The organism is Enterobacter sp. UPMP701 (assembly GCF_053709515.1).
This window is the reverse complement of sequence record NZ_JBSKJN010000002.1, coordinates 1-57671: the sequence shown is the minus strand read 5'-3', so window position 1 is coordinate 57671 and position 57671 is coordinate 1. Positions and strand designations below refer to the sequence as shown.

The 57671-nt window shown below is 57.2% G+C and carries 49 protein-coding genes and 1 pseudogene (1 of these 50 running past the window's edge); 19 read left to right on the top strand and 31 right to left on the bottom strand.

Annotated elements, in window-relative coordinates:
- On the top strand, window positions 1–644 hold the 3' portion of the coding sequence (locus ACWKXT_RS05775; RefSeq protein WP_454531935.1) for a Bax inhibitor-1/YccA family protein. 64 nt of this gene lie to the left of the window's left edge; the window shows 644 of its 708 coding nt (coding positions 65–708); its start codon lies beyond the left edge, outside the window; the stop codon is at window positions 642–644.
- A 105-nt stretch (window positions 645–749) separates the two neighbouring features.
- Here the strand turns inward: ACWKXT_RS05775 and ACWKXT_RS05770 are convergent, their stop codons facing one another.
- Genes ACWKXT_RS05770 through ACWKXT_RS05760 form a run of 3 tightly spaced genes read right to left on the bottom strand, consistent with a single transcriptional unit; the run spans window position 750 to window position 3708 of the window.
- Window positions 750–1712, bottom strand: coding sequence for a lysylphosphatidylglycerol synthase domain-containing protein (locus ACWKXT_RS05770; protein WP_048959982.1), 963 nt, complete (start codon window positions 1710–1712; stop codon window positions 750–752).
- Window positions 1712–2950, bottom strand: coding sequence for a cardiolipin synthase ClsB (gene clsB / locus ACWKXT_RS05765; protein WP_080327831.1), 1239 nt, complete (start codon window positions 2948–2950; stop codon window positions 1712–1714). Before clsB ends, ACWKXT_RS05770 begins: the two co-directional genes overlap by 1 nt.
- Window positions 2947–3708, bottom strand: coding sequence for an endonuclease/exonuclease/phosphatase family protein (locus tag ACWKXT_RS05760; protein WP_119915043.1), 762 nt, complete (start codon window positions 3706–3708; stop codon window positions 2947–2949). Before ACWKXT_RS05760 ends, clsB begins: the two co-directional genes overlap by 4 nt.
- Before the next feature lie 133 nt (window positions 3709–3841).
- On the opposite strand from ACWKXT_RS05760, the gene ACWKXT_RS05755 reads away from it, so the two are divergent.
- The gene (locus tag ACWKXT_RS05755; RefSeq protein WP_014883088.1) at window positions 3842–4252 is read left to right on the top strand and encodes a YbhQ family protein; all 411 of its coding nucleotides are present in this window, start codon (window positions 3842–3844) and stop codon (window positions 4250–4252) included.
- Here the strand turns inward: ACWKXT_RS05755 and ACWKXT_RS05750 are convergent.
- The 5 genes from ACWKXT_RS05750 to cecR are packed head-to-tail and all read right to left on the bottom strand — an operon-like array spanning window position 4214 to window position 9854.
- Window positions 4214–5320, bottom strand: coding sequence for an ABC transporter permease (locus ACWKXT_RS05750; RefSeq protein ID WP_454531934.1), 1107 nt, complete (start codon window positions 5318–5320; stop codon window positions 4214–4216). The genes ACWKXT_RS05755 and ACWKXT_RS05750 overlap by 39 nt on opposite strands.
- A 9-nt stretch (window positions 5321–5329) precedes the next feature.
- A complete protein-coding gene (locus tag ACWKXT_RS05745; RefSeq protein WP_454531933.1) occupies window positions 5330–6463 on the bottom strand; it encodes an ABC transporter permease in 1134 nt (377 codons plus the stop codon).
- Window positions 6453–8192 (bottom strand): ATP-binding cassette domain-containing protein, encoded by a 1740-nt coding sequence (locus ACWKXT_RS05740; protein WP_454531932.1) that lies wholly within the window; start codon window positions 8190–8192, stop codon window positions 6453–6455. The genes ACWKXT_RS05745 and ACWKXT_RS05740 overlap by 11 nt, the downstream gene beginning before the upstream one ends.
- On the bottom strand, window positions 8185–9180 hold the full coding sequence (gene hlyD, locus ACWKXT_RS05735; protein ID WP_454531931.1) for a secretion protein HlyD: 996 nt from the start codon (window positions 9178–9180) through the stop codon (window positions 8185–8187). Before hlyD ends, ACWKXT_RS05740 begins: the two co-directional genes overlap by 8 nt.
- The gene (cecR, locus tag ACWKXT_RS05730; RefSeq protein ID WP_454531930.1) at window positions 9177–9854 is read right to left on the bottom strand and encodes a transcriptional regulator CecR; all 678 of its coding nucleotides are present in this window, start codon (window positions 9852–9854) and stop codon (window positions 9177–9179) included. The genes hlyD and cecR overlap by 4 nt, the downstream gene beginning before the upstream one ends.
- Window positions 9855–10061: 207 nt before the next feature.
- Here cecR and rhlE point away from each other — a divergent pair, with 207 nt between their 5' ends.
- Together rhlE and dinG are read left to right on the top strand one after the other, a co-directional pair.
- A complete protein-coding gene (gene rhlE, locus ACWKXT_RS05725) occupies window positions 10062–11447 on the top strand; it encodes an ATP-dependent RNA helicase RhlE (RefSeq protein WP_454531929.1) in 1386 nt (461 codons plus the stop codon).
- Window positions 11448–11544: 97 nt separating this feature from the next.
- The gene (dinG, locus tag ACWKXT_RS05720) at window positions 11545–13722 is read left to right on the top strand and encodes an ATP-dependent DNA helicase DinG (RefSeq protein WP_454531928.1); all 2178 of its coding nucleotides are present in this window, start codon (window positions 11545–11547) and stop codon (window positions 13720–13722) included.
- Here dinG and ACWKXT_RS05715 read toward each other — a convergent pair.
- From ACWKXT_RS05715 to ACWKXT_RS05695, 5 genes are all read right to left on the bottom strand, one after another.
- A complete protein-coding gene (locus ACWKXT_RS05715) occupies window positions 13709–14212 on the bottom strand; it encodes a fimbrial protein (RefSeq protein WP_148242778.1) in 504 nt (167 codons plus the stop codon). The two genes, dinG and ACWKXT_RS05715, sit on opposite strands and share 14 nt — an antisense overlap.
- A gap of 7 nt (window positions 14213–14219) precedes the next feature.
- A complete protein-coding gene (locus ACWKXT_RS05710) occupies window positions 14220–15206 on the bottom strand; it encodes a fimbrial protein (RefSeq protein WP_454531927.1) in 987 nt (328 codons plus the stop codon).
- Window positions 15207–15227: 21 nt separating this feature from the next.
- Window positions 15228–17771, bottom strand: coding sequence for a fimbria/pilus outer membrane usher protein (locus ACWKXT_RS05705; RefSeq protein WP_454531926.1), 2544 nt, complete (start codon window positions 17769–17771; stop codon window positions 15228–15230).
- Window positions 17772–17795: 24 nt separating this feature from the next.
- Entirely contained in the window at window positions 17796–18470 is a 675-nt protein-coding gene (locus tag ACWKXT_RS05700) for a fimbrial biogenesis chaperone (protein ID WP_454531925.1), read from the bottom strand.
- A 69-nt stretch (window positions 18471–18539) separates the two neighbouring features.
- A complete protein-coding gene (locus tag ACWKXT_RS05695) occupies window positions 18540–19076 on the bottom strand; it encodes a fimbrial protein (RefSeq protein WP_454531924.1) in 537 nt (178 codons plus the stop codon).
- Between the two features lie 255 nt (window positions 19077–19331).
- Here ACWKXT_RS05695 and ybiB point away from each other — a divergent pair, with 255 nt between their 5' ends.
- A complete protein-coding gene (gene ybiB, locus ACWKXT_RS05690; protein ID WP_454531923.1) occupies window positions 19332–20294 on the top strand; it encodes a DNA-binding protein YbiB in 963 nt (320 codons plus the stop codon).
- 118 nt (window positions 20295–20412) lie between these two features.
- On the opposite strand, the gene ybiJ is transcribed toward ybiB, so the two are convergent.
- The 3 genes from ybiJ to mcbA form a co-directional block, all read right to left on the bottom strand.
- Window positions 20413–20673, bottom strand: a complete 261-nt coding sequence (gene ybiJ / locus ACWKXT_RS05685; protein WP_048957009.1) for a DUF1471 family protein YbiJ — start codon at window positions 20671–20673, stop codon at window positions 20413–20415.
- 285 nt (window positions 20674–20958) lie between these two features.
- Window positions 20959–21225: a DksA/TraR family C4-type zinc finger protein gene (locus ACWKXT_RS05680; RefSeq protein ID WP_454528845.1), complete on the bottom strand. Its 267-nt coding sequence runs from the start codon at window positions 21223–21225 to the stop codon at window positions 20959–20961.
- 111 nt (window positions 21226–21336) lie between these two features.
- Entirely contained in the window at window positions 21337–21603 is a 267-nt protein-coding gene (gene mcbA, locus ACWKXT_RS05675) for a DUF1471 family periplasmic protein McbA (protein ID WP_454528846.1), read from the bottom strand.
- 243 nt (window positions 21604–21846) lie between these two features.
- Here mcbA and rlmF point away from each other — a divergent pair, with 243 nt between their 5' ends.
- Window positions 21847–22758 (top strand): 23S rRNA (adenine(1618)-N(6))-methyltransferase RlmF, encoded by a 912-nt coding sequence (rlmF, locus tag ACWKXT_RS05670; RefSeq protein ID WP_454528847.1) that lies wholly within the window; start codon window positions 21847–21849, stop codon window positions 22756–22758.
- Window positions 22759–22803: 45 nt separating this feature from the next.
- Here rlmF and ybiO read toward each other — a convergent pair.
- The 6 genes and pseudogenes from ybiO to rhtA all read right to left on the bottom strand — a co-directional run bounded on the left by ybiO (window position 22804) and on the right by rhtA (window position 29402).
- Window positions 22804–25009 (bottom strand): annotated as a pseudogene (gene ybiO, locus ACWKXT_RS05665) (mechanosensitive channel protein).
- 125 nt (window positions 25010–25134) lie between these two features.
- Entirely contained in the window at window positions 25135–25857 is a 723-nt protein-coding gene (gene glnQ / locus ACWKXT_RS05660) for a glutamine ABC transporter ATP-binding protein GlnQ (protein WP_454528848.1), read from the bottom strand.
- Window positions 25854–26513, bottom strand: coding sequence for a glutamine ABC transporter permease GlnP (glnP, locus tag ACWKXT_RS05655; RefSeq protein ID WP_003858462.1), 660 nt, complete (start codon window positions 26511–26513; stop codon window positions 25854–25856). The genes glnQ and glnP overlap by 4 nt, the downstream gene beginning before the upstream one ends.
- A 93-nt stretch (window positions 26514–26606) precedes the next feature.
- Entirely contained in the window at window positions 26607–27350 is a 744-nt protein-coding gene (glnH, locus tag ACWKXT_RS05650; protein WP_080327814.1) for a glutamine ABC transporter substrate-binding protein GlnH, read from the bottom strand.
- 361 nt (window positions 27351–27711) lie between these two features.
- Window positions 27712–28215 (bottom strand): DNA starvation/stationary phase protection protein Dps, encoded by a 504-nt coding sequence (gene dps, locus ACWKXT_RS05645; RefSeq protein WP_008501171.1) that lies wholly within the window; start codon window positions 28213–28215, stop codon window positions 27712–27714.
- 299 nt (window positions 28216–28514) lie between these two features.
- On the bottom strand, window positions 28515–29402 hold the full coding sequence (gene rhtA, locus ACWKXT_RS05640; protein ID WP_080327813.1) for a threonine/homoserine exporter RhtA: 888 nt from the start codon (window positions 29400–29402) through the stop codon (window positions 28515–28517).
- A gap of 354 nt (window positions 29403–29756) precedes the next feature.
- On the opposite strand from rhtA, the gene ompX reads away from it, so the two are divergent.
- Window positions 29757–30275 carry an outer membrane protein OmpX gene (gene ompX, locus ACWKXT_RS05635; RefSeq protein ID WP_014883110.1) on the top strand — a complete coding sequence of 173 codons (519 nt, stop codon included), beginning with the start codon at window positions 29757–29759 and terminating at the stop codon, window positions 30273–30275.
- Window positions 30276–30379: 104 nt separating this feature from the next.
- Here ompX and ACWKXT_RS05630 read toward each other — a convergent pair whose 3' ends face one another.
- Both ACWKXT_RS05630 and mntS read right to left on the bottom strand, forming a co-directional pair.
- Complete coding sequence (locus tag ACWKXT_RS05630; protein WP_454531922.1) at window positions 30380–31963, bottom strand: phosphoethanolamine transferase; 1584 nt, start codon at window positions 31961–31963, stop codon at window positions 30380–30382.
- A 280-nt stretch (window positions 31964–32243) separates the two neighbouring features.
- On the bottom strand, window positions 32244–32372 hold the full coding sequence (gene mntS, locus ACWKXT_RS05625; RefSeq protein WP_454528851.1) for a manganase accumulation protein MntS: 129 nt from the start codon (window positions 32370–32372) through the stop codon (window positions 32244–32246).
- A 184-nt stretch (window positions 32373–32556) separates the two neighbouring features.
- On the opposite strand from mntS, the gene mntR reads away from it, so the two are divergent.
- The 9 genes from mntR (at window position 32557) to ACWKXT_RS05580 (ending at window position 43197) form a co-directional block, all read left to right on the top strand.
- Window positions 32557–33030 carry a manganese-binding transcriptional regulator MntR gene (gene mntR, locus ACWKXT_RS05620; protein ID WP_023335001.1) on the top strand — a complete coding sequence of 158 codons (474 nt, stop codon included), beginning with the start codon at window positions 32557–32559 and terminating at the stop codon, window positions 33028–33030.
- Window positions 33027–34136: an anion transporter gene (locus ACWKXT_RS05615; RefSeq protein WP_454531921.1), complete on the top strand. Its 1110-nt coding sequence runs from the start codon at window positions 33027–33029 to the stop codon at window positions 34134–34136. The genes mntR and ACWKXT_RS05615 overlap by 4 nt, the downstream gene beginning before the upstream one ends.
- A gap of 101 nt (window positions 34137–34237) precedes the next feature.
- On the top strand, window positions 34238–35332 hold the full coding sequence (locus ACWKXT_RS05610) for an HlyD family secretion protein (RefSeq protein WP_217480010.1): 1095 nt from the start codon (window positions 34238–34240) through the stop codon (window positions 35330–35332).
- Window positions 35329–36900: a DHA2 family efflux MFS transporter permease subunit gene (locus ACWKXT_RS05605; RefSeq protein WP_219366928.1), complete on the top strand. Its 1572-nt coding sequence runs from the start codon at window positions 35329–35331 to the stop codon at window positions 36898–36900. Before ACWKXT_RS05610 ends, ACWKXT_RS05605 begins: the two co-directional genes overlap by 4 nt.
- A complete protein-coding gene (locus ACWKXT_RS05600) occupies window positions 36900–38423 on the top strand; it encodes an efflux transporter outer membrane subunit (RefSeq protein ID WP_454531920.1) in 1524 nt (507 codons plus the stop codon). Before ACWKXT_RS05605 ends, ACWKXT_RS05600 begins: the two co-directional genes overlap by 1 nt.
- A 102-nt stretch (window positions 38424–38525) precedes the next feature.
- The gene (locus ACWKXT_RS05595; protein WP_454531919.1) at window positions 38526–39566 is read left to right on the top strand and encodes an aldo/keto reductase; all 1041 of its coding nucleotides are present in this window, start codon (window positions 38526–38528) and stop codon (window positions 39564–39566) included.
- Between the two features lie 148 nt (window positions 39567–39714).
- Window positions 39715–41091, top strand: coding sequence for a glycoside hydrolase family 1 protein (locus ACWKXT_RS05590; protein ID WP_454531918.1), 1377 nt, complete (start codon window positions 39715–39717; stop codon window positions 41089–41091).
- Window positions 41092–41142: 51 nt separating this feature from the next.
- Window positions 41143–42465 (top strand): PTS sugar transporter subunit IIC, encoded by a 1323-nt coding sequence (locus ACWKXT_RS05585; protein ID WP_454528857.1) that lies wholly within the window; start codon window positions 41143–41145, stop codon window positions 42463–42465.
- Window positions 42466–42480: 15 nt separating this feature from the next.
- Window positions 42481–43197: a GntR family transcriptional regulator gene (locus ACWKXT_RS05580; RefSeq protein ID WP_252002651.1), complete on the top strand. Its 717-nt coding sequence runs from the start codon at window positions 42481–42483 to the stop codon at window positions 43195–43197.
- 42 nt (window positions 43198–43239) lie between these two features.
- On the opposite strand, the gene ldtB is transcribed toward ACWKXT_RS05580, so the two are convergent.
- A complete protein-coding gene (gene ldtB, locus ACWKXT_RS05575) occupies window positions 43240–44160 on the bottom strand; it encodes a L,D-transpeptidase (protein WP_454528858.1) in 921 nt (306 codons plus the stop codon).
- Between the two features lie 222 nt (window positions 44161–44382).
- Here ldtB and ACWKXT_RS05570 point away from each other — a divergent pair, with 222 nt between their 5' ends.
- Window positions 44383–45978: an ABC-F family ATPase gene (locus tag ACWKXT_RS05570; RefSeq protein WP_454528859.1), complete on the top strand. Its 1596-nt coding sequence runs from the start codon at window positions 44383–44385 to the stop codon at window positions 45976–45978.
- Between the two features lie 78 nt (window positions 45979–46056).
- Here ACWKXT_RS05570 and ACWKXT_RS05565 read toward each other — a convergent pair whose 3' ends face one another.
- The gene (locus tag ACWKXT_RS05565; protein WP_454531917.1) at window positions 46057–48420 is read right to left on the bottom strand and encodes a TIM-barrel domain-containing protein; all 2364 of its coding nucleotides are present in this window, start codon (window positions 48418–48420) and stop codon (window positions 46057–46059) included.
- Window positions 48421–48437: 17 nt separating this feature from the next.
- Window positions 48438–49739, bottom strand: a complete 1302-nt coding sequence (locus tag ACWKXT_RS05560) for an MFS transporter (RefSeq protein WP_454528861.1) — start codon at window positions 49737–49739, stop codon at window positions 48438–48440.
- A gap of 288 nt (window positions 49740–50027) precedes the next feature.
- Between ACWKXT_RS05560 and ACWKXT_RS05555 the strand changes: the two genes are divergently transcribed.
- On the top strand, window positions 50028–51101 hold the full coding sequence (locus ACWKXT_RS05555; protein ID WP_454531916.1) for a LacI family DNA-binding transcriptional regulator: 1074 nt from the start codon (window positions 50028–50030) through the stop codon (window positions 51099–51101).
- Here the strand turns inward: ACWKXT_RS05555 and ACWKXT_RS05550 are convergent.
- The 4 genes from ACWKXT_RS05550 to ACWKXT_RS05535 form a co-directional block, all read right to left on the bottom strand.
- Window positions 51098–52354 (bottom strand): DUF1479 domain-containing protein, encoded by a 1257-nt coding sequence (locus ACWKXT_RS05550; RefSeq protein ID WP_454531915.1) that lies wholly within the window; start codon window positions 52352–52354, stop codon window positions 51098–51100. The two genes, ACWKXT_RS05555 and ACWKXT_RS05550, sit on opposite strands and share 4 nt — an antisense overlap.
- A gap of 151 nt (window positions 52355–52505) precedes the next feature.
- A complete protein-coding gene (locus ACWKXT_RS05545) occupies window positions 52506–53321 on the bottom strand; it encodes a Cof-type HAD-IIB family hydrolase (protein ID WP_454528864.1) in 816 nt (271 codons plus the stop codon).
- 218 nt (window positions 53322–53539) lie between these two features.
- Window positions 53540–55972, bottom strand: a complete 2433-nt coding sequence (locus ACWKXT_RS05540) for a formate C-acetyltransferase/glycerol dehydratase family glycyl radical enzyme (RefSeq protein WP_454531914.1) — start codon at window positions 55970–55972, stop codon at window positions 53540–53542.
- Window positions 55973–55976: 4 nt separating this feature from the next.
- On the bottom strand, window positions 55977–56876 hold the full coding sequence (locus tag ACWKXT_RS05535) for a glycyl-radical enzyme activating protein (RefSeq protein WP_454531913.1): 900 nt from the start codon (window positions 56874–56876) through the stop codon (window positions 55977–55979).
- 128 nt (window positions 56877–57004) lie between these two features.
- Here ACWKXT_RS05535 and fsa point away from each other — a divergent pair, with 128 nt between their 5' ends.
- Window positions 57005–57667 (top strand): fructose-6-phosphate aldolase, encoded by a 663-nt coding sequence (gene fsa / locus ACWKXT_RS05530; protein WP_205921186.1) that lies wholly within the window; start codon window positions 57005–57007, stop codon window positions 57665–57667.
- The last annotated feature ends 4 nt before the right edge of the window (window positions 57668–57671 follow it).

The following is a 57671-nucleotide window of genomic DNA, read 5'->3' as shown; positions in this document are numbered from 1 at the left end:
TGGCTCAGGTGTACGGCTGGATGACGGTCGGCCTGCTGCTGACGGCGTTTATCGCGTGGTATGCGGCGAACACGCCCGAGCTGATGATGTTTATCTTCTCCAGCAAAATCACCTTCTTTGGGTTGATTATTGCGCAGCTGGCACTGGTGTTTGTGCTCTCCGGGCTGGTGCACAAGCTCAGCGCGGGCATGGCGACCACGCTGTTTATGCTCTATTCAGCGCTGACCGGGCTGACGCTCTCCAGTATTTTTATCGTTTACACCTACTCCTCCATCGCCAGCACGTTTGTGGTGACCGGCGGGATGTTTGGCGCGATGAGCCTGTACGGTTACACCACCAAACGTGACCTGAGCGGCTTCGGCAACATGCTGTTTATGGGGCTGATTGGGATTGTGCTGGCGTCGCTGGTGAACCTGTGGCTGAAGAGTGACGCGCTGATGTGGGCTGTAACCTATATCGGCGTGGTGGTCTTCGTTGGTTTGACCGCCTACGACACCCAGAAGCTGAAAAACATCGGCGAGCAGATCGACGTGCGCGACAGTTCAAACCTGCGCAAATACTCGATTCTGGGCGCGCTGACGCTCTATCTGGACTTTATCAACCTGTTCCTGATGCTGCTGCGTATTTTCGGCAACCGTCGCTAGTTATTTCCCCTCACCCTAACCCTCTCCCCACAGGGGAGAGGGGATTGCACGGTGCGGCCTTTTCTCCCTCGCCCCTTTGGGGAGAGGGCCGGGGTGAGGGGGCATTCATTTTGCCATCGCCTTCTCGTTCTTCGCCCTCAGCTTTTTCGCCCGACTCTCCAGCACCAGATAACAGACCGTGGCCAGCGCCAGCGGCAGGAAGTAATAGAGCATGCGGTAGGCGAGCAGGGCAGCAATAATCGTTCCCTGTGAGACATGCTCTCCGGCCAGTAGCGCAATAAACACCGCCTCCAGCACCCCGATCCCCGCCGGAATATGCACAATCACACCCGCAATACTGCTGACCAACAGCACGCCCAGCACGAAGAAGTAATTCACATCTTCACCAATCAACAGCCAGATAATCGCGCCCATCGCCATCCAGTTGGCGCTGGAGACGGCCATCTGCAGGACGGCAAACTTCCACGACGGCAGCACCAGTTTCTGACCTTTGATGGTCATATGGCGACGCCTGGCAAAGGCGCAGGCCCACAGATACACGGCGATGATCAGCAGCAGCACAATGCCAAGAATGCGCAGCGTGGCTTCGTCGATATACCAGTGCGCGGGCAGCTGCACCACGCCGATGGTGAAAATCACCCCGCCGAGGAGAATATAGCCCAGCCAGTTGGTGGTGATGCTTAAGGAGAAAATACGCGTGATGGTCCCGCCCGGCAGGCCGAGCCGCGAGTAGAGGCGATAGCGCATGCCGATGCCACCCACCCAGGTGCTCAGCGTCAGGTTAAAGGCGTAGCAGATAAACGACACCAGCATCACCTGACGTTTAGCGAGCTTGTGGCCGCAGTAGGCGCGCCCGAGAAGGTCATAGCAGCCGTACATCAGGTAGCTGACGATGACCAGCCCAACGGCGCCCAGCAGCACCAGCCGGTTATAGTTGCGGATGACCTTCCACACCTCTTCCCAGTCCACTTTCTGCGCGTACACCACCAGCAGTACCGCGACCGCAATGAAGAACACCCAGGTGAGGATTTTTTTTGCCAGCCGCCAGCGAGGATGTGATTTCGACATCAGGGTTTGCCTCCATCTTCCGCTTCAACGCGGTCCTGGGTTTCCATTTCGGGTTGTACCGGCGGGTCCACCTGAGCAAGCTTTGGCGTATGCGCCGGTAGCCAGCCGACCATCGCCGGGAAGTGGCGCAGGAAGTGGAACACCACCACGCCGATGCCAACGTTCCACCAGCTGCGTTTCGGCACCATGGATTCATCCACGCGCACGCAGTCGTTAACGATCAACGCCTGCAGGTTATCCCGCAGGGTCTGATTAAACTGGCGATCGTGAATGATCAGGTTAGCTTCGAGATTAAGCGATAAGCTCAGCGGATCGAGGTTGCTGGAACCCACGGTGGCCCAGTGGTCGTCCATCAGCGCCACTTTGCCGTGCAGCGGACGGCGGCGATATTCATATATTTGCACGCCGCCCTTCACCAGGTAGTTATACAGCAGCCGCGCGCCGACTTTGACGATGGGCATATCCGGCTCGCCCTGCACAATCAGCTTCACGCGTACCCCGCGTCGGGCGGCATTGCGCATGGCATGCAGCAGGCGATAGCCAGGGAAAAAGTAGGCATTGGCGATGATGACCTCGCGCTTCGCGTTGGCGAGCATCTTCAGGTAATGACGTTCAATGTCGTCCCGGTGCTCGCCGTTATCCCGCCAGACGAACAGCGCCTGCGCTTCGCCGGGCTTGCGGTTCTCTTCCGGACGATGGCGGCGTTTCCACCAGCGGCGTACGGCCTCTTTGCCGGGCAGGTTTTCCAGCTCGAACAGCAAAATATCCTGAACCACTGGCCCTTCAATGCGGATGGCATAATCCTGCTTCGCCTCGGGGCCGTAATCGGACATGTGCTCAGCGGAGTAGTTAATACCGCCGACAAACGCCACCGTCTCATCCACCACCACAATTTTGCGGTGCATCCGGCGGAACAGGTTGGTACGCATGCCGAACAGGCGAGGGCCGGGATCGTAGTAGCGGAACACCACGCCTGCGGAGGTGAGTTCATTAACGAATTCATCGCTGAGATCCGGCGAGCCATAGCCATCCAGCAGGGCTTCGATTTTCACGCCGCGCCGGGCGGCGCGCAGCAGCACGCTGTGTAGCTGTTTGCCCACGTCGTCTTCGAACCAGATAAAGGTTTCGAGGATCACTTTCTGCTTTGCCTGGTCAATTGCCTTAAACACGGCCGGGTAGTACTCGTCGCCATTGACCAGCAGCGTGATCCGGTTGCCTTCCTGCCAGGTACATTTCATAGGTGGATCTCCGCGCTGAGCGGGGCATGGTCGGAAAGATGTCGCCAGTTAAGAAGCGCCAGAGCGGTCGGGCTGCTGGCATGAGCGTTTTTCACGTAGATGCGATCCAGACGCAGCAGGGGGAAGCGCACCGGAAACGTTCGCGCAGGGCGACCGCGTGCGCGGGTGAAAATCTCCTCCAGCCCCGCATTTACCTTCAGAGGGTGGTTGGCGCGCTGTCGCCAGTCGTTAAAATCCCCGGCCACCACCACGGGTTCGCCTTCCGGCAGCGCATTGGTCCAGTCTGCCAGCATCTGCAGCTGGGCCTGACGGTGGGCCTCGCGCAGGCCGAGATGCACGCAGCCCACGTGAATGGGAATATCGAGATCCGGCGGCGCGATGCGGCAGTAAAGCAGCCCGCGCTTTTCGCTCTCCCCAACGGAGACGTCCCGGTTCTCGTAATGTTCAATGGGAAAACGTGACAGCACCGCGTTACCGTGATGCCCCTCCGGATAGACCGCGTTGCGCCCGTAGGCGTAATCGCTCCACATGGTATCGGCCAGAAATTCATAGTGCGGCGTATCGGGCCAGTTTTCGAAATGCATCGGGTGCACCTCGTGCGCGCCCATGACCTCCTGCAGGCAGACAATATCCGCGCTGACGGTGCGAACGGCGTCGCGCAGCTCCGGTAAAATGAAGCGGCGGTTAAATGCTGTGAAGCCTTTATGAATGTTTATCGTCAGCACTTTAAGCGAGAAATGCTGCATTTTTTTGGTCATAAGCTCCTTCCTGAGTGACTATCCCAATGAAAATAAAGTGTAGTAGGCGTCACAAAAAGATGCGGCGTTACGGAATTTTCCGTAAAGTGCGGTAGTCTGATTAAGCAGAGAAAAATCCTTCAGGAGAGAAGCCATGAAGTGGCAACAACGTGTTCGTGTCGCAACGGGTTTGAGTTGCTGGCAGATAATGTTGCATTTACTGGTCGTGGCCGTACTGGTGATGGGCTGGATGAGCGGCACGCTGGTGCGTGTTGGCCTGGGGCTATGCGTCCTTTATGGCGTCACCGTGCTGTCGATGCTGTTCTTACAGCGTCACCATGAAGCGCGCTGGCGTGAGGTGGGTGATGTGCTCGAAGAGCTCACCACCACCTGGTACTTTGGTGCCGCGATGATTGTGCTGTGGCTGCTGTCACGCGTGCTGCAAAACAACCTGCTGCTGGCCCTCGCGGGTCTGGCAATCCTTGCAGGGCCCGCGGTGGTCTCGTTACTCACCAAAGAGAAAAAGCTACGCAATGTTGCGTCTAAACATCGCGTACGCCACTGAGCCCGTTGTGGCCGCTATGACCAGTAGCGGCCACAAACTTCCCCAGACAATGTCCAGACTCGCATCCTTCAGATAAATTTGCTTGGTGATATCCGTAAAGTGCCGAATCGGATTTACCCACGTCAGATCCTGCAGCCACACCGGCATGTTCTCGACGGGTGAGACGTACCCCGAAAGCAAAATCGCCGGCATCATAAAGACGAATACCCCGATAAACGCCTGCTGCTGCGTGGAGCAGAGCGCCGAAATCAGCAGTCCAAACCCCACCAGCGACAGCCCGTAAATCACCATCGTAAAGTAAAACAGCGCCAGCGATCCGGCGAACGGGATCTGGTAAGCAAATATCCCCACGCCGAGCACGATGGTGGCCTGGAATGTCGCCACTATTAGTGCCGGAACCGCTTTGCCGACGAAAATTTGCCAGGTGGCGAGCGGGGAAACCAGCAGCTGATCCAGGGTGCCCTGTTCGCGCTCGCGGGCCACGGACAGGGAGGTGACGATCATCACCCCGATGGTGGTGATCATGGCGATCAGCGACGGCACCACAAACCATTTGTAGTCCAGATTCGGGTTGTACCAGTTGCGCACCACCAGCTCGCTGTTGTTGGGTTTGGGTTTGCCCTCCATCAATTCCTGCTGGTAATCCTTCACCACCTGCTGCAGATAGTTGGCCGCTATCTGGGCGCTGTTGGAGTTGCGCCCGTCGAGGAGCAGCTGCATCGGTGCAGTCTGGAAGGTGTCCAGGTTACGGGAGAAATCCGCCGGGAAGCGCACCAGCAGCAGCGCTTTTTGCGTGTCGATGGTGGGCTGGATCTCCTGCGGGCTTTTCAGCAGCAGGATGTGGGTAAAGGCTTTCGCCCGGGCGAAACGCTGCGTCAGCTCGACGGCATGTTTGCCGTTGTCTTCGTTGTAAATGGCAATGGTGGCGTTGGTTACCTCAAGCGTGGCGGCAAACGGGAACAGTAAAACCTGGATCAGCACCGGCAGCACCAGAATGGCGCGGGTTTGCGGCTCGCGCAGCAGGGATTGCAGCTCTTTGCGGATCAGCGTCCATAAACGGTGAAACATATGCGCTCCTTAATCTAACCGCCGTTTGGTTTTCATCCACGTCAACCCGATAAACATCACCGCCGACGCCATCAAAAACAGGGTGTTGATAATCAGCACCACCGGAATATTCCCCGCCAGGAACAGGCTTTGCAGCGTGCTCACGAAGTAGCGCGCCGGAATAATGTAGGTCACGGCGCGGATCACGGCTGGCATGCTGTCGATCTGGAAGATAAACCCGGAGAGCATAATCGACGGCAGGAAGGCGGCGTTCAGCGCCACCTGCGCGGCGTTAAACTGGTTACGGGTGATGGTGGAGATGAGCAGCCCCATCCCCAGCGTGCTCAGTAAAAACAGGCTGGTGATAAAGAACAGCACCACCAGCGAGCCGCGGTACGGCACGCCGAGGATAAAGACGGCGACCAGCATGCAGAGCAGCATCGCCAGCATGCCGAGAAAGTAGTAGGGGATGAGCTTGCACAGCAGCAGCTCGACGCGCGTCACTTCGGTGGAGAGCAGCGCCTCCATGGTGCCGCGCTCCCACTCGCGGGCAATCACCAGCGAGGTCAGAATCGCGCCGATCACCGTCATGATGATGGTGACCGCCCCCGGAATAATAAAGTGCTGGCTGATGGCGGCAGGGTTAAACCAGTAGCGCGTCTGCACGTCGATCAGTGGTTTAAATTCTTCGCCCCGATCTTCCGCCCGCTGCATTTGCCACAGCTGCCAGATCCCCTCCGCATAGCCCTGCACAAAGTTCGCGGTGTTCGGCTCGCTGCCATCGGTGATCACCTGGATCGGCGCATCGGCATCCGGGCGCGCCATGCTGGCGGCGAAATCCACCGGAATGACGATCAGGCCGCGTATTTTACCGGCCTGCATTTTCTGGATTAATTCCTGCCGGTTGTCGCTGATGGTGGCGTCAATGTAGGGCGAGCCGGTCATCGCATGGGTGAAGTCCAGCGCCTCTTCGCTCTGCTGCTCCAGCAAAATCCCGACCCGCAGCTTGCTGGAGTCGAGGTTAATGCCGTAGCCAAAGATAAACAGCAGCAGCAGGGGGATCACCACCGCAATCAGCCAGCTGCTGGGGTCACGCACGATCTGCCGCATCTCTTTAATGCACAGCGCGCGCACCCGGCGCCAGGATATAGCACTATTGTGCATGAGCATTCTCCTTATCCCAGTCGTGGATGAGGGTGATAAACGCCTGTTCCATGGTCGGGTCCGGGACCTCGTCATCGGCAGCCTGGTTTTTCAGGTCATCCGGCGTGCCGTGGGCGATCAGCTTGCCGCGATAGACCAGCCCGATACGGTCGCAGTACTCCGCCTCGTCCATGAAGTGGGTGGTCACCATCACGGTCACCCCTTTTTCCACCATGCTGTTGATATGCAGCCAGAACTCGCGGCGGGTTATGGGATCAACCCCCGAGGTCGGTTCATCCAGAAACAGAATATCCGGCTCGTGCATCAGCGAGCAGGCCAGGGCCAGCCGCTGCTTAAAGCCGAGCGGCAGCTCGTCGGTGGCGTGGGAGGCAATACTGGTTAACCCGAAGGCGTCGCTCATGCGGCGGATTTTCTCGTTCTGCGCGCGCCCGCGCAGGCCATACACGCCGGAGAAAAAGCGCAGATTCTGCTCGACCGTCAGGTTGCCGTACAGGGAAAACTTCTGCGCCATATACCCCAGATGCTGGCGCGCCTTGCCGGAGCTGACCTTCAGGTCCATGTCCAGCACCAGCGCTTTGCCGGACGTCGGCACCAGCAGGCCGCACATCATCTTGAAGGTGGTCGATTTTCCCGCGCCGTTCGGCCCGAGCAGGCCAAAAATCTCGCCGCGCTTCACGGCAAAATTGACGTTATCGGTGGCGGCGAAATCGCCAAATTTTTTGGTGAGCGAGTTCGCTTCAATGACCGTTTCGCCCGGCGTGCCTTCCACCGTGTGCAGGATTGCACCAAGCGGTGACTCTGAGGTGCCCGCGCCGCCCAACAGATCGATAAAGGCATCCTCAAAGCGCGGCGCGGTTTCCGTCATGTCGATCTCAGGCATCCCCGGCGCACGGCGGATATCGTCGACGGTGGCCTCTTTTTTGAGGATCACGCGCACCGAGCGGCCCTGAATCATCCCGTCGCTGACCTGCGGCAGCTTCAGCACCCGCTGGAGCAGCCTGCGGTTGGACTCCTGCGGGCTGTGCAGCAGAAAACTGCGCCCGGCCATGGTTTGCGTCAGTTTGGTCGGCTCGCCCTGATAAAGCAGTTCGCCTTCGTTCATCAGCAGCACGTCGCGGCACTGTTCCGCTTCGTCGAGGTAGGAGGTGCTCCAGAGGATCAGCATCCCGTCGCCCGCCAGCTCGTGCACCATCTGCCACAGCTCGCGGCGGGAGATTGGGTCTACGCCGACGCCGGGTTCGTCCAGCAGCAACACCTTCGGCTCGCCCACCAGCGTGCAGGCCAGCCCCAGCTTCTGTTTCATCCCGCCCGAGAGCTTGCCCGCCAGCCGGTCGGTGAACGGGCCGAGAGAGGTGAACTCCAGCAGGCGCGCGAAAGTTTTTTGTCGCGTTTCGCCGGTGACGCTGCGCAGGTCGGCGTACAGGTTCAGGTTTTCCATCACCGTCAGATCTTCATACAGACCAAACTTCTGCGGCATATAGCCGAGCATGGCGTGAAGCGCGCCGTCGTCCTTGATCGGGTCAAGACCGAGCACGCTGGCGCTTCCTTCATCCGGTTTCAGCAGCCCCGCCAGCATTCGCATCAGCGTGGTTTTTCCCGCGCCGTCCGGGCCGACCAGCCCGGTGACATAGCCTTTCTGTATGGTGCAGTTCAGCGGCGCGACCGCTGGCTTGTCCATTCCCTTAAAGCGTTTAACCAGACCGTTGAGCTGAATAACCGCGTCATTCATGTCGTTCCCCGTTGTCTACTTTTACGGTGACAGGCATGCCCTGACGCAGGGCGTCGTCTGCATCGGTCACGATGATGCGCAGGCGATACACCAGGTCGGTACGCAGGTCCGGTGTTTCAACGGTTTTCGGCGTGAATTCGGCGGTAGGGGAGACAAAGCCCACTTTGCCGTGATACGGCTTGTCCGGGCGCCCGTCGGTATAGAGCAGCAGTTCGCGGCCCGGCTGCATCTGCCCGAGGTTCGGTTCATCAATATAGGCGCGCACCCACACCGGACGGGTAAGGGAGAGCGTTAAGACGGTGCTGCCCGCGCTGAGCATGCTGCCCGGCTCCACGGCGCGGGTCATCAGCGTGCCGTCAGACGGGGCGATTAAGGTGGTGTCGCGCAAATCCAGCTCCGCCTGAGCCAGCTGCGCCTGCGCCTGTTCAAGGCTGGCTTTCGCCTGGGCAATATCCTGCGCGCGGTTACCGGTGCGGTACTGGCTTAACTTATCCTGCGCAGATTTCAGCGTCGCCTGCGCCTGGTCGCGGGACGAGCGCGCATTTTCCAGATCGTTCGCGGAAATGGTGCGGCTTTTCCACAGCCCCTGCTGGCGCGCGTAGAAGTTCTGCGCGTAGTCATAGGCGGCTTGCGCCTGCTTAACGGCGGCGGCGGCCTGGGCGATCTCTTCATCACGGTAGCCTGCCAGCATCAGGTCATACTGCGCCTGCGCCACGGAGACGCCCGCTTTAGCCTGCATCAGCGCGTTCTCATAGGGCGCTTTATCCAGCATCCCCAGCGTCTGCCCGGTTTTAATGGCGTCGCCTTCGTCAACGCTCAGCGAGGCGAGACGCCCGCCGACGCGGAAGCTCATATTCACGGTACGGATATCCACGTTGCCGTACAACGTCAGGCCTTTATCCTGCTGGCTTTGATACCACAGCCAGCCGCCGACGCCCGCAGCAAGCAACACAACAACCACCAGAACGATGGCGACAGGTTTTTTCATGACTTCAGGCTCCTTTGCGTTAAGCCTTGCAGGATCAGATCGAGATGACAGGCGATGACCTGGCCAATCTGCGCGGCTTTATCCTCATCGAATTGTGTCCAGCCCGTGCGTAACAGGATGGTCTCACGCCCCAGACGGAAGGCAAGAATTTCGCCCAGCAGGGCGTGGGTATGCAAAATCATTTCGGTGTCGCGTGCATCGCGTCCGGTATAGGCCGCGACAAGCCGGGTCAGGTGCGAGTGCATCGGCGCGATCACCCGATCGTGTACCCGCTGGTAGGCAGCCGTAGGGGAGAGCTGCTCGCGGGAAATAAACTTGCTCAGGTTCAGCGTATCGTCGTGCGTCAGCAGGCGGATCATATTATGGCAGGCGTTGAGAATAAGCTGGCGAACGGCGGCGCGATCGGGCGACGGCTGGCCGAGCAGCGCGGTGGCTTCCTCAACGTGCGGGTGAAACTGCGTGCCGATAAAATCGGCGATCCACTCGGCGCAGGCGAGGTATAAATCCTCTTTTGAGCCAAAATAGTAGGTAATAGCCGCAATGTTCTGCCCGGCCAGCGCGGCAATATCGCGCGTGGTCGCATGCAGCCCGTACTCGCCAAACTGCGCCAGCGCGGCGGCGATAAGCTGATTTTTGGCCTGTTCACCTTTGGTAGTTGTGGGTGTCGTATTCATGGCGGCATTAAAAATTAATCAATCGATTGATTAAGATTATGTCTGATTCACTCTCCCGTCGAGGGAATGTTGAGGGATATTTTATGCGCCACGTCACAAAAGCTGCTACACTCCGCCCCTTCGCGACATTGTGGTTTTTGTCCTCCCCTATTCGTTATATCTCCCTGAAAACTACACCTGTGATGGTCGGGGCGGTTCGGAGTTTTTATGTCTTTTGATTCCCTTGGTCTGAACCCGGAAATTCTGCGCGCCATCGCAGAGCAGGGCTACGTTGAGCCAACCCCTATCCAGCAGCAGGCTATTCCGGCTGTTTTGCAGGGCCGTGACCTGATGGCAAGCGCGCAGACCGGTACCGGTAAGACCGCGGGCTTTACCCTGCCGCTGTTAGAGCTGCTGGTAAAAAACCAGCCGCACGCCAAAGGCCGTCGTCCGGTGCGTGCGCTGATCCTTACCCCAACCCGTGAGCTGGCGGCCCAGATTGGCGAGAACGTGCGTGAGTACAGCCGCTATCTCAACATTCGTTCGCTGGTGGTTTTCGGCGGGGTAAGCATTAACCCGCAGATGATGAAGCTGCGCGGCGGCGTGGACGTGCTGGTGGCAACGCCGGGGCGTCTGCTGGATCTGGAACACCAGAACGCGGTAAAGCTGGACAGCATCGAAATTCTGGTGCTGGACGAAGCCGACCGCATGCTCGACATGGGCTTTATTCACGACATTCGCCGCGTGCTGGCTAAACTGCCTGCGCGTCGTCAGAACCTGCTCTTCTCCGCGACCTTCTCCGACGAGATCAAGGCGCTGGCGGAAAAACTGCTGCATAACCCGCTGGAAGTGGAAGTCGCGCGCCGCAACACCGCTTCCGAACAGGTGACGCAGCACGTTCACTTCGTTGATAAAAAGCGCAAGCGGGAACTGCTCTCCCAGATGATCGGTCAGGGCAACTGGCAGCAGGTGCTGGTCTTTACCCGCACCAAGCACGGTGCGAACCACCTGGCGGAACAGCTGAATAAAGACGGCATCCGCAGCGCAGCCATTCACGGTAACAAGAGCCAGGGCGCGCGTACCCGCGCGCTGGCTGATTTTAAATCCGGCGACATCCGCGTGCTGGTGGCGACCGACATCGCCGCCCGTGGCCTGGACATCGAAGAGCTGCCGCACGTGGTGAACTACGAGCTGCCAAACGTGCCGGAAGACTACGTTCACCGTATCGGCCGTACCGGCCGTGCGGCGGCAACCGGCGAAGCGCTCTCTCTGGTCTGCGTGGATGAACACAAGCTGCTGCGCGACATCGAACGTTTGCTGAAGAAAGAGATCCCGCGCATTGAAACCCCGGGCTACGAAGTTGACCCGTCGATCAAAGCCGAGCCGATTCAGAACGGTCGTCAGGGCGGCGGTGGACGTGGTCAGGGTGGTGGCGGTCGCGGTCAGCAGCCGCGTCGTGCAGAAGGTGGCGCACCGAAATCATCCGGCAAACCGCCGCGTCGTAACAACGACAGCAAACCGGCGGGTGAAAACCCGTGGCGCAGCGGCGAAGGGAAACCGGCAGGTGAAGGGCAGCGTCGACGCCGCCCGCGTAAACCTGCTAACCCGCAGTAATCTGGAAGCCCGGTCGTAAAGCCGGGCTTTTCTTTTTGCGGCAGCGAAGAGAAAGTGCCACAATAGTGGCTGTTTATACAGTATTTCAGGTTTTCCAATGGCTTTAACCGCTGCGCTCAAGGCGCAAATTGGCGCATGGTATAAGGCGCTACAACAGCAGATCCCCGACTTCATCCCCCGAGCGCCGCAGCGGCAGATGATTGCTGACGTGGCAAAAACGCTCGCCGGGGACGACGGGCGACATCTGGCGATTGAAGCCCCGACCGGCGTCGGGAAAACCTTGTCGTACCTTATTCCCGGCATCGCGATCGCGCGGGAGGAGGACAAAACGCTGGTGGTCAGCACCGCCAACGTGGCGCTGCAGGATCAGATCTTCAGCAAAGATTTACCGCTACTGCGCAAAATCATCCCCGACCTGCGGTTTACGGCGGCCTTTGGGCGCGGGCGTTACGTGTGCCCGCGTAACCTGGCGGGGCTGGCCAGCAGCGAGGCGACGCAGCAGGATCTGCTGGCCTTCCTCGACGACGATCTCACGCCGAACAACAAAGCCGAGCAGGAACTCTGCGCCACGCTCAAGATCGATCTTGACGGCTATAAGTGGGATGGCCTGCGCGATCATACTGATAAGGCCATCAGCGACGATTTATGGCGCAGGCTCAGCACCGACAAAGCGAGCTGCCTGAACCGCAACTGCCACTACTATCGCGAGTGCCCGTTCTTCGTCGCCCGGCGTGAAATTCAGGAGGCGGAAGTGGTGGTGGCTAACCACGCGCTGGTGATGGCCGCGCTGGAGAGCGAAGCGGTGCTGCCGGAACCCAAAAACCTGCTGCTGGTGCTCGATGAAGGCCACCATTTGCCGGACGTGGCGCGGGACGCGCTGGAGATGAGCGCCGAAATTACCGCCCCGTGGTTCCGCCTGCAGCTGGATCTGTTCTGCAAGCTGATTGCCACCTGCATGGAGCAGTTCCGCCCGAAAACCACGCCGCCGCTGGCGGTGCCGGAGCGGCTGAGCGACCACTGCGAAGAGGTCTATAGCCTGATTGCCTCGCTCAACAACATTTTGAATCTTTATCTTCCGCAAACGCAGGAAGCCGAACACCGCTTTGCGATGGGTGAGTTACCTGAAGAGGTGATGGAGATTTGCCAGCAGCTGGCGAAGCATCTGGAAAAACTGCGCGGGCTGGCGGAGATGTTCCTGAACGATCTTAGCGAGAAAACCGGCACCCACGACGTGGTGCGTCTGCACCGCATTCTGCTGCAGATGAACCGCGCGCTGGGGATGTTTGAAGCTCAGAGCAAGCTCTGGCGGCTGGCCTCGATGGCGCAGGCGTCCGGCGCGCCGGTCACCAAATGGGCCACCCGCGAAGAGCGGGACGGGCAGGTGCACCTCTTTTTCCACTGCGTGGGCATCCGCGTGGCCGATCAGCTGGAAAAGCTGATCTGGCGCAGCGTGCCGCACGTGGTTGTCACCTCTGCCACGCTGCGCTCCCTGAACAGTTTTTCTCGTTTGCAGGAGATGAGCGGCCTAAAAGAGAAAGCGGGCGACCGTTTCGTGGCGCTGGACTCGCCGTTTAACCACTGCGAGCAGGGCAAGCTGGTCATTCCGCGCATGAAATTCGAGCCGCTTATTGACAACGAAGAGCAGCATATTGCGGAGATGGCGGCCTACTTCCGAGAACAGGTCGAGAGTAAAAAGTACCCCGGCATGCTGGTGCTGTTTGCCAGCGGGCGCGCGATGCAGCGGTTCCTGGAGCACGTTACCGATCTGCGTTTACTCCTGCTGGTGCAGGGCGATCAGCCGCGCTACCGGCTGGTGGAAACCCACCGCAAGCGTATTGATAACGGTGAGCGCAGCGTGCTGGTGGGGCTACAGTCCTTTGCCGAAGGTCTGGATCTGAAAGGGGATTACCTGACGCAGGTGCACATCCATAAAATCGCCTTCCCGCCCATCGACAGCCCGGTGGTGATCACCGAGGGAGAATGGCTGAAGAGCCTTAACCGCTATCCGTTTGAGGTGCAAAGTTTACCTGCGGCGTCGTTTAACCTGATTCAGCAGGTCGGGCGTCTGATCCGTAGCCACGGCTGCTGGGGGGAAGTGGTGATTTATGACAAACGTCTGCTCACCAAAAATTACGGCCAACGGCTGCTGAACGCGCTGCCGATCTTCCCGATTGAGCAACCGGATGTGCCGGAAGTAAAAAAACGCCCGGCAAAACTGACCTCCGGGCGTAAGAAAAGCATCCGTGCTAAGGGGCGCGGTCCTACTGGTAAGTGAAGGTGACCTGAATAACGCTGTTGAAGGTGCCTGCGCTGACCGGCATTGAGGTGGTGTAATAGCGCGCGGCCAGCGGGAAATCGACGGTGTGGTCACTCTGGTTGACGAGCGCGCTGAAACTGGCCTGCGGGGCGATCAACATATTGTCCGGACGGTCTGCCAGCTCCAGCGCCAGTCCACCCGCGCTGCCCGTGTTGGCAAATTTGTTCGGATGGGCGGCGTCCGCCTGGCCCATAAATGTCGCCGTCGCAAGCGTGGTGGTCGACGGGCATTTTGAGAGCGTCAAATCAAACGCTTTCCACTCGCCGGTATCCCCCACGTCTTTAAAATTGCCCGCAACTGCCTGCCCTAAATCGACGGTCAGGTTCTGGCTTGCCGTATCGACTGAGCAGGTATTGGCATAAATATTTCCCGTCATCGCTATCTGAATGTCTTCAGCGTAAGCGGTGGACAACAGACCGAGAGCCAGCAAAATCAGCGTTTTTTTCATTATTAACCTACTTATATGCAACGGTAATGGTCGCCACGGTATTGGCCGGTCCGGGGGTGACGGTATCGCTTATCTGCTCGTAGCGTACCTTAAAGGGAATGTTTAGCGTTTCGTTGGCGTTCGCGGTGCCTGAGGTGGTGAAGTACTCATCAAAAGCGGGAACCTTGTTATCGGCGACGATAAATACCCCCACCCCTGTTGCCACGCCGCTTTCCGGGGTCAGCTTAATCACCCCTTCGTAGCCGGGGACATAGCCGTTCGCACTGCCGATCTTCAGCTCCGGCTGAACCGTGGTATTACAGTTCAGGCTAACGTTAAAGTCCTTTTCGTCGGTGAGCAGGCCGAGTGTGAAGAACTGGCTGACCGGGAAATCACCCAGTACCACGGTCAGGCTTTTTGGTGAGACGGAGCAGGTCACCTGCTGGACATTGATATTCCCTGCGTAGGAGACAGAGTTTGGATCACCGATGCCATCGTGGTGATATACACCAATCCCAAAACGGGTCTGGCTTTGATTCAGCGTGCCTGACGTCACCGTATCGCTGGTTTTGACCAGCTCAAGCGTAACGTCAAAGTTAAAAGAGAGATTGCCATCACTGGAGACATAACCCACAGGCGTTCCCGTTGAGATGCAGTTTACGCCTCCGGCTCCGCTGATGCGTTGGCCCCGATCGTTCATCAATGCAACACCGACACCAGGTACGCCAGAATCGTAGACGCCTTTCAGGCCCGGGATTTCCGCGCCAGTGCCGTAATAGCAAGAGACGATTTCCAGCCCGCTTTCTACCGCCTGATCGCAATGACCGGCGACATGGGTGATCTGTTCGGTGCCGGGAATGGTCTCGCCAACCGCCAGCGTCGTCGGGACGGAGATGGATGCCACATTGATCATTTTGGGCAGATCCGGCGTGGTGCATGTCGCTTTCGCATGCGGCATAAATAACGCGGCGGTTCCCAGAACCAGTAAGAAGAAGCACTGTTTAATCATTTGCATAATATTTGCCTGATGGATGCATCAATGACACTGCGCCGCAGCGTTGATAATGCTGGTTTTCTCGTTCTCATCCGTTAGCGCGTAGTCAGCGACGCAGTGCTCGCTCACATCCTCTCCCCAGGAGACGGCGAGGTGCCCTTGCTGTGGCAGACCTGAGAGGTAGGTCTGTCCGTCGTTACCGACAATAAATTCGCTGTCCTTATCCTCCGTGGTCACCGTTGCACCGAAGGGCAGCGGTTTGCCGTTGTGGGTGAGCGTCATCAGAACGCGACTGCCCACGCGGGTATTAAAGCTCGCACGCACCACGGCGCCGCGCGTTGGGGTCACCACCTGCGCCGCGTGCGTCACGTCGGCGTTGTCCGGCAGCGTTTCAGTATCCAGCGCGATGGTGTTATGGCGATATGCGGTGACGAACGGCACGACGGTATAGCCGCGGAAATCGGTCTCCACGCCCGTCTGGTTAGTGATATGCGTCCCGTGCGTGCCGGGTGCTTTCACCAGCGCGATGGTCTCACCCAGCGGCTGGCTCAGGGTGATGCCGTTCGCGTGGGCTACCACGCCACCCTGCAAACCAACGTTAACGGTCTGCTGATACTTATCCTGACTGACGCCGCCACTCACTTCGCCGTAGGTCGCTTTGTAATCGGCGTTCATGCTGGTCGAGTTACCGCTGCCGGTACTGCTCAAACCTTCCTGAATATTCCAGTTCAGGTTGTCTTCCTTCAGCGCCGTGCCGTTCAGGCCGATGTTCTGGGTGGTGCCGTCTTTGGTGTTATTCAGGTTGTAGGTGGCCCAGGTGTTATGCATCCAGTGATCCAGCGGCACCGAGACGCTCAGCGAGAACTGGTTGTCGTTCGTCACCTCATTACCGTCTTCATCACTGTCGTTGGTGTTTTTGTTCATGCTGTAACTGAGGCTGTAGCTCACGCCGTGCCAGCTGTTGTTGTAGCTGACGCTCATCGAGGTCATGTTCTGGCTCTGGCTCCAGTAAGTCTCTTTCACCATGCTCAGGGTGACGGACCCCCAGCCTTCAGGCAGCGTCTGGTCGACGGTGGCCTCGGTTCGGGCGCGGCGCTGCTGAGGGGCAGACCAGTCGTCAGAGCGGGTGTAAGACTCCATGGTGTCTTCCAGGGTGTAAAACCCTTTGCTGTTGTAGCGATAGCCCGCGAGCGAGAAGTTGGTGCCTGAACCGGCAAAATCTTTGCTGTAGCGCACGCGCCAGGACTGCCCCTTGCTGGACTGCTGCTTTTTCAGCAGGGCTTTCGCACGGGTGACGTCGATGGAGAACGCCCCTAAATCGCCCATGTTTTTCCCGGCACCGATGGCCTGTGACTGATAGTGGCTGCTCTGCTGCACGCCGCCGTAGGCGGTGAAACCATAGGGCAGGCCGTAAATCGCGCTGCCCTGAGCAAACGGGGTCTTTTCGACGTCTTTGTCATACGAACGATAACGCCCGGCGGTTACGCTGTAGCGCAGGTTTTTTTCACGCTGTAATACCGGAACGGAGGCAAACGGCACGACGAAATGGCTTTCGCTGCCGTCGGTCTCTTTGACCGTCACCTGAAGATCGCCGCTGCTACCTGTTGGGTAGAGGTCGTTAATCTCGAACGCGCCCGGTGCGACAGTGTTCTGGTAAATGACGTAGCCGTTCTGGCGAACCATCACCAGCGCGTTGCTGTGGGCGGTGCCACGAATAATCGGCGCATAGCCTTTCTCGCTGTCGGGCAGCATGTCGCTGTCGGATTTAAGCTCTACGCCGGTATAGGGCACGCTGTCAAAAACATCAGAAGGCGAAGTGCTTTGCCCAACGGTGAGATCGCTCTTCATCGCCACGATATCGCGCTGGGCATAGGTATAAACGGAGGAGAATTTTTGCTGCTCTTCCTTGCCCTGGGTGCTGCGATTCCACGTGGAGTAGTTGCGCACGCGCCAGGCACCGATGTTAAAACCGGGACGCAGGTTAACGTACTGGCTACTGTTATCCTGCTCGCCCGGCTGACGCGCATGGCTTTGGCTGGCGTTCGCGCTGTAATTAAGCAGGCCCGCATTAATCCCTTCGTCAAACTCTTTCGGGTCGATATAACCGCGAGGCACCTGGCCGAGCGCAGATTGAGGGATACTCAGCAGCAGCTGCTGGTTGCGAACGCGAAAAGTTGCGGATGCCGCAGGAATGGCGTGTAAATCGGCGCACTGGCCTTTGGCCATTAGGCGGGGATATTTTTTGGTTTTAATGCCGAGGCTTTTTAAATCGTCCAGGCTAAAGCAAGGCTGCAGCGTGCTGTTGCCCTGAGCGTCTTTCTGCAGCGTAAAGGTGACATCGCGGGTATCAATTTTATTGTTATTGATAAATACCGCGACCTGATATTTACCCGGCGCCTGGCCAGGGCCTTTTTCATAGACGGACAAATCGGTTTTTCCCTGCTGGGGATTATCAATATCCAGCAGGGCAGGGTTAAAATAATCATCAGCCATAACCTGCTGCGCAAAGATCGCCATTGCCAGGCCACAGAGAATGACCAGCAATGACGAAAATCGACAGGTAAACGGCTTTTTATCGCTGTACATGATTATTTTATTACCGGGGGAGTATTAATGAACGGATTTCGACCAGGTATGGCTGATGCTGCCGTAATCAGTAATAATGGACCAGGTGACATTCGAGCCGCCAACGTTACCCGGTAAGGCAAAATGCGTTTCCGTTTTCGGCACGGCCCAGGTGGCTTTTGTTACTTTCTGACCGTTCAGCGTGACGGTCTGGAAATTCATATAGAACGGCGTGGGGTTATTCACCACCAGATCGTTACCTTCACGATGCCATTCAAGTTTATCGGCCACATCTTCTGGTCTGCCTTTTACTGCAGTCGGGCGATAGAGCAATTTAATGCGGGTATTAATCGCAATTTGCAACGTATTCACGCCCTCAACGTGCTTTGAGGACGGGATCGCTTTAATATTCAACCAGTACAGGGATTCCCTGTCTTCCGGTAAATTTCCGCCCGTACGTACCACGCGCAGAACGTTATCTTCTTTCGCATCCAGACGGAAAAGCGGCGGGGTGATCAGGAACGGGGCTTTGGCCAGGTTTTTACCGCCGGAATCAACCCAGGACTGCACCAGATAATCCGTCGCATCTGGATTTGAAAGACCAAGAGATGATTCCTTTTTATCTCCCTGATAGACCAGACGAGTGCCATTAATAATGACACCTGCATGTGCAGTGGCGGCTACCAATAAAAGAGTGCTCAGTAAATAACCGTGGCGCATAAAGATTTCTCAATAAATAGATGAGATATTAATGCTCGCAAAAGCATTAATATCTCAGGATTGATAAGATCAGTTATAAATAACGGTGAAGGTCGATACAGAGTTAGCGGGGCCTGCGGTAATTGCCGGGCCGGTTTGAATATAGCGTGCGCCGAACTCCAGATCGTTAACCGCCGTGCCGGAGGTTAACTGATACTGCTGAGACGGCGTATACAGGCTGACAGGCTGCTGCGAGGCATCCACCAGCTGAATCGCCACCCCTGTTGCCGCATCGGTATCTGGCGTTAAAGCAAGCGTTGAATTGTTATTCGCATCCGGGGTCCCGCCAAAGTTAATGGCGGCGGAGGTAACCGTTTCCGGGCAATTGGTTAACTGAATATCAAACTTCGTTAATGTGCTGGTGGAGCCTGCACCGGTAAATACCGTTTTAGACACTTTGCCCAGCTGAACATTTAATGGATTACTTAACCCATTCACGACCTGGCAAGCAGAATCGATGATTTCGCCGGTGAAATTAATCTGGCCTTCACCGTTGGTTGCCGCAAATGCGGATGCAGAACATCCTACCGCTGCGGCGATGATTAAACCTAAAGCAACCTTGTTCATAACAAATCCTGGTATGTTTCTGGTGATAGCGTTGCCTGGACGTTTTCACCGTTGACCTTTAATAACTTTCCGCTGGTTATTTAAACAAATAATGACGAATTAAGAATCTTCTGTAGAAATCACAAATAATTGAAATAATCCTTGAGTTTCATTTTTTGTCATAAAAACAGTGCATTGATTGTGTCGAAAAAACTAACGTCCGGGCGTTCAACGGGGCTATATTGTTAATAAGATGATATTTTCAGGAGAAACGTCGTGGATTATCGCAAGATTATCAAAGAGGTAGGCCGGGGCAAAAACCACGCCCGCGATCTGGACCAGGAAACCGCTCGCGCACTGTATACCCATATGCTCAATGGCGAAGTACCGGACCTGGAGATGGGCGGCATCCTGATTGCGCTGCGCATCAAGGGCGAAGGCGAAGCGGAGATGCGCGGCTTTTATGAGGCTATGCAGGCGCAGACGCTGCGCTTAACGCCGCCCGTGGCAAAGCCCATGCCGATCGTGATCCCGAGCTACAACGGCGCGCGCAAGCAGGCAAACCTGACCCCGCTGCTGGCGATCTTATTACACAAGCTGGGGTTCCCGGTGGTGGTACACGGAGTCAGCGAAGATCCCACCCGCGTGCTGACGGAGACCATTTTCGGCATGCTGGGGATTGAACCCACGCGTCATGCGGGCCAGGCGCAGGCAAAGCTGGAGGGTCATGAACCGGTTTACATCCCCATCGGTGCAATGTGCCCGCCGCTGGAAAAGCAGCTTGATATGCGCTGGCGAATGGGCGTGCGTAACAGCGCACACACGCTGGCGAAACTGGCCACGCCGTTTGGCGAAGATGCCGCCCTGCGTCTCTCCAGCGTCTCGCACCCGGAATACGTGGCGCGCGTGGGACAATTCTTTGAGGCCATTGGCGGAAGGGCGTTACTGATGCACGGCACCGAAGGTGAGGTTTATGCGAACCCGCAGCGCTGCCCGCAGGTGATGCTGATTGATTCTGCAGGTACGCGCGCGGTTCTGGAGCGTGGGGAAGAGAATACGGGAGTCCTCCTCCCCGAGGCGAAAGATCCGCTCACCACCGCGCGCTGGATTGAACAGTGCCTTGCCGGAAAAGTGCCTGTGCCGCATGCCATTAAGCTGCAGATGGCCTGCTGCCTGCTGGCAACCGGGGAAGCTGACACGGTCGAGGCCGGTCTGAAACGCGTGGAAGCGGCGTTTTAGGCAAAAAAAAGCCCGTCCAGTGGCGGACGGGCAAGCAAGGGTAACATACAACAGGGTCAATGAGGGTTGGAGCAGCTCACCAGAGGGTTTGGCGAGGGTACAGCATTCATCCAGGCAATTATTTGTAGATAACCGCAGTACCGCTCAGTTTGTTATTGGTGTTAGCGGAAGTGATGGTGTATCCGCTTGCACCGGCAGCAGCAGCTTTCTCAGCCAGTTTGGCTTCCAGGCCGTCCAGCGTGGTCGCGCCTTCTGCACTTACCACACCGATTTTATTCATGCTCTGTGCCTGAGTGGTTGAAACAGGCTCTACAGCGAATGCACCAAAGGACAGAGCGGACAGGGCAACAGCAGCAACAGCATATTTGATGGTTTTCATAATTAATCTCTCGCAGGTTATTCTGTTAAGGGGACGATGTTCCGTCGATGTGATAAGTATCACGGTTTTTCGCGAGAGATAAAATCGAAGAGAATTGACGTGGTCAGTCAAAAAAATTGAATGACAAATAACTTATTGAATATTAATAAATTCAAACCAGCGCTTTACACTTCTTGCTGATGCGCTTTACAGAAGAACGGGGAAGGGCACATTTTGCTACGCGGTACGCTAAAAACCGTGAGCGTAAAGGTACGTGCAGGCAGGGTTAACTTAGGTAAAGGAGAGTCAGCGTAACTGGCTATCTTTCGATCCTCTGCGATTATAACCTGAATGTGAAGCATTTTTTGAATCTTTATCCTGCTGGCAGGCGATGCAAAACCTTACGCCGGGAATGGCTTTACGGCGTGCCTCCGGAATCGGCTCGCCACACTCTTCGCACTCCTTCAGACTTTCGCCGCGCGGAATCTCACCGCGAGCGCGCGCCACCGCATCTTCAATGGTACTGTTGATCTGTTCGTTAACAGCGTCATCATTTGCCCAGCCGGAAGCCATATATCCTCCTGAAATCGTGATACACCCTGCCAGTAATATGGGGTTAAAAAATGAACAATCAAGGGGGCAAACTGCATCTGGCAGGCAGATGCAGTCTTGTGGAGGGGGAAACTATTTATAGATGGTCGCCGTGCCGTACATATGGTTATCTCCGCCAGCGGAGTTCACCACGAAGCCTTTGGCACCTTCCTGGCGGGCTTTTTCGGCCAGTTTATTTTGCAGATCGTCCAGATTACTTGCGCGGCTTACCGAGACGGTGCCCGCCGGACGCAGCTGGCTGGTATCGGTGCTTTGGGTCAGCGACTGGACGGCCATTGCAGAAAATGAAGCGGTCGCCAGGACGCCGGCGATAACAGCAAGGGTCAGGTACTTTTTCATAATCACATCCTCATGAGGAAACAACAGGTGATTCCCTTTAAGTTTAGAAGCCTGCCGAGTGTGACTTAGCGCAAATATTTGATGATGATCTGCTTATTTTTTGAACGATAAAAATTGGCAATCCGCTGACAGATCATAGAGATAAAGGTGTTTGATTTATGACGAGTTTTTAAGCGGCGCAGAGAAAGATTTACCGCTGAGCCAGCAAAGGGTATCTTACGCCGCTGTTTAAAGGAGAACGCCATGACTTCCCACAAGCCGGGACTGCACCCACGAAACCGCCACCGCAGCCGCTACGACATGAACGCCCTGTGCCAGAGCTGCCCTCCGCTGCAGGACTACATTGTCCAGACCCCAGCGGGTGAGCCGTCTGTCAACTTTGCCGACCCGCAGGCGGTGAAAATGCTGAACAAAGCGCTGCTGGCGCATTTCTACGGTGTGGCGCACTGGGATATTCCGGAAGGCTTTCTCTGCCCACCTGTGCCGGGCCGTGCTGATTACGTTCATCACCTTGCCGATCTGCTTGCCGAAGATCGTGACGGCGCTTTACCCCAGCAGGCTTCCATCCTGGATATTGGCACCGGGGCAAACCTGATTTACCCGCTGATTGGCGTGCATGAATATCACTGGCGCTTTACTGGCAGCGAAATCGGAGCCGAGGCCTTTGCCAGCGCGCAGGCGATTATCAGCGCAAACCCTGGCCTGAGTCGTTCCATTCGTCTGCGTCGTCAGAAAGAGGCGGCTGCGATCTTCAACGGCATTATTCACAAAAACGAAAGCTATGACGCCACGATGTGCAACCCGCCGTTCCATGATTCTGCGGCGGCAGCCCGCGCAGGCAGTGAGCGCAAACGCCGCAACCTCGGTCAGGCGGAAGACGCCGCGCTGAACTTTGGCGGCCAGCAGCAGGAGCTGTGGTGCGAGGGCGGGGAAGTCGCTTTTATCCTGCGCATGATTGCAGAAAGCAAACAGTTTGGCCGTCAGGTGAAGTGGTTCACTACGCTGGTCTCCCGCGGGGATAACCTGCCTCCGCTCTACCGCGCGCTGACCGAAGCGGGTGCCGTAAAAGTAGTGAAGAAAGAGATGGCGCAGGGCCAGAAGCAGAGTCGCTTCATCGCCTGGTCGTTTATGGACGATAACAAACGTCGCAAATAGCACCCCATCGAAGGCCGGGTAAGGCGAAGCCGCCACCCGGCCCGGTTACAGCGTCGGCTCCTGCGGAGGGAGCGGTGAGGTGGGCGGCGGTAACACCTGATACGTCTGCACCGGCATCCGCACGTTCGCCAGATCGAAGTGTTTTTTCACCATGCTGTCGAGGGCGAAACGCACCGTCCACTGCTTCAGCGGCTGCGTGGTGAACGACACACGCAGGGTGAACGCCGTGTTGGTCAGCCCAACGATGCCGGCAAACGACGGTTCACCAATCACCAGCCCACGAATATCCTCCATCTCCATCAGTTCGCTGACTGCATCCCGCAGCGCCTGCTTCGCTTTATCCGCATCCTCATGACGATCCACATCGTAGTTGGCCACAACGGAGCCAATCCCGCGCACGAAATTGGCAAAGGTGGTGATCGATGACCACGGAATAATGTGGTACGCCCCGGTATCCTGGCGCACCCCGACGGAACGAATCGACATCCGCTCGACCGTGCCGGTCAACGGCCCGATGGTCACCAGGTCGCCGGTGTTCATCCCGTTCTCAAACTGGATAAAGATGCCGGTAATAATATCCTTTACCAGCGTTTGTGAACCGAAGGAGATCGCCAGCCCCAAGGCACCGGCACCCGCCAGCAGCGGGGCGATATTCACCCCGATCTCCGAGAGCACAATCATGATGGTGATGGTGCTGATAATCACCGCCAGCGCGTTGCGAAACAGCGTTAACAGCGTGCGTGCACGGGCGCTGGGAAGCGGTCTGCCATGAATATCGGACACCAGACGGTTTTCGATAAGGCTCGCCAGCAGCGTCCAGCCGACGGCGGAGAAGAAGAGAATCAGCGCGATACGAATTAAAATATCGACGGTTTTCTCACCTGCGCCGTTGTGCAGCCAGTTCCAGAAATCAAACAGGCTCCACGCATTCAGCAGCAGCATGATCGCCACGCAGACGGTCAGAATGCGCGCCACCTTAAGCGATACTGACATCCAGCCGTTCACCCGTTTTTGCAGTTCCGGGTAGTTACGCTGTACCTGCGGCGACAGGGTGACGGTTTTCGAGAGCCAGCGCGACAGCAGCCCCGACACAAAGGCCGCAACGCCGATAATCGCCAGGCTTTTGAACGTTGCCCCCATCATAAATTTCAGGCTATTGCCCGGATCGAACAGCGAAAAGAAGCACAGGACGATAAAGTACGCGCTCGCCAGCCAGTGCCACACCAGCGCGAAGGCGCGGATAAACAGGCTGAAGAAAGAGAGGGAACGATCGGCCAGATGTAGCAGACTTTCGGTGATCGCCTTTTTATTGTGAAAGATAAGGTAAAGGGACCAGACGGTTATACAGAGCATAATCATCACGTTCGCCAGCGCGCCAAACTGCACGTTAACCTGGTTGGAGATGATCGGCACGGCTACCAGCAGGCCGTAGCCTATCAGGCCGCTGAGTACGCTTAGCCGCACGGCCCAGTATTTCGCGCTGTCGTCGGTGATATTGAAAGGGCGAAGTTCAGGCACGCGCGGGCAAAAGATGACGCGCAGCACCGCTTTAAAAAATTCGATGAGCGCAAACGCATTCAGGAAGAGCGCCTGCTGAAAGGCAATGGTTTTGTTGCCCGTGTTGAGGCGATCGGCCACTACCTGGCCGACAAACAGCGTCAGCGCCAGCAGCAGTAAATCGATGATAAACGCCCCGGCGATCATCGCGGGAAGATGCAGCCAGCTGCTTTTATGCTGGTTCTTTTTTCGTCCCCAGTGGCCCATCCTGCGGTACAAAGGCCAGGCGCACCAGCCAGTAAAAAATAAAAACGGCGGCGGCCAGCATCAAAAACTGGGTGGCAGCCGCGGTAAAGGTTTGCGAATTGAACGCCTTATGCGGCGATCCCATCAGATTGCGGTAGAGCTGGGCAAAGCGTGAGGAGAGCGCTTCACCATAGTGGCGGCTGACGTCGGTGACGTTTTCCAGCACCGTTTTTTGCTCCTCCACCTGCGGCGGGGTGAGGACAGGAGCAGACTCCTGCGGTGGCGTGGCGGCGGCTTTACGCAGCTGCTCGATGAGCTCTTTGCGGGAGGCATCGTTCTCAAGGACGTCGGCAAGTGCGCTATAGGCCGCTTTTTTTTGTTCTGCATCCGGCTCCGGAGGCGGCTTATTTTGCTGAGTGGTGGTTGTTCCGGTGGTGACGCCGGGGATCGCCACGGCGAGCGATGGCGCACTAAACAGGCTTATCAACAGCAGCAGGATCCACGGCACGGCGTCCTCCGGCAAAAAATATCGTGCAAAATGATAAGTATAGAGGGCGAGAGGCGGAGGGGAGTTTTTGGGAACAATCTGGCGTAAAAAAGCCGGGCAAGCCCGGCTCTGTATGAAGCGATGTGTCAGGAGACGTGCTGCAGGAACTCCTGCAGGCGCTGGCTCGGCGGATTCGCGATCAGCTCCTGCGGGTTACCGTCTTCCGCGATGCGGCCCTTATCGATAAAGATCAGGCGGGAGGCCACTTTCTCAGCAAAGCCGATTTCGTGGGTCACGATCACCATCGTCATCCCTTCTTCTGCCAGATCCTGCATGACTTTCAGCACCTCGTGGCGCAGCTCCGGGTCGAGTGCGGACGTCGGCTCATCAAACAGCATCATCTTCGGTTTGACCGCCAGCGCACGGGCAATCGCCACGCGCTGCTGCTGGCCGCCGGAGAGTTCGGAAGGGTAGTGGTGCGCACGCTCCGCCAGGCCAACCTTCGCCAGCAGATCTTTTGCCAGCGCTTCCGCCGCCGCTTTGCTGGCGCCGCGCACGCGCAGTGGACCAAACATCACGTTTTCCAGCGCCGTCAGGTGCGGGAACAGGTAGAACTGCTGGAACACCATGCCCGCTTCCTGACGAATCAGACGCTCGTCCACTTTCGGGTCATTTACCTTCAGGCCGTCGACGATCAGATCGCCGCTAGTGATCTCTTCCAGCTTGTTGATGCAGCGCAGCAGAGTTGATTTACCGGAACCGGACGGCCCGATAATCACCACCACTTCGCCCTGCCTGATGTTCAGATCGATATTGTGTAGCACCTGGGTTGGGCCAAAGTGCTTGGATACGTTTTTAAATTCAATCACAGGATTTTCATCCTTCTTTCAAGACGGCGCAGAACAAAGCTCAGAACCAGCGTAATGATCAGATAAACAACGGCGACCGCACTCCAGATTTCCAGCGCGCGGAAGTTGCCAGCAATAATCTCCTGACCCTGACGGGTCAGCTCGGCCACGCCGATAACGATGAACAGGGACGTATCTTTGATGCTGATGATCCACTGGTTACCCAGCGGCGGCAGCATGCGGCGCAGCGCCAGCGGGAGAATAACGTGGCGGATCGTTTCGCGACGAGAAAGACCTAATGCCAGGCCGGCTTCGCTGAAGCCTTTATGAATCGACAGCACCGCACCGCGGGTGATTTCCGCGATGTAGGCGCCTGAGTTGATCATAATGGTGACCACGGCCGCGCTAAACGGATCGATGCGCAGGTCGGTGAAGGCCATTGGCAGGGCGAAGTAAATGAACATGACCTGTACGACAATCGGGGTGCCGCGGATCACTTCGATGAAAACCAGTGCGATGTGGTTTGCAATCCAGCCGCCGTAGGTGCGGGCGAAACCGGCGACGAGACCGATAATCAACCCACCAACCAGACCCAGGACCGAAATCCACAGGGTCATTTTAGCGCCTTCAAGCAAGAGTGGAATGGCAGGCCAGATGGCGCTCCAGTCAAACTGCATGATGTATTCCTGTATACCGTGGTGAAAAACGAAAAACGTAGGCCCGGCAAGCGTGAGCGCCGCCGGGCGTTACAAACCTGAGTTCAGGTAAAATTATTTAGGTTCGGTACCGAACCATTTTTTGTAGATTTCGTTGTAAGTACCGTTCTCTTTCAGCGTTTTCAGCGCGCCGTTAACTTTCGTGCGCAGGTCGTCGCTGCCTTTCGGGAACGCGATACCATACTGCTGTGCTTCCAGAGAGTCGCCTACGGCTTTGAACTTGCCGTTACCCGCTGTTTTGATGAAGTACAGGATGTTTGGCGTGTCGTGCAGAACGGCGTCAGCACGGTTGGTGCCGAGTTCCATGTACGCGTTGTCGATGTTCGGGAACTGGCGCAGATCTTTGGTTTTGATATTCGCTTTCGCGTAATCCACAGAACCGGTGCCGCTCTTCACTGCCACCACTTTACCGTCCAGGTCTTTTACGCTTTTGACGTCATTATTATCCGCTTTCACCATCACCAGCAGACCGCTTTTGTAGTAGCCGTCAGAGAAGTCGATCGCTTTTTTACGTTCGTCGGTAATGGTGATACCTGCCAGGGCCAGATCAACGTTTTTGGTTTGCAGCGCCGGGATGATGCCGCTGAAGTCCATTGGCTTCAGGGTGTAATCCAGTTTGAGTTCTTTTGCGATAGCGGCCCACAGATCCACATCAAAACCAACGTATTTATCACCCTGTTTGAATTCAAACGGAACGAACGCCGTGTCGGTCGCCACAACCAGTTTGTCGGCAGCCTGAGAGGACACCGCAAAAGCCAGGGTAAGTGCAGCCAGTGAAACTTTTAATACAGACTTCATAGCATTTCCTTTTATATCCACGGGGCGATCCCCTGCGAGAACGAGTGGCACAATGAAAAAATCGTGCCAACTTTACAAGCTGTTGTTTTGCAAAGGGGATGGAATCATGCATTGCACAAAAAACGGGGCAATGATGTCGTGTTGCACCAGAATGGAGCACCATTTTGGTGCGCTTCGTTTGGCTCAACTGACGGGGAGATATTTAGCGTCCATTCTGACGAAAAAACAATCTTCCGTTAACGGTTGTGTGAGGTGATTATTACAATTTCTTCACTTTTGCACCATCTCAGGCAAAAAGTGTGCACCACAGATGTGCAAAACCCTCACCGGAGGCGAGGGTTTGATAGAAAAGTCGTATGGATTATTCGATGTTGGATTCGATAAACCACAAGAACTGATCCAGGTCGCGGGACGCGGCGGTGAAGATGTCTGCGGTATCTTCATCTTTGGCTTCGCTAATCGCTTTACGCACGTCATTAGCCACGATCGCGTAACGGTCTGCCAGCTCTTTCAGGTGATCCTGAACGGTGTGGATATCCAGCGGGTAGCTTTTCAATGGCGTTTTGCTGTTGATGACCTGCGTGGTCCCCAGAGCAACACCGCCCAACTGTACGGCACGTTCAGCCATCGTATCGAGATGTGTCACCAGTGCTGTGCGGAAGCCATCCAGCATTTCATGGACGGCAATAAAGTTTGCACCGCGCATATTCCAGTGGGCCTGTTTGGTGATCAGCGAAAGATCGATGAACTGGATCACCTGGCGATTCAGCAACTCAATGGTCGCTTTTTTGTCGCTATCCGATACATCGTTACGGGTATAAAGCAGATTAGACGCTTTCGTTTTCACCAGTTTAGCGGTACTCATAATCTCATATCCTCTTGATGTTTATGTCCCAGGTAATTACGGAACTAAGTATAGCACCGGATTTTTCCTCTGCGGTCTGGCTGTGCCTATCGGTTTAATAGTAAGAAGGTGGTTGATAATTTAATTGATTGAAATTTCTGTTTATTTTTAAAATTGATACAGATCAATCTTAATTCAGGAAGAGGGAAATTGGCGGGTCTGGATATTTCGATAATAAGACAAACTATGTAAGAAATTATAACGAGGGATAATCTGGCCTTTATTCTGCATGGCCGTGAAGCCATGCAGAATATATGGCTTTAGCGGATGTCGACTTTCTCGACTTTGGGTTCAGGACGCATGGTGAGCGTTGATCCCATCGACGCCGCAATAATTGAGCAGAGCGCCAGCGTCTGGGTGAATGTCAGCGTTTCTCCCAGGAACACCATCCCGGAAATTGCGGCGAGAGCAGGCTCCATACTCATCAGGGTGCCAAATATGCGCGTCGGCAGACGCGTCAGGGCGATCATCTCAAGAGAGTAGGGAAGTGCTGTTGAGAGAACAGCGACCGCCAGGCCGATGGGCATGACTGACCATTGCCAGATAGACTCCGTGGCCTGCGCCATCCCGATCGGCACAAAAACGATAGCCGCAATCACCGAACCCAGGGCCACCGTTGCCGGGCCATGCTCCTCTCCTGCGCGCTGCCCGGTGAGGATGTAAACAGCCCAGCAGGCACCTGCCCCCAGCGCCAGCGCCGCGCCCGTGAGATCAATCTCAGAGACATTCTGGCCGAGCGGCAGCAGGAACCATAATCCCAGCACGGCTAACACGACCCAGATAAAATCCACCGCTCGACGGGAAGAGAAAAGCGCCACCGCCAGCGGACCGGTAAACTCCAGCGCGACGGCAATCCCCAGCGGGATGGTCTGGATGGAGAGGTAGAACATATAGTTCATTGCCCCAAGAGAGAGACCATAAAACAGAAGGGGGAGACGCTGCTCCTTTTTGAAGCGCAAACGCCAGGGTTTGAAAATGGCAACCAGTATCGCCGTTCCCAGCACGATACGTAGGGCTGTCACCCCGGGCGCACCCACCAGTGGGAAAAGCGATTTTGCAAGCGAAGCACCGCTCTGAATGGACAACATGGCAATAAGTATGACTGCTACCGGCAACCAGACCGACGACGTGCGGGATAACCCAGGCATCCTTTCTCCTGTCAGCTTATGTCAAATGAAGTAAAGGTTGCAGTGTAAAGGAAATATACGGCAGCGGTTGAGACTCCGTTGAAAAAAAGCATCATGAAATCCGTAAAATGGCTAAGCGCTGGTGGATTTATCGCCTGAAAGATTAGGAATAATCTGGATGAATGTAACAGCGCACACGCGCACTATGAGCATTTAGTAGGGAAAATTGCATGTGATTTGAAAGGGATAGCTGAGGCTGGAAACGTTTAGTTACAGGAAAAGCCTCATTAGACATCACGAATCGCAAAGAGTTTCGCAAATTTTTTTGATATATTTATAACTTACGGACTTACTTGAAGCACATTTGAGGTGGTTATGAAAAAAATTGCATGTCTTTCAGCACTGGCAGCCGTTCTGGCTGTTTCTGCAGGTACCGCTGTAGCGGCAACTTCAACTGTAACTGGTGGTTACGCTCAGAGCGATATGCAGGGCGTGATGAACAAAACTAACGGTTTCAACCTGAAGTATCGCTACGAGCAGGATAACAACCCGCTGGGCGTGATCGGTTCTTTCACCTACACCGAGAAAGATCGTACTGAAAACGGCGCATATAACAAAGGCCAGTACTACGGGATCACCGCGGGTCCAGCTTACCGTCTGAACGACTGGGCGAGCATCTACGGTGTTGTAGGTGTTGGTTACGGTAAATTCCAGCAGACCGAAAACCAGGGTCTGAACCGCACTGCAAGCACCAGCGACTACGGCTTCTCCTATGGCGCAGGCCTGCAGTTCAACCCAATCCAGGACGTGGCTCTGGACTTCTCCTATGAGCAGAGCCGTATCCGCAACGTTGACGTTGGCACCTGGATCGCGGGCGTAGGTTACCGCTTCTAATCACTTCGGTGAGCGAATAAAAAATCCGCCCAATGTGGCGGATTTTTTTTGCCTTTTCCCTCTCCCACAGGGAGAGGGCATCAGACCGCACGAGACGGCAGAAACTACTTACTCTTAATATCAAAAATATCCGTACCCAGATGGTTATAGTCAACTTTCTGTAACTTGAAGTTGGTAACGTACACTGGGGGCGCTTTTTTGTTAGAGATAAACGGGTAAGCAGTTTTTATCTCTTTGGCCTTAATCCCCGTCCACTGCGAGAAGAACTGCAGGAAATCATTCGCCGAGCGCCGCGCTTTAATAATGCGATGCGTTTTATCATCGCTCGACAGCACCATAAACGGCACCTGGAAGTTCTGCTGGAACGTATCGTCGTGCGCCAGATACTGCACTTCTTTCCCACGCTCTTTAAACGCCAGCCCGTGATCCGAGAAGTAAACCATAGAGAAGCTGTCGCCCGTATTGCGCAGTTGATCGTACAACTTGCTGAGCAGCTCGTCGGTTTGCGTCATGGTGTAGAGATAGCAAGAGGTCTCTTTCGACTGCACAAACTCTGCATATTTCCCGCCAGTGCGATCGCAGGCCTGCGGATGCGATCCCATCAGGTGCAGGACAATCAGCTGAGGCTGAGTGCGCGGGGTAGCAAAGACCTGTGCCGTCATTTTCAGCAGCGCCTCGTCTTTGGTATTTTTGTCGGCTTCAAAGTCGCCGCTTTTCAGGAACTGCACTTCGTCAGCACGCCTGGCGATACTGGCGATGGCCGTGTCGTATTCGCCAATTTGTCCCTGATTGGAGAACCACCATGTCTGAAAACCGGCGCGGTTGGCCAGGGTGACAAAATTATCCTGATACTGGGGTTTGCCATCCACCACGCGGTTCAGCGTCAGACCGAGTGATTTCTGCGTCGAGCCGCTGGCCGCAATATAGTCGGTAAACAGGGTGCCATTGACGGAGCTGGCAAACGGGGTGTTATTCCAGTGCCCGCCGAACGCCCCCATTGCATCGCGACGCGCGCTCTCGCCGATCACCACCACATAGGTGTGATATTTCGGCTTAACCGCCAGCACGTTCCAGGTGTCTTTCATCGTGGAAAGCTCAGCCATGCGCGCCTGCTCGTCGAGAACCTCTTTATTGTTCACCACGACGTCTTTTACGAAACGGAATACCGGGTAGCCGGTATCCTTCAGCTTGAATACGCCGCCCCAGGCCAGGTTTTGCACGGGCGTAACGAAAAACGTTCCCACGCTGAACGCCAGGCACAAATATTCTATTTTTCCCCATGCTTTTTTAGCTTCAGCTTTACGGCGAACCGCGATGACGCCAAGCGCAAAGATAAAGAGGCCGACGACGTAGCTGTACCACGGGAAGATCGTCAGGATCTCCGTCGACTCTTCCATATTGGTGGAGTGCAGCGCCAGCAGGGTATTGAAGTTTGGCGCGCCATACGCCTGGCCAAACGGGAAATACATCGCAGCAATCAGCGAACAGACCCCCACCAACGCTTTCTGCACGCGCGGGGCACTCCGCCACAGTACGTGGAGCACGCATGTGAACGCCACGGCGTAGAGCAGGCTAAACGGGTAGCCAAGCGCAAAGTTAATCAGCAGCGATTGCAGAAAGTAGAATCCCGTCCACGGGCTTAAGGCCCGGCTGCGGGTAACAAGTGTTTCTTTCAGGGTTAAGTTCATAGATCACTATCATGAAAACGCCATGTGCTCACCCTGGCGCCAAGGGTCAAAACCTGCCTGACAGTGCGTGGAAAGGGAATGAGAGGTCCGCTTCAGCGAGCCGCAAATTGTGCAGGGCTGCAAGAAGATAGAGCGAGCGAGTAATAAGGTCAACAGTTGCTAAGCAGATGTTTTGCGAAGGGGGCTGCAAATCCGTAAAAAAGATCGGGAATAGCGCGGCCGGAAGCCAGTGTACAGCGGAAGTGTGACGGAAAAATGAAGCGGCGTACCGCAACGCCGCTTAATGGGAAGGTTTGTCGTCCTGATGCGGTTTGTTGTTAAACATATCGCACAGCATGTTCAACAGCATTAAGCGCACTTTAAAGGGAGAGTGGGTAAACACGGTCATACACCTCTTGAGTTCGTTCATAAGACCTCCTGATTTCAGATCCCTTCGATCCGTGAAGGGTGACTGCATTACATACAGATATAGCACAGGCTATATTGTATAGCTATGGCTATTTCGTTAATTTTTTGTGCTTGCAGAGCTATGGTTTACAATGTGCGCTCTCGATACCGGGCGCTGGAAGCGTCACCCCCACTGAGGAAGTACAATGAACCGTCGTGCAGGTAAGCCAACAATGAGGAAAACGACGCAACTGGTGAACGTTGAAGAACATGTCGAAGGTTTTCGCCAGGTTCGTGAAGCGCACCGACGTGAACTGATTGATGATTATGTTGAGCTGATTTCCGATTTGATTCGCGAGGTTGGGGAAGCGCGTCAGGTCGATATGGCCGCCAGACTGGGGGTTTCGCAACCGACTGTCGCGAAAATGTTAAAACGTCTGGCCTCGGTAGGCCTGATCGAAATGATCCCCTGGCGCGGCGTATTTCTCACGCCGGAAGGGGAGAAGCTTGCGCAGGAGAGCCGCGAGCGCCACCAGCTTGTCGAGAACTTTTTGCTGGTGCTGGGCGTCAGCCCTGAAATTGCCCGCCGGGATGCGGAAGGAATGGAGCACCACGTGAGCGAAGAGACGCTGGTGAAGTTTCGCGAATTTACCCTAAAATATGGTCCCTCCGCTGAATGAAAATCCCTGGACTGCAGGCCCTGTCACGCGATCGTTTCTTCCATCTTTTATTAATCACTGGCGCAGGGTTAAGCCTCTTTGTGCCATTTGCCCCCCACGCCTGGCCCGCAGCCATTGACTGGCGCACCATCATTACCCTGAGCGGCTTGATGATGCTGACAAAAGGGGTCGAGCTGAGCGGCTATTTTGACGTGCTGGGACGTAAAATGGTGCGCCGCTTTGCCACCGAACGCAGGCTGTCCCTGTTTATGGTGTTTTCCGCCGCGGTGCTGTCGACGTTTCTGACCAATGATGTGGCGCTGTTTATCATCGTGCCCCTCACGCTCACCCTGCGTAAGCTTTGCGAGATCCCGGTCAGCCGACTGATCATCTTTGAAGCGCTGGCCGTGAATGCTGGCTCGCTGTTAACGCCCATCGGTAACCCGCAAAATATTCTTCTCTGGGGACGTTCCGGCCTGTCGTTCGCCGCCTTTACCTGGCAGATGGCGCCTCTGGCGCTGGTGATGATGCTGTCACTGCTGGTGGTATGCTGGTTTGCGTTTCCGGATAAAAAGCTGCAATACCACAGCGGAACAACCGGCCCGCAGTGGCAGCCGCTTCTGGTCTGGAGCTGCCTCGGGCTGTATATCGTCTTTCTGTTCGCCCTGGAGTTGAAGTATGAGCTGGCGGGCGTTCTGCTCGTCGCCGCGGGCTTTGTCGTGCTGGCGCGGCGCGTGCTGGTGAGCGTGGACTGGACGCTGCTGCTGGTTTTTATGGTGATGTTTATCGATGTGCATCTCCTGATTCAGCTTCCAGTGTTGCAAAACGTTCTGCACAGCGTCAGCGCGCTGTCGCAGCCGGGGCTATGGCTGACGGCGATTGGCCTGTCGCAGTTTATCAGCAACGTACCTTCCACCATTCTGCTGCTTAACTATGTTCCACCGGACACCCTTCTGGCCTGGGCGGTGAACATCGGTGGCTTTGGGCTGCTGCCCGGCTCGCTGGCAAACCTGATCGCCCTGCGTATGGCCAACGACCGTCGCATCTGGTGGCGCTTCCATCTCTGGTCAATTCCGATGCTGTTCTGGGCCGCGGCGATCGGTTTCGGACTATTCCTTCTCATATAGTGCGCAATTTGTCAGTTTTTCCTGGCAAACGTATAGCAACGTCCTAGCTTTAGTGAACGGCATAGTGTGATGCCGCTCACTGACAGGACCGTTGCTGAACTATGGCTGAAGATCAAAACCCGCCTGCTGACGAGCAGGACAAAAACAATAATGAGCGTAAGCGCCCCGGCAAAAAACCGTTAATTATCCTCGGCATTGTCGTGGTGGTAATGGTCGTCGTGGCGCTGGTCTGGTGGTTTTTAACCCGCAACGAAGAGACGACCGACGACGCCTTTACCGACGGCGACGTGGTGACGATTGCCCCCAAAACGGCAGGCTACGTCACGGAGCTGCGGGTGCGAGATAACCAGCGCGTGAAAAAGGGCGACCTGCTGGTGGTCATCGATCCGCGCGATACCACCGCCCAGCGCGATCAGGCGCAGGCCCAGCTTGGGCTGGCTATCGCGCAGCTGCATCAGGCCCAGGCGCAGCTGGCGCTGTCAAAAGTGCAGTACCCCGCCCAGCGTGACGAAGCCAAAGCGCAGGTGCTGAAAGCGCAGGCCGATCTGGCGAACGCCCAGGCGGAGTACCGTCGCCAGCGCGGCGTCGACCCGCGGGCGACCACCCAGCAAAGTATTGATTCCGCGAACGCTCAGCTGCGCAGCGCCCAGGCTGGCCTTGCCAGCGCGCAGGCGCAGCTGGAAGTGGCGGAGCAGGTACAGCTGCAAATTCGCCAGCAGGAGACCAACGTAGAAGCGCGCGAGCGTCAGGTCGATCAGGCTAAAGCGCAGCTGGAAACCGCGAACCTGAATCTCTCTTACACCGAGGTCCGCGCCCCGTTCGACGGCTTTGTCACCAAACGCAACGTGCAGCCCGGCACGCTGGTGCAGGCGGGCACTGCCCTGTTCTCGCTGGTCTCCCCTAACGTATGGATAGTGGCGAACTTTAAAGAGTCCCAGCTCGAGCGCATGAAGCCCGGCGATAAGGTCACCGTCTCCGTGGATGCGTGGCCGGATATGGAGCTAGAGGGCCACGTCGACAGCATCCAGCAGGGCAGCGGCTCGCGCTTCTCCGCCTTCCCGGCAGAAAATGCCACCGGCAACTTCGTCAAAATTGTGCAGCGCGTGCCGGTCAAAATCGTGATTGATAAAGGCCTCGATCCGAACAAACCGCTGCCGCTGGGGCTGTCGGTTGCACCGAAGGTGACGGTGGAATGACGGATCACAGCCACGATAACTGGAAACCCGCCAGTAACCCATGGGCGGTGGCGATTGTCGTCACCCTGGCGGTGTTTATGGAAATTCTGGACACCACCATCGTCAACGTGGCGTTGCCGCACGTGGCGGGGTCGCTCTCGTCCAGCTATGACGAATCCACCTGGGTCTTAACCAGCTATCTGGTGGCGAACGGCATCGTGCTGCCCATCTCGGCGTTTTTGAGCCGGGTGTTTGGCCGCAAGCAGTTCTTCCTGATCTGCATCGTGATGTTTACCGTCTGCTCGTTCCTCTGCGGAATCGCCACCGAGCTGTGGCAGATCATCCTGTTCCGCGTCATGCAGGGCTTCTTTGGCGGCGGACTGCAGCCCACGCAGCAGTCGGTACTGCTCGACTACTTCAAACCCGAAGACCGGGGCAAAGCGTTTGGTCTCTCCTCTATCGCCATTATCGTTGCGCCGGTGCTTGGCCCGACGCTGGGCGGCTGGATCACTGACAACTACTCCTGGCGCTGGGTGTTCTTTATCAACATCCCGGTTGGGATTGTCACGGTGCTGGCAATCTACCAGCTGCTGGAAGATCCGCCGTGGGAGAGTAAATCGAAAGAGAAGCTGACGATCGACTGGACGGGGATCGGCCTGATCGCCTTAGGGCTCGGCTGTTTGCAGGTGATGCTCGACCGGGGGGAAGATGAAGACTGGTTCTACTCGAACTTTATCCGCACCTTCGGCGTGTTGACGCTTATCGGCATTATCGGCGCCATCTACTGGCTGGTGTATGCCAGAAAGCCGGTGGTGGATCTGCACTGCATGAAGGACCGCAACTTTGCCATCTCCAGCCTGCTGATGGCGGGGATGGCGATGATCCTGTACGGCAGCTCGGTGGTGATCCCGCAGCTGGCGCAGCAGGATCTGGGCTATACCGCCACCTGGTCCGGGCTGGTGCTCTCGCCCGGTGCGGTGTTGATTGTGCTGACCATCCCGCTGGTGCTGAAGCTGATGCCGGTGGTGCAGACGCGCTGGATCATTGCTTTCGGCTTTACCTGCCTGGCGGTGTCGTTCTTCTGGTCCCGCACATTGACGCCGGATATTGACTTTGAAACGCTGGTGCTGTTCCGCAGCGCCCAGTCGATTGGTCTGGGGTTCCTGTTTGTGCCGCTCACCACTATCGCCTTTATCTCGATCCCGAGGCGGCTTAACGCCGACGCGGCGGCACTGTTTACCATGTTCCGCAACGTGGCCGGCTCGATTGGGATTTCACTCTCGACGGCCGCCATTACCGAGCGTTCGCAGGCGCACAGCGCCCATCTGGCGTACCACGCCTCGCCGTTTAACGAGCAGTTCCAGCAGGCGATACGCGAAAGCGCCCAGGCGATCCAGAACTTCACCACCCAGGTGGGCGACCCCACCGGCATTGCCACCGGGCGGATGTACCAGACGATGATCGAGCAGTCGCGCTTTTTGGCCTACATCGACGTCTTCACCATTCTGAGCGCGGTGGCCTTGCTACTGATTCCGTTTTGTTTGTTGCTCTCGCCGGTTAAGAGCGAGGGGAGTGCAGGAGCACATTGATGATACACAGACGTTTACACCCCCTGATGATTATGATGCTGCTGGTGGGCTGCGCCGTCGGGCCGGACTACCAGCAGCCCGCACCGCCTGCCGTTACGCACTGGAACGATAAGGGCGACAGCGCGGTGAAATCGCAAACCACCTCCGCCGCGACCAACCCGCGCTGGTGGAAGACCTTTGGTTCGCCGCAGCTCGACAGCCTGGTTGAACGCGCCATTGCCGGGAACCTGACGCTGCAGCAAACGGTGCTGCGCATCGCAGGAGCGCGTGAGCAGATTAACCAGGCGGGCGGGGCGTTTTTCCCGTCGGTGAACGGCAATCTGCAGGCGACGCGTCAGCAGCCTGGGCTGGAAGGGGAGCTGAAATCACACGGCGTGTACGACCAGCTGGATAATGTCGATCCTGAACTGCGGGGTGCGCTTGGGCCTCTGACGCAGCCGATCAATCTCTATCAGGGCAGCTTCGATGCTCAGTGGGAAATCGACCTCTGGGGCAAGGTGCGCCGTCAGGTGGAAGCCGCCGAGGCGCAGCAGAAAGCCGCTATCGAGCAGCGTAACGACGCGCTGGTGTCGCTGGAGGCGGAAGTGGCGCGCGCGTGGCTCCAGCTGCGCGGGGCACAGAGCATTATCGCCACGCTGAATACCCAGATTAAAAGCGCCCAGCAGACGCTGGATCTCACCGAAAGCCGCCAGCGGGGCGGGCTGTCGCCGCAGATGGACGTGGAAAACGCCCGGGCGCAGCTGGGGAATCTTGAAGCACAGCTGCCGCAGTATCAGGCTCAGGAGCGGCAGGCGATGAACGGCCTGGCTATTCTGCTCGGCAAGCCGCCGGGGGCGCTGGATGCCGAGTTACAATCCGTGCAGCCGATGCCCGCGCTGCCGGATATCGTGCAAACGGGTATCCCGTCGACGCTGGCGCGCCGTCGCCCGGACGTGCGCGAAGCGGAGGCGAACCTTCATGCCGCCACGGCGCAAATCGGCGTCTCGGTGGCGGAGCTGTTCCCGAGCTTTACCCTCTCCGGGCAGTTTGGCCTGCGCAACAGCGAAAGCAACTGGCTGACCGACTGGAGCAGCCACTTCTACAGCTTTGGCCCGCAGGTCTCCATTCCCATCTTCCAGGGCGGTCGACTGGTCTCCAGCGTCAAGGTGGCGCGTGCGCAGCAGGGCGCGGCGGTGCTGGACTATCGCCAGACGGTGCTGACGGCGCTCGGGGACGTGGAAAATGCGCTGGTGAGTTATCGCACCGACCAGCAGCGCGAAGCGGGTCTGGCGAAAACCATCGACGCGCTGCAAAACGCTTTTGATCTCGCCAGCGACAGCTACCGGCAGGGGATCGCCAGCTTTATCGACGTGCTGGACGCCCAGCGGCAACTGGCGCAGGCCGAGCAGCAGAGGGCGCAGGCGCAGGTCCAGAGCGCGCTCGATCTGGTCGCGCTCTACAAGGCCCTCGGCGGCGGCTGGGAGCCGTATCAGCAGGTGCAGCTTCCGGATTACAGCGTCTTTGGCGACGCCCCGCGCGGATAAATTCAGAGGATTGGGCAAGAAACGGACAGGAACGCCACATTCGCGATGGCTGAGGGGCGGGTATAACTAACAGACACCCAATCGACATGCGAGGAAAGCGTTATGCGTTATCAAAAACTGGGCAATACCGGACTGTTTGTTTCTGAACTCTGCCTCGGCACCATGACCTTCGGCGGTGAAGGCGGCATGTGGGGCAAGATTGGCCAGCTTCAGCAAAACGAGGCCGAGCAGCTGGTGGGCCGCGCGCTGGATGCGGGTATCAACTTCATCGACACCGCCGACGTTTACTCGGAAGGGCGCTCGGAGGCAATCCTCGGGCAGTCGCTGAAAAACCTCAACGTCCCGCGCGAAAATGTGGTGGTTGCCACCAAAGTGTTCGGTGAAACGGGAACGGCAGGGGTGAACTCGCGCGGCAGCTCGCGCTATCACATTATCAGCAGCGTGAAGGAGAGCCTGCGCCGCCTGCAGCTGGATCATATCGATCTCTATCAGCTGCACGGTTTCGATCCGGCAACGCCAATTGAAGAGATGCTTTATGCGCTGGATAACCTGGTGCAGCACGGCCACGTGCGCTACATCGGCGTCTCGAACTGGGCGGCGTGGCAGATTGCCAAAGCGCTCGGTATTTCCGAACGTCTTGGACTGGCGCGCTTCGCATCGCTGCAGGCCTACTACACCATCGCCGGGCGCGACCTTGAGCGCGAGCTGGTACCGATGATGCAGAGCGAAGGCGTCGGGTTGATGGTCTGGAGCCCGCTGGCGGGCGGCCTGCTGAGCGGAAAATATGGCCGCGACGGGACGAGCGAGGCCGGTAGCCGTCGTCTGGAATTTGACTTCCCGCCGGTGAATAAAGATCGCGCCTTCGACTGCGTGGACGTGATGCGCACGATTGCCGGGAGCAAGGGCGTCTCCGTCGCGCAAATCGCGCTGGCGTGGCTGCTGCACCAGAAAGCGGTGACCAGCGTCATTATTGGCGCGAAACGCGTCGATCAGCTGGACGATAACATTGCCGCGACCGGGATCCGCCTCAGCGAAGACGAGCTTAAGCAGCTGGATGCCGTCAGCGCGCTTCCACGCGAATATCCGGGCTGGATGCTGGAGCGGCAGGGCGAGTATCGCCGCAGTCAGCTTGCGCAACAATAACCTTCCTCGCCCTGGTAGCGCTTCGCTCACCGGGGCTTTTTTTCCCGCACTGCTCACAAAAAACGATCCTCCTCTTTGATCCCCATTTCATCTTCGCCTATATGACTAGTCATGAAAAATTAAATGACTAGTCATATAGGGAGAGAGCATGAATAATTCGCTGCCGGCCAACTTTTTATGGGGCAACTCGGTGTCCAGCATGCAGACGGAAGGCGCATGGAACGAGGGTGGGAAGGGGATGTCGGTCTACGACATTCGCGAAGCCGGAGAAAACATCTCCGACTGGAAAGTGGCAACCGACTCCTACCACCGCTACCGGGAAGATTTCGACCTGATGCAGGATCTGGGCATGAACTGCTACCGCTTCCAGATCTCCTGGAGCCGTGTCTGCCCGCAGGGCGACGGCGCGTTCAACGACGAAGGTATCGCGTTTTACGACCGCTTTATTGACGATCTGATCGCCCGCGGCATTGAGCCGATGGTCTGCCTCTACCACTTCGATATGCCGCTGGCGCTGGCGCAGGAGTACAACGGCTTTAACGACCGCCGCGTGATGGAGGCCTTTATCCGCTACGGCAAAAAGATGATCGACTGCTTCGGCGACCGCGTGAAGTACTGGCTAACCTTCAACGAGCAGAACATCTTCCATATGCCGGAAGCGTTCCGCATTTCCGGCTACATGAAAGGGGAGCAAACCCTGCGCGAGCTGTATGAGCTGCAGCACCATGCGATGGTGGCGCACATGTCGCTGACCGAGTACCTGCACCAGACTAAACCGGGACAGATGATGGGCGGCATGCTGGCGCACCAGCTGATTTACCCGGCCACCTGCAAACCGCGCGATATCTTCTGCGCCCAGCAGTACGACGAGTTCCTCAACCAGAACCTGCTGCGCGTCTTTGCCGGGCAGGGCTACAGCCCGGCGGTGATGGCGGTGGTGGAGCAGGAGGGCTTTGGTGATATCTACCGCGCCGGGGATTTAGCGCTGCTGGCGCGCACTAAAAACGACTTTATGGCCTTCAGCTACTACGCCAGCAAAACGCTGGACAGCGATGCGATCCCTGAAGGCACGCCGGTGAACTATTACCTGCTGCACGGCGAGAAAAACAACCCGTACCTGAAGGCAACCGAGTGGAACTGGCAGATCGATCCGCTCGGTTTTCGCACCATTATCACCCGCTACGCCAACGACTGGCGGATGCCGGTCTTCCCGATCGAAAACGGCATTGGCGTGATTGAGTCCTGGGACGGCGTAAATCCGATCGACGACACCTACCGCATCGACTACCACCGGGCGCACATTGAGGCGATGAAAGCGGCGATGTTCGAGGACGGGGCAGAGGTAATCGGCTACCTCGGCTGGGGGTTAATCGACATTCTCAGCTCCCAGGGCGACATGCGTAAGCGCTACGGCGTGGTCTATGTCAACCGTGAAAACCATGACCTGAAAGACCTGAAGCGCGTGCCGAAGAGGAGCTACGCGTGGTTAAAACAGGTTATCCATACCAACGGACGCGAGATGTAAGCCGTACGCTGCCGGGCCGTTTTTGTGACTGATTGATGGGAACTATCCGCTATGTCTGAAGCAAAAATAACACCGCACATGCAGTCTTTTGTCGATAAATTTGTTGAGTTCTCGGCGCGCCTGGCAAACCAGGTGCACCTGCGATCCCTGCGCGACGCCTTCGCCACGGTGATGCCGATTTTCATCCTCGCCGGTCTGGCGGTGCTGGTGAACAACGTGGTGTTCCCGTGGATTTTTGAGGGCGATACGCTCGCGCAGTTTAAGGTGTGGGGCGAGGCGATCATCAACGGCACGCTGAACATCGCCGCGCTGCTGCTGGCGCCGATGATCGCCTGGTCGCTGGCGCGCAACAAAGATTTCGACAATCCGGTCTCGGCAGTGGTTATTGCCGTCAGCAGTTTTATCATCATGATGCCGATGCGCTTACAGATTACGCCCGTCGGCAGCGAGGCCGCGGTGAACGTCACGCAGGTGCTGACGTTCGCCAATATCGGCTCAACCGGCATTTTCGCCGGGGTGCTGATCGGGCTACTCTCAACGGAGCTGTTTATCGCTCTTTCGCGGCTGAAGGCGCTGCATATTTCGCTCGGGGAAAACGTACCGCCAGCGGTAAGCAAATCCTTTACCGCGCTGATCCCAACCATTATCACGCTCTCCCTGTTTGCGGTGCTGGCGGCCATACTGGCAAACGTGCTGCATACGGATCTGATCCATCTCATTACCACTTTTATTCAGCAACCGCTGCGGCTGATCAACACCAGCCTGCCGGGGACGATCTTCATCTACAGCTTCGGTAATTTCCTGTTCACGTTGGGTATTCATCAGTCAGTGGTCAACAGCGTGGTGCTGGAGCCGTTCCTGCTGATCAACACCAACGAGAACATGCTGGCCTTCGCCAACGGTCAGCCCATCCCGCACATCATCAACAACATCTTCGTGCCTACCTTTGGCATGGTGGGCGGTACCGGCAGCACTATCTCGCTGCTGATCGCCATCTTTATCTTCTCCCGACAAAAATCGGCGAAACAGGTGGCGCGTTTGTCGCTGGCGCCCGGTTTATTTAACATTAACGAGCCGGTGATTTTCGGCCTGCCAATTGTGTTTAACCTGCCGCTGATGATCCCGTTTGTACTGCTGCCCGCCATCGGCATTTACTTCGCCTGGCTCTGCACCACGCTGGGGTTAATGTCGCGCTGCGTGGTGATGATCCCGTGGACCACGCCGCCGATCCTCAGCGCCTGGCTGGCGACGGCGGGGGACTGGCGGGCGGTGGTGGTGCAGTTGGCAATCATCGTATTTGGTGTATTCTTCTACCTGCCTTTCCTCAAGATTGCCGAGCGAGTGGCGTTGAAAAACAGCGGGATAGAAAACTAACGGTAAGGAAGGACGATGGCGGCGAAGTACATCACCATAGCGCGGGAAATTAAGAAACGTATCATCACCCAGCAGTACGCCGCCAATGAACCGCTGCCGGACCAGTTTGCGCTGGCGGCGGAGTTCAGCACCAGCCGGATGACCATTCAGCAGGCCATGCGACAGCTGATCGTCGAAGGGCTGGTCTATACCCGTCAGGGGCAGGGAACGTTTATCCGCAAGAATTTCCTTCAGCTTTCCCAGTGGGATCTCTCCGGCAGTGACTACTTCGGCGCCACGAAAACCTGGGAACATCTGGGCACGGTCACCAGCCAGGTGGTGCATTTTGAACTGCGCTTCCCGAACGAAAAAGAGCAGGCGTCGCTGATGATTAACGCCGATGCGCCTGTTTATGACTTTATTCGCCTGCGCTTATTAAACGGTGAACCCATGTCGCTGGATTCAACGATAATGCCGATGAATCTGGTGCCCGGCCTGACGAAAAGCCATCTTGAAGGTTCGGTGTTCCAGTATGTTCAGGAGACGCTGGGGCTGAAAATTATGGGATCGTATCGCGTCGTGCGCGCGCTGAAGCCAAATGCGCTGGATATGCAGCACTTAATCTGTGAGCAGACCGATCCGGTGCTGGAGGTAGAGCAGGTGATTTATCTGGAGGACGGCACAGCGCTGGAGTATGCCCACTGCCACTATCGCTACGACCACGGCGGGATTGTGATCGTGAATAACGGGTAAAAAAAAGCGGGCATCGAAGCCCGCTTTTTTAATGTTGCTCTATCAGTTCAAACGAACCGGCATACCGGAACGGTTCTGAATCGCCTGGTCAACGATGGTCGTTTCAACATCCGCCTGAGACGTCACGGCCTGTACCGCGCTGTTCAGTTTAATCGGCACGATCTCGTTGTTGTTGATCTGGTCTTCGCTGGTGGACAGCGGGTTGTGCACTTCAATATAACGGCTGCCGTCTGGCTCAGACGTCGCTTTCACGGGTTCGTTGATGAACTGCACGCGCGTACCGACCGGCACGTTTTCGAACAGGAACTTAATGTCGTCGTTACGCAGACGTACGCAGCCGTGGCTTACGCGCAGGCCGATACCGAAGTTGGCGTTGGTCCCGTGGATCGCGTACAGACGGCCAATGTACAGTGCGTACAGGCCCATCGGGTTATCCGGGCCGGCTGGCACAACGGCGGGCAGCGGTTCGCCCGCGGCGATGTATTCCGCGTGCATTTTGGCGGTAGGGGTCCAGGTTGGGCCCGCTTTCTTACGCTCAACTTTGGTGGTCCAGTTCAGCGGGGTATCTTTGCCCAACTGACCGATACCGATTGGCAGCACGATAACGGTGTTGGTGCCTTTCGGGTAGTAGTACAGACGCATTTCGGCGCTGTTAATCACGATACCTTCATGAACGGTATCCGGCAGGATCAGCTGCTGAGGGATGTTCAGCACGGTACCCGCTTTCGGCAGATACGGGTCAACGCCCGGGTTGGCTTCCAGCATGTTGGACAGGCCCAGCTGATACTGCGCAGCGTAGTACTCCAGCGGCTGCGTGTTACCCTCAGGCACCGTCACCACCTGGTTTTGACCCACCAGACGGCTTCCGTCTGTCGGCAGGGGATACGTCACCGCAGAAGCGGTCTTACAAAAACCTACTACGGCTAACGCCGCCGCAAAAAGCGTTGTTAATTTCATGTTCATGTTGTGCGAGGTATCTAAGCCATTCTGGCGATGAGTTGATAAGTCTGAATCTGTGATGGGAGCGCATTATATGTGCATTCCCGCTAACAGGGAATTCAGATGTGTACGAAATCACATTTTTTTCGATTTTGTTAAAGTTTAGTGGATTGCCGCAACACGGGATCTCAATTCGGAATTGTGGCATAATGCCGTGTTTATCACACTTTTCGCAGGAATCTCCCCGTGTTAGTTACCAGCAACGTCACTATGCAGTTTGGCAGTAAGCCGCTGTTCGAAAACATTTCCGTCAAATTTGGCGGCGGCAACCGTTACGGCCTGATTGGTGCCAACGGTAGCGGAAAATCCACCTTCATGAAGATCCTCGGCGGTGACCTGGAGCCGACGCTCGGCAACGTGTCGCTCGACCCTAACGAGCGCATCGGTAAGCTGCGTCAGGATCAGTTCGCCTTTGAAGAGTTCACCGTGCTCGACACCGTGATCATGGGGCACGCGGAGCTGTGGGAAGTGAAGCAGGAGCGCGATCGTATCTACGGTCTCGCTGAGATGAGCGAAGAAGACGGTTACAAAGTGGCCGATCTGGAAACGCAGTACGGCGAAATGGACGGCTACTCTGCGGAAGCGCGTGCGGGCGAGCTGCTGCTGGGCGTGGGCATTCCGGTTGAACAACATTACGGCCCGATGAGTGAAGTCGCGCCAGGCTGGAAGCTGCGTGTCCTGCTGGCACAGGCGCTGTTCTCAAACCCGGATATCCTGCTGCTCGACGAACCAACGAACAACCTGGACATCGATACCATCCGCTGGCTGGAGCAGACGCTGAACGACCGCGACAGCACCATGATCATCATCTCGCACGACCGTCACTTCCTGAACATGGTCTGTACGCACATGGCGGATCTGGACTACGGCGAGCTGCGTGTGTACCCGGGCAACTACGACGAGTACATGACGGCGGCAACCCAGGCGCGTGAACGTCTGCTGGCGGACAACGCCAAGAAGAAAGCGCAGATTGCGGACCTGCAATCCTTCGTCAGCCGCTTCAGCGCTAACGCCTCTAAATCGCGCCAGGCAACGTCGCGTGCCCGTCAGATCGACAAAATCAAGCTGGAAGAGGTTAAAGCCTCCAGCCGTCAGAACCCGTTCATCCGCTTCGAGCAGGACAAGAAGCTGTTCCGTAACGCGCTGGAAGTGGAAGCGCTTACTAAAGGCTTCGATGAAGGCCCGCTGTTCAAAAACTTCAACCTGCTGCTGGAAGTGGGCGAGAAGATTGCCATCCTCGGTGCTAACGGCGTGGGTAAATCCACAATGCTGAAAACCCTGGTGGGTGAACTGCAGCCGGACAACGGCACCGTGAAGTGGTCTGAAAATGCGCAGATTGGTTACTACGCGCAGGACCATGAGTACGAGTTCGAAAACGACCTCACCGTCTTCGACTGGATGAGCCAGTGGAAGCAGGAAGGTGACGACGAGCAGGCGGTGCGCAGTATCCTGGGACGTCTGCTGTTCAGTCAGGACGACATCAAAAAGCCCGCCAAAGTGCTCTCCGGTGGTGAGAAGGGCCGTATGCTGTTCGGCAAGCTGATGATGGAAAAACCAAACATCCTGGTGATGGACGAACCGACTAACCACCTGGATATGGAATCTATTGAGTCGCTGAACATGGCGCTGGAGATGTATCAGGGCACCCTGATCTTCGTCTCTCACGACCGTGAGTTTGTCAGCTCGCTGGCAACCCGCGTGATCGAAATTACGCCAGAGCGCGTGGTGGACTTCACCGGTAATTACGAAGACTATCTGCGCAGTAAAGGTATCGAAAACTAAAAAAAGCCGGGTGGCGGCTTCGCCTTACCCGGCCTATGTTCTGTTCCCTCTCCCCGTGGGAGAGGGTTAGGGTGAGGGCTACACCACCCACTCGCCCCCTTCAACCCCATTAACCAGCAGCTTGCGTTTTTCCCCCGCCGGTAACGACACCTTCAGCGCTTTCCACGCCGGACGATAGTCCCCGCGCGCGTTGACCTTCAGGTTAATGGTTGCGCCGTCGCACATCATTTCCCATTCCACCCACAGCGCATTGCCGTTCTGGTAGCCCCAGCTTTCGCCGTCATCTTCAAACAGCAGTCCGGCGGTGGTGCCGACGCCTTTCACCGGGAACAGTTTCAGCTCACGGGTATCGTCTTTATCGGCGCTCACGTGACGGATACGCTCGCTGAGCGGCAGACCGGCACCGGCGCGCACCAGCAGCGGGAGTTGTTCCAGCGGGGCATCGAGGACGATCGACTGGGCCCCCGCATACCACGCGTGGGTGTAAAAATCGTACCAGCCGGTGGCGTTATCCGGCAGCCAGACGCGGCGCTCGCGCTGCCCGGCTTCGACGACGCTGGCGACCAGCAGGTCGCGGCCCAGCAGGAAGTCATCGCACTCTTCGAAAGTCTGCGCGTCGTGCTCGTGGTCGAGGAAGGTCGGGCGCAGCATCGGCTCGTCGTCGGCGTGTGCCTGCCAGAGCAGGGTGTAGAGGTACGGCAGCAGGCGGTAGCGCAGCTCAATCGCCCCGCGAATAGCGGGCGTGACGCCCGGGTACATCCACGGCTCGTTCACGGTGTGGTCGTCGTTCCACGAGTGAATGGTAAAGCGCGGGTGCATCACGCCGTTCTGCACCCAGCGCACGAACAGCTCGGCGTCAGGCTTGTCGCCGGAGAAACCGCCGACGTCATGGCCGACGTTGAACAATCCGGACAGGCTCATACCCAGCCCCATGCGGATGTTATAGCGCAGGGTGTCCCAGTTAGTGCGGTTATCGCCGCTCCAGGTCTGGACGTAGCGCTGCATCCCGGCGCAGCCGGAGCGGGAGATGAGATACGGGCGCTTTTCCGGCGCAAAGCGCTGCTGTGCTTCCAGCGAGGCGCGCATCATCAGCAGCGGCATCACCGGGCGAATGTGCTTGATGGCGATCTCCTTGCCGAAGCCAAAGCAGCGCGCTTCCCCGTCCCACACTTCATATTCGTTGTTGTCGTTCCAGGTAGAGTCGATGCCCATCTCCAGCAGCTGCGTGGTGACGCCGTTCTGCCACCACTGCACCGTCTGCGGGTTGGTAAAGTCGAGGTGCGAGCCTTCGTCATCCCAGAAGCTGGAACGTTCTGGCGCATCGGTTTCTGAATCACGGATGAACAGGCCGCGCTCCGCCACTTCGTTATAGCGCGGATGGTCCTGCAGCAGGCACGGCTTGATGTTTGCCGCAAGCTTCAGCCCCGCGTCATGGAATGCCTGGCTCATCACCTTCGGCTGCGGCACCTTGTCGTAGTTCCAGTTAAAGACGTAGCGCTTGCTGTTGATGGAGGTATAGCCGGAGGAGAGCTGGAACGAGTCGCACGGAATGGCGTGCTCTTCGCACAGGCGGATGAAGTTCATCAACTGGTTTTGCGCGTCCGGCGCGTCGGTGTAGTGCATGGTCGAGCCGCTGTAGCCCAGGCTCCACTTCGGTCCGAACAGCGTTTTCCCGGTCAGGCGCACGAAGGCTTTGGTGACGTCAAGTACGCGTTTGCCGGTAAAAATGTAGTAATCGATATCGCCCGCTTCCGCCTGCCAGCGACGATAGGCGGTGTGGTAGTTATCGATCTCGTTGCCCAGATCCAGCCAGCAGCTGCTCAGGTTGTCGTAGAACAGGCCGTAGCTCACGTCATCGCGGCGGGTGATAGTGAACGGAATATGCTTGTAAAGCGGGTCTGTGCTGGCCGCGTTGTACCCCATCGCGTCGAGGTTGCGCATCTCATAGCGTTTGCCGTTGCGCTGTAAATCACCCGCTTTCTCACCCAGACCGTAAAAACGTTCATCCTTACGACGGCTGAGATAATGCGCCACGCCGTCGCCGTGGGCGTTCAGCAGGTAGGCGCTGGTCGGACGGTCATTGACCAGCGGCTGCCACTCGCCTGCCTCATTGCGAAAGTGCCACTCCAGCCACAGCGGCTGGTGGACGGTCACGCGCAGCTGTTCAGTTGCTACGGTTACTGTGTCGTCCTGCTGCGTCAGCGTCCAGGCCGGGCAGGAGAAGCCGCTGATATCGTCACGGCGGCGGCCTTCCCACGGCACGTCTTGTTCCGGCGCGATGCTCCAGGTGCGGTCCAGCGCCAGCTCGCCTTTGCGCTTAATCAGCACGCGGAACAGGTTCTCTTCCAGCACATACAGGCACAGGCGGTGCTGGTTATCCACCAGCAGTTCCAGATGGTTTGCCGACTGCGTATCAACGGTCCAGTTTTTCAGGGTTTTCATATGCAATACATCCACTATCAGGCGCGCTTGGCGCGACGTTCAGCAATAAATGCTACCAGGAAGACAGCGCCAATCAGGTCAAAGAAGCCCATGGCAATAAAGAGCGGGTTAAAGCCGATTTTGTCGGCGGTCACACCGATTAACAGCGAGAACAGGAAGCTGGCGATCCACGCCGCCGAGCCGCGCATGCCGTTGACGGTCGCCATCTGGCCTTTGTCGAACGACTCCACGACCAGGGCGCTCAGCATGCAGGAGATAATCTGGTGCCCGAAGCCGCCGATGGAGATCAACACGATGGTGATATACGGGTCGCGGGTCACGGCGACGACGGCGAGAGAAATCATCAGGAACGCGCCGGTGACGGAGCTGGCTACGACCGAGTTAACGCGGGTGCAGCCGAACCAGCGGGTGTACAGGCGCGTCAGGTAGCCGCTTGCCACGCTGCCGAGGTCGGCGGCGAGGAAGGGTAGCCAGGCAAACATCGCAATCTGCTTCAGATCCATGCCGTGCTCTTTGGCGAGGTACAGCGGCACCCAGAAGCTCAGTACGGCCCAGGCCGGTTCCGCCATAAAGGCCGGGATGGCGATACCGTAAAAACGTTTGTTCTTTGATACGGTTTTCAGCGCCGTCAGGAAGGGCAGCTTGACCGGTGCGGGTTCGTTATCCTGCTTGATGAACGCCAGTTCGTCCTTGCTCAGGTTCGGGTGCTGTTCCGGGTTGTGGTAGAACACCCACCAGAGGATCACCCACAGCAGCGCCAGCACGCCGGTGAACATAAACGCACCCTGCCAGCCGAACGAGGCGTGAGCGAAGTAGATGATAGGCGGAGCCAGCATCGCGCCGATGGAGAAGCCCACGCCTGCCCAGCCAGCGGCAACGGGACGCTCCGATTTCGGGAACCATTCGCCGATAGTTTTGGCGTTCGCCGGGGTGGCGGCGGCCTCTGAGGCGCCCATAAAGAAGCGCAGAATCGCCAGGTGCAGCCAGCTTCCGGCGCCCGCGTGGAAAATACACATTAGCGCCCAGATCCCGGCGCAGACCATAAAGCCAATCTTCAGGCCGATAACGTCGATCAGCCAGCCGCACAGGGGCTGGAAAATGGTGTAGGCGATCTGGAACGCGCCGACGATCCAGGAGTATTGCTCGGTGGTGATCCCAAGGCTCTCTTTCAGTTCGGGGGCGAGGATCCCGAGCGAGTTACGGGTGATGTAGTTAACGGTGACGCCAAGTAAGAACAGCACCAGCACGTACCAGCGCAGGTTCTTGATGACGCGACGGGTTTTGCTTGTCGCAACGGTATTATTGATGCCCTGACTCATTTTACTCTCCACAAGACGGACGGTAAGGGGACGGAGGTTCAGGTGTCACACAGATTGTTATGCCTTTGATTTCTATCCGTTTAGAATGCTTAAGTTGGTATACAACTAGTATGGAAGTTGTGTGACAGGTTCACCTTAAGGGAGAAAATGAGCAGGCAATAGTGGATTTTGTGCAAAATTTCTCATAACTGACCTCAACCCTCTGGCATGATGGCTTTTACGTCAGTTATTTCCTGACAGATACGCTATGAAAATTTTTTCATTTCGCAAATGGAGCCAGATCACAAAATGGACAAAAGGCTAAAAATCACTGAAATCGCCGCCCGGACGCAGCTCTCTATCAGCACCGTCTCGCGCGTGCTGGCGGGAAAAGCGAATACCAGTGAAAAGGCGCGGGCTAAGGTACTGGCGTGTGCGCGGGAGCTGGGGGTGATAGACGGTATGGCGGCGGGGCGCTTGCTGCTTAACAGTCTGGTGGTTTTTGCCCCTCAGCGTGCATTCGATGAGCGGTCCGACATCTTTTACTACCGCGTGATCCAGAGCGTGAGCAAAGGGCTTGCCTCGCACGAGGTTCGCCTGCGCTACTGCGCGCTGGAGGAGAACGACAGCGATGCCCAGCTGTTTCTGGCGCGTATGAACGAGCCGGATACCCAGGCGGCGATTCTGCTCGGTATCGACGATCCGCATATCCACGATCTGGCGGTAGATGTGGGGAAACCCTGCATGCTGATTAACTGCCGGGACCGCCACATGCGCCTGCCTGCCGTCGCGCCGGATCATCGCGCCATCGGCGAGCGGGCGGCAGAGTACCTCTTCGAGATGGGGCACCGGGAGGTGATGAACGTGCTGTGCCTGCGTCGCTACACCATGGAGCTGCGCCTGTCGGGGATCCGCGACGCGTGGCACACCCATAACCTCAGGTTTAACGACAGGCGCGACCTGCTGGTGGTGCCGAGCTTCAGTGCCAGAGAGACGGAGCAGCTGGTGAGCGAGTGGCTTAACCAACAGCAGGGAAAAGACCTGCCGACGGCGTTCCTGGTAGGGGGGGACTTTATGGCGGCGGGCACCATCAGCGCGCTGCAAAACCACGGTCTGCGCGTGCCGCAGGACGTCTCGGTGATGAGCATTGACGGCTTTAACCTGGCGGCGATTCAGGATGTTCCATTGACGGCGGTGCATGTTCCCCGCGATGAGCTGGGAACGGAAGCGGTGCATATGCTTCAGCAGAGGCTGATGCGCCCGGACGCGCCGGTAGGAACATTGCTGCTAAACGGCACGCTGGCCGTGCGGGAGTCGGTACGGCGAATACGTCAGGGAAAACGACGCACCGCCGTGGAGCGGGAAGGGCTGTACGACAGTTAAGCCATGCCCAGCGCGCGCTTGCCGTGGATGTTGAGATCGTTCACGGTAAAGCGGCCCTGCCAGCTTTTTTCATAATCTTCACGCGGGAAATCGCCCGGCGACGCGCCGGTTTCCAGCGCTTCCTTGACCTTTTTCGCGTAGGCGAGGTTTTTCTCGCACATTGGTGCGGCGGGAATGTACATCACGTTGCCCCAGCCCTGCTGATTTTCCACCGGCGCGACGGAGTGGATCACGTCGCAGTGCCACCACACGGAATCGCCCGCTTCGAGTGCCGGAATGCTGGTCAGCGCTTCGATGAGCAGCGGATGCCACTTCTCGGAAACCGGCAGCACGCGCCCCGGCGCCACGCCGCACAGCTCATCTTCCGGCACGTCGTCCAGCAGCGGACGCAGCAGAATGTACGCCATCGCTTCCGGGATCGGCACCACATGCAGCAGCCCCTGGCCCGGGATCATATCCGACAGCGCCGTCCAGCCCTGGAAGGTGCGGAACACCGAGCACTTGGTGGTGTTATCCACGGTGTACTCTTCCACTTCGGTACGGTGTGCGGCGTTCCACGGATCGTATTTCTCGACGTTGCCGTCAAACACGCGGGCAAAGACCTGCTGATAAGCGGGCAGCAGCCAGCGCTCCAGCGCGCCGGAATCGGTGTGCGCGCCCAGCCCTTTCGAGGTGGTTCCCGGCGGGCGGCGGCGGATGCGGTCCGGGTAAATCACGCTCACGTCCGGGTCGAACCACTGCTTGCCGTTGCTCTCAAATGTCCATAAACGGTTCAGGAACGACTGCACCTGCGCCATCGCTTCACTCTGGCGCGCCTGCATCTGCGCCTGCGACCAGTAGATCGGGTAAATCTCCGGGCGGGAGGCGGTTAAGGTGCCGAAGAAGTTGTCGCCCGGCCCTTTGTACACCTCGTCAAACTTGTTCAGATCGAGGTAGTCGAGCATCGACTGATCCCACGCCAGCGCCTGCTCGCGGGGGAAGTGACCTTTGATCACCGCGCAACCGCGGCGCTTAACGGCCTCGCGCTGAGCGTCGGTAATCGTGCCGTTTTTCACATCTGCAAACGGAATCACCGGCCAGACGGATTCGCCTTTGTTTTTCAATGCGTTAATTTCCGCCACGCGGGTAGCGATTTTATCACTGAGCCTGTCGAACACCGCCTGAACGTCGCCGATCTGGGCGCGTAATTCGCGCTTTAGCTGACGAATTGCTGCTTTGTGGTCCGCTGGCAACGTTTCACTGGTAAAGGTCATAACTGCCTCTCATCTTTCATTCGAAAGTAAATGAATCTACAAGTGATACTTTAAGTTAAAAATTAGTTAATGCAAGTTTAAAAACTTGACGCATGCCACAGGACGGAAAAAGAGTGAGAGGCCGGAGCGGGGCTCCGGCGAGGGAAGGGGGTTAGAGGTCGAACGGGGAGTGCGCGTCGAGCACGGCCTGAATCACGTTCAGCGCGCCCTGATGGTTGTTGTCATCGGTGCTGTAGCGGCTGATTTCTTTGATGCTCTGCGCCGCGTTACCCATCGCAAAGGAGTATTTCACCAGCTTCAGCATCTCGGCATCGTTGCCGCTGTCGCCAATGCCGACGCACTCCTGCGGGGAGATTTTCCAGCGTTTCAGCAGGCGGCTGATGCCGTTGGCCTTGTGCAGGCCGGGGATAATCAAATCGACAAAACCAAAGCCGCTGGTGACCGGCTTCATGATGCCGTCCAGGGAGACGTGCAGTTTATCCACCAGATTAGGGATATCGCTGTCCGGCAGGTTCAGGGAGAACTTAAAGAGCACGTCGTCAATTTCGCGGTAATCGCTGATGCGCTTTAAGCGGTGATAGTGCTTTGACATCAGTGCCACGAAGGCGTCCGGCGCTTTATCGCTGACGTACGCGCTCTCCAGCCCGCAGGCCACAAAGTTTAGTCCCTTGTCCTTCAGGAGTTCGCCAATGACAATCTGCGACTCATGGCGCGTCAGCTCGCCGTGGAAAATCTGTTCACCGTGGTCGAACACCAGCGCGCCGTTTTCCGCCACGAAGGAGATCTGGTCTTTCAGCTCGGGAAAGAAGGAGATGAGCTGGTAATACTGGTTGCCGCTGGCGACAACAAATTCAATGTCGCGGGCGTTAAGCTGTTCAAACTGTGCCTGGAAGCGGTCACGATCGTACTGCTTGGCATCATCAAGGAAAGTTCCGTCCATATCGGTGACGATAACTTTAACGGTCATACTGTGCTCCTGGGTCACTGCGTTTTGAAACATTCTAATAACAAGGTGACGGGGAGCACAAATTTAATTTCGAATGAAAGTAAAAGCAAAACGGCAACCTGGGTTGCCGTTTTTAGTGTTTTCTCCCTCTCCCCGTGGGAGAGGGCCGGGGTGAGGGCATCAGCGTGCGCATTTCCCCCTCACCCTAACCCTCTCCCCGTGGGAGAGGGGATAAACCGTTACAGCGTATGCTCAGTACGGGCGATAATATCGTCCTGCGCATCCGGCGACAGGGCGGTGAAGAACGCTGAGTAACCCGCGACGCGCACCACCAGGTCACGATACTGATCAGGATGTTTCTTCGCTTCCAGCAGCGTATCGCGCGAGACGATGTTGTACTGAATATGCCAGCCCTTATGCACCTCGAAGAAGGTACGCAGCAGCACCATCAGCTTCTGGCGATCGCTGTCGTTTTCCAGCGTCGACGGGTTCAGCTTCTGGTTCAGCAGCACGCCGCCGAGAATCGCTTCCGTCGGCAGTTTGCCTACCGAGCCAATCACCGCCGTCGGGCCGAGGTGGTCGGTACCGGAGGCCGGGCTGGCCCCTTCCGCCAGCGGAGTGTGGGCTTTACGCCCGTCCGGCGTTGCCATTGTTGCCGCGCCAAACGGCACGTTCGCGGAAATGGAAGAGGTGCCCGCATAGTAGTTACCGCCAATCGGGCCGCGACCATAGCGCGGGTTGTGGTACTGCTTCAGCTCCTCAATGTAGGTCTGGTAGGCGCGCGTCAGCAGCATATCCACGCTGTCGTCGTCGTTGCCGTACTTCGGCGCGCCGTTGATCAGGCGCTGGCGCAACTGCTCGTGGGTCAGCCCGTCGAAGTCATCCGCCAGCGCCGCCGCCAGCTGCTGCTGACCGATAGCGCCCTGGTCAAACACCAGCTTCTTCACCGCCGCCAGGCTGTTGCCGAGGTTGGCGATGCCCACCTGCAGGCCGGAAACCCAGTCATACTTCGCGCCGCCCTGCTTGATGCTTTTCGCGCGCTCGATGCAGTCGTCCACCAGCGCCGAGCAGAGAATATCGTGGACGTTCTCCTCCAGCATGGTGTCCACCACGTACTCGATCTCGATGGATTTGCGGGTGTAGTAGCGGATCTGGCTGTCCCACGCCGCCATCACCTCCTCAAAGTTATTGAAGTTACCGGCGGAGAGCGCTTTCTCCTGCGGCAGGAAAACCTTGCCGCTGGTGGCGTCGCGACCGCCTTCCAGCGCCGCCAGCATCACGCGGGCAAAGTTGATAAAGCTCATGCCGGTGCAGCGGTAGCCCCACTTGCCGCCGACTGCGGTTTCGATGCAGCCGATGGCCGCGTAGTCGTAAGCGTCGTCTCGTTCCACGCCGAGCTTGATGAATTCCGGGATCACGATTTCATCGTTATTGAACGCCGGCATCCCGAAGCCGCAGCGGATCACCTGCACGCAGGCGTCGAGGAAGTCGTTGCTCATCCCCGCGTGGTAACGCACGCTCAGGTTCGGCTGGGTGGAGCGCAGGCGACCGCACGATTCCAGAATCGCGTATGAGAGCGGGTTCACCGCGTCCATCGGCTCACCGTTGACCAGCGTCTGGCCGCCAATGGTGACATTCTGGTACAGCGGGCTACCGGCGGAAGCTTTCGAGTGCGAGCCGGAGCGGATCTTGTTCACTTCCAGCAGCTTCAGCCAGCAGCTGTGCAGCAGCTCGATGGCGTGTTCGCGATCCAGGCTCTGGTTCAGCTCCACGTCGCGGCGGTAGTACGGATAAAGATACTGGTCCATGCGCGCGAAGGAGACGGAGTGGCCGTTGGACTCAATCTGCAGGATCAGCTGAATGAAGTAGCACAGCTGCAGCGCCTGCCAGAAGGTTTTTGGCGGCTCGTGGGCGATGACATCGCAGTTTTCCGCCATCGCCAGCAGCTCGTCGCGGCGGCTTTCGCGGGTCTCGATAGACGCCATTTCACGCGCCAGGTCGGCAAAGCGTTTGATGTGCAGACTCACCGCTTCCAGCACGATATCGATCGCCTTCAGGAACTGGTCGCCGTGCAGGTCTTCCAGCACCGTCAGGTTGATGCGCGTGCGGCGTTCGGCCACTTTGGCGCGCAGGCCGTCGAGACCTTTCTCCAGCACCAGCGGGAAGTTCACCGCCAGGTGCGCATCGCCGGAGGTCATGTTGCCTTCGGCTTTGATAATGCCGGTTTCCAGCAGGCTTTTCTGCTCGTCGGTGAACATGCCGTAGCAGCGGTCCTGTACCGTCTGGCCGCGCCACCATGGGCAGATCTCATGCAGAACGCGTTTGTTCTCTTCGCTCACCGCAAAGCCCGCGCCCGGACGGTCCGCCAGATCGTCGATCTCTTTCTCAATCCAGGAGACGGTGTATTCCGGGAAGATCGGCGCGGCGCGCACTTCGCTTGCCTGGTTACCGATAATCAGCTCGTCGTGTTTGATCCAGATGGTACGTTCAGCCAGGTGATGCGCCAGCGCCAGGGCGCGACGCACCGGGATCGGCTTGTCCATATGCTGCTGATACATTTCGGTGTAATGCTGCGCGCGCTCGGTACAGACCGGCGGCTTGACGATATGCACCAGCGCCATTTTATGCGCTTTAATACGTTCGCTGAGAGTGTTGAGATTCAGGGTGGTCATAGGTTTATCCTCGTAAGGTCGCGGTTAACCCTTTCTGGCAGGCGTACTGCTGCGCAAAGTCCAGCAGGGCAGGGTTATCCAGCGGTTTGTCAGGGGCAGAGTAGGGTTGGCCGAGCAGGGTGTATTTGTTCATGCCCAGCGTGTGATACGGCAGAAAATGAATATCCTCGACGCCGAGTTCGTCGGCGGCGAAGCTGGTAATGGCGGTGATGGAGGCTTCGTCCGCGTTAAAGCCCTGGATCAGCGGCACGCGGATGGTGATTTTTTTCCCGGCAGCGGCGAGGCGCTTCAGGTTGTCCAGGATCCGCCTGGCCGAACCGTCGGTCCATTGTTTGAACACCGCTCCGTCGACGTGCTTCAGGTCGGCGAGGAACAGATCGACGTAGGGTAATGACGGCTCAATATAATGCCACGGCACGTGAAGGCAGGTTTCCACGGCGGTGTGGATCCCCTGTTCGTGGCTGGCTTTAAACAGGGCGTGCGCCAGCTCAGGGTTCATAAACGGCTCGCCACCGGAGAGAGTGATCCCGCCGCCGCTGCGGTCATAAAAGGGTTTGTCGCGCAGCACGGTGGCCATGATCTCGTCCACCTGCTTTTCTTCGCCGCAGACGGTGAGCGCCTGCGTCGGGCAGCAGTCGGTGAGGGCATTGAGCGTGGCTTCATCAAGCTTTTCACGGTGGATAACCAGCCCGTTTAGCGCGCGTTCGATACAGCCCGGTGCCGCCTGCTGGCACAGGTCACAGCCCTCCAGACACAGACGTGCATCAAACAGCACGTCCCGGCTGCGGGAGCGGCTTTCCGGGTTCTGACACCAGCGACAGCCCAGCGAGCAGCCTTTCAGAAACACCACGGTTCGAATACCGGGGCCATCGTGGGTAGAGTAACGCTGAATATTGAAGATCATGATTTCGCCTCTCATCTTGCATATGAAGATTAAATTACTTTCGAATGAAAGTTATCTTGATGCGGGTCAACTACTGAGCAGGTTTTGTCGTGATAGGGTAAATGCAGGCTAATTTTGAGGGTGACATCATGGAACTTTATCTCGACACATCTGACGTTGCGGCAGTCAAAAAGCTGGCGCGTATCTTCCCGCTGGCGGGCGTGACCACCAACCCAAGCATTGTGGCGGCAGGTAAAACGCCGCTGGAGGAGCTGCTGCCAGCCCTGCACGACGCACTGGGCGGCAAAGGCCGTCTGTTCGCCCAGGTGATGGCGACCACCGCCGAAGGGATGGTAGAGGACGCGCGCAAGCTGCGCGCCATCATCAACGACCTGGTGGTGAAAGTGCCGGTGACTGCGGAAGGGCTGGCGGCAATCAAGATGCTGAAAGCCGAAGGCATCCCGACGCTGGGGACGGCGGTGTACGGTGCCGCGCAGGGGATGCTCTCCGCGCTGGCGGGGGCGGAGTATGTGGCGCCCTACGTTAACCGCGTGGACGCGCAGGGCGGGGACGGGATCCAGACCGTGATTGAACTGCAACAATTGCTAACTTTGCACGCTCCGCAGTCAAAGGTGCTGGCCGCGAGCTTTAAAACGCCGCGTCAGGCGCTGGACTGCCTGCTGGCAGGCTGCGAGTCCATCACGCTGCCGCTGGACGTGGCGCAGCAGTTTATTACCTCTCCGGCCGTGGATGCGGCGATTGTGAAGTTTGAGCAGGACTGGCAGGGGGCGTTTGGACGGACGTCGATCTAACGGG

What these genes read in the sequence shown, in the direction of transcription:
- ACWKXT_RS05770 (WP_048959982.1), bottom strand. Translation starts at nt 1,712, where the DNA reads ATGTCGAAATCACATCCTCGCTGGCGGCTGGCAAAAAAAATCCTCACC.
- clsB (WP_080327831.1), bottom strand. Translation starts at nt 2,950, where the DNA reads ATGAAATGTACCTGGCAGGAAGGCAACCGGATCACGCTGCTGGTCAAT.
- ACWKXT_RS05760 (WP_119915043.1), bottom strand. Translation starts at nt 3,708, where the DNA reads ATGACCAAAAAAATGCAGCATTTCTCGCTTAAAGTGCTGACGATAAAC.
- ACWKXT_RS05755 (WP_014883088.1), top strand. Translation starts at nt 3,842, where the DNA reads ATGAAGTGGCAACAACGTGTTCGTGTCGCAACGGGTTTGAGTTGCTGG.
- ACWKXT_RS05750 (WP_454531934.1), bottom strand. Translation starts at nt 5,320, where the DNA reads ATGTTTCACCGTTTATGGACGCTGATCCGCAAAGAGCTGCAATCCCTG.
- ACWKXT_RS05745 (WP_454531933.1), bottom strand. Translation starts at nt 6,463, where the DNA reads ATGCACAATAGTGCTATATCCTGGCGCCGGGTGCGCGCGCTGTGCATT.
- ACWKXT_RS05740 (WP_454531932.1), bottom strand. Translation starts at nt 8,192, where the DNA reads ATGAATGACGCGGTTATTCAGCTCAACGGTCTGGTTAAACGCTTTAAG.
- hlyD (WP_454531931.1), bottom strand. Translation starts at nt 9,180, where the DNA reads ATGAAAAAACCTGTCGCCATCGTTCTGGTGGTTGTTGTGTTGCTTGCT.
- cecR (WP_454531930.1), bottom strand. Translation starts at nt 9,854, where the DNA reads ATGAATACGACACCCACAACTACCAAAGGTGAACAGGCCAAAAATCAG.
- rhlE (WP_454531929.1), top strand. Translation starts at nt 10,062, where the DNA reads ATGTCTTTTGATTCCCTTGGTCTGAACCCGGAAATTCTGCGCGCCATC.
- dinG (WP_454531928.1), top strand. Translation starts at nt 11,545, where the DNA reads ATGGCTTTAACCGCTGCGCTCAAGGCGCAAATTGGCGCATGGTATAAG.
- ACWKXT_RS05715 (WP_148242778.1), bottom strand. Translation starts at nt 14,212, where the DNA reads ATGAAAAAAACGCTGATTTTGCTGGCTCTCGGTCTGTTGTCCACCGCT.
- ACWKXT_RS05710 (WP_454531927.1), bottom strand. Translation starts at nt 15,206, where the DNA reads ATGCAAATGATTAAACAGTGCTTCTTCTTACTGGTTCTGGGAACCGCC.
- ACWKXT_RS05705 (WP_454531926.1), bottom strand. Translation starts at nt 17,771, where the DNA reads ATGTACAGCGATAAAAAGCCGTTTACCTGTCGATTTTCGTCATTGCTG.
- ACWKXT_RS05700 (WP_454531925.1), bottom strand. Translation starts at nt 18,470, where the DNA reads ATGCGCCACGGTTATTTACTGAGCACTCTTTTATTGGTAGCCGCCACT.
- ACWKXT_RS05695 (WP_454531924.1), bottom strand. Translation starts at nt 19,076, where the DNA reads ATGAACAAGGTTGCTTTAGGTTTAATCATCGCCGCAGCGGTAGGATGT.
- ybiJ (WP_048957009.1), bottom strand. Translation starts at nt 20,673, where the DNA reads ATGAAAACCATCAAATATGCTGTTGCTGCTGTTGCCCTGTCCGCTCTG.
- ACWKXT_RS05680 (WP_454528845.1), bottom strand. Translation starts at nt 21,225, where the DNA reads ATGGCTTCCGGCTGGGCAAATGATGACGCTGTTAACGAACAGATCAAC.
- mcbA (WP_454528846.1), bottom strand. Translation starts at nt 21,603, where the DNA reads ATGAAAAAGTACCTGACCCTTGCTGTTATCGCCGGCGTCCTGGCGACC.
- rlmF (WP_454528847.1), top strand. Translation starts at nt 21,847, where the DNA reads ATGACTTCCCACAAGCCGGGACTGCACCCACGAAACCGCCACCGCAGC.
- glnP (WP_003858462.1), bottom strand. Translation starts at nt 26,513, where the DNA reads ATGCAGTTTGACTGGAGCGCCATCTGGCCTGCCATTCCACTCTTGCTT.
- glnH (WP_080327814.1), bottom strand. Translation starts at nt 27,350, where the DNA reads ATGAAGTCTGTATTAAAAGTTTCACTGGCTGCACTTACCCTGGCTTTT.
- dps (WP_008501171.1), bottom strand. Translation starts at nt 28,215, where the DNA reads ATGAGTACCGCTAAACTGGTGAAAACGAAAGCGTCTAATCTGCTTTAT.
- rhtA (WP_080327813.1), bottom strand. Translation starts at nt 29,402, where the DNA reads ATGCCTGGGTTATCCCGCACGTCGTCGGTCTGGTTGCCGGTAGCAGTC.
- ompX (WP_014883110.1), top strand. Translation starts at nt 29,757, where the DNA reads ATGAAAAAAATTGCATGTCTTTCAGCACTGGCAGCCGTTCTGGCTGTT.
- ACWKXT_RS05630 (WP_454531922.1), bottom strand. Translation starts at nt 31,963, where the DNA reads ATGAACTTAACCCTGAAAGAAACACTTGTTACCCGCAGCCGGGCCTTA.
- mntS (WP_454528851.1), bottom strand. Translation starts at nt 32,372, where the DNA reads ATGAACGAACTCAAGAGGTGTATGACCGTGTTTACCCACTCTCCCTTT.
- mntR (WP_023335001.1), top strand. Translation starts at nt 32,557, where the DNA reads ATGAACCGTCGTGCAGGTAAGCCAACAATGAGGAAAACGACGCAACTG.
- ACWKXT_RS05615 (WP_454531921.1), top strand. Translation starts at nt 33,027, where the DNA reads ATGAAAATCCCTGGACTGCAGGCCCTGTCACGCGATCGTTTCTTCCAT.
- ACWKXT_RS05610 (WP_217480010.1), top strand. Translation starts at nt 34,238, where the DNA reads ATGGCTGAAGATCAAAACCCGCCTGCTGACGAGCAGGACAAAAACAAT.
- ACWKXT_RS05605 (WP_219366928.1), top strand. Translation starts at nt 35,329, where the DNA reads ATGACGGATCACAGCCACGATAACTGGAAACCCGCCAGTAACCCATGG.
- ACWKXT_RS05600 (WP_454531920.1), top strand. Translation starts at nt 36,900, where the DNA reads ATGATACACAGACGTTTACACCCCCTGATGATTATGATGCTGCTGGTG.
- ACWKXT_RS05595 (WP_454531919.1), top strand. Translation starts at nt 38,526, where the DNA reads ATGCGTTATCAAAAACTGGGCAATACCGGACTGTTTGTTTCTGAACTC.
- ACWKXT_RS05590 (WP_454531918.1), top strand. Translation starts at nt 39,715, where the DNA reads ATGAATAATTCGCTGCCGGCCAACTTTTTATGGGGCAACTCGGTGTCC.
- ACWKXT_RS05585 (WP_454528857.1), top strand. Translation starts at nt 41,143, where the DNA reads ATGTCTGAAGCAAAAATAACACCGCACATGCAGTCTTTTGTCGATAAA.
- ACWKXT_RS05580 (WP_252002651.1), top strand. Translation starts at nt 42,481, where the DNA reads ATGGCGGCGAAGTACATCACCATAGCGCGGGAAATTAAGAAACGTATC.
- ldtB (WP_454528858.1), bottom strand. Translation starts at nt 44,160, where the DNA reads ATGAACATGAAATTAACAACGCTTTTTGCGGCGGCGTTAGCCGTAGTA.
- ACWKXT_RS05565 (WP_454531917.1), bottom strand. Translation starts at nt 48,420, where the DNA reads ATGAAAACCCTGAAAAACTGGACCGTTGATACGCAGTCGGCAAACCAT.
- ACWKXT_RS05560 (WP_454528861.1), bottom strand. Translation starts at nt 49,739, where the DNA reads ATGAGTCAGGGCATCAATAATACCGTTGCGACAAGCAAAACCCGTCGC.
- ACWKXT_RS05555 (WP_454531916.1), top strand. Translation starts at nt 50,028, where the DNA reads ATGGACAAAAGGCTAAAAATCACTGAAATCGCCGCCCGGACGCAGCTC.
- ACWKXT_RS05550 (WP_454531915.1), bottom strand. Translation starts at nt 52,354, where the DNA reads ATGACCTTTACCAGTGAAACGTTGCCAGCGGACCACAAAGCAGCAATT.
- ACWKXT_RS05545 (WP_454528864.1), bottom strand. Translation starts at nt 53,321, where the DNA reads ATGACCGTTAAAGTTATCGTCACCGATATGGACGGAACTTTCCTTGAT.
- ACWKXT_RS05540 (WP_454531914.1), bottom strand. Translation starts at nt 55,972, where the DNA reads ATGACCACCCTGAATCTCAACACTCTCAGCGAACGTATTAAAGCGCAT.
- ACWKXT_RS05535 (WP_454531913.1), bottom strand. Translation starts at nt 56,876, where the DNA reads ATGATCTTCAATATTCAGCGTTACTCTACCCACGATGGCCCCGGTATT.
- fsa (WP_205921186.1), top strand. Translation starts at nt 57,005, where the DNA reads ATGGAACTTTATCTCGACACATCTGACGTTGCGGCAGTCAAAAAGCTG.